The organism is Bradyrhizobium canariense, from assembly GCF_018130465.1.
Taxonomy (GTDB): domain Bacteria; phylum Pseudomonadota; class Alphaproteobacteria; order Rhizobiales; family Xanthobacteraceae; genus Bradyrhizobium; species Bradyrhizobium canariense_C.
The window spans coordinates 113338-170468 of record NZ_JAFCKJ010000006.1; the positions used below are offsets into that span (position 1 = coordinate 113338).

The 57131-nt window shown below is 63.9% G+C and carries 51 protein-coding genes (2 of these 51 only partly in view); 27 read left to right on the forward strand and 24 right to left on the reverse strand.

Annotated features, from left to right (window positions below):
- The 7 genes from JQ591_RS18010 to JQ591_RS18040 all read right to left on the reverse strand — a co-directional run.
- A protein-coding gene (locus tag JQ591_RS18010) for a methyltransferase family protein (RefSeq protein WP_008132462.1) crosses the window boundary here: on the reverse strand, positions 1-273 show its start. Its footprint begins 354 nt before the window's first position; only the first 273 of its 627 coding nucleotides appear in the window; it begins with the start codon at positions 271-273; its stop codon lies beyond the left edge, outside the window.
- Between the two features lie 27 nt (positions 274-300).
- Complete coding sequence (locus JQ591_RS18015; protein WP_211397357.1) at positions 301-1332, reverse strand: NAD-dependent epimerase/dehydratase family protein; 1032 nt, start codon at positions 1330-1332, stop codon at positions 301-303.
- A 29-nt stretch (positions 1333-1361) separates the two neighbouring features.
- Positions 1362-1898 carry a DUF962 domain-containing protein gene (locus tag JQ591_RS18020; protein ID WP_211397358.1) on the reverse strand — a complete coding sequence of 179 codons (537 nt, stop codon included), beginning with the start codon at positions 1896-1898 and terminating at the stop codon, positions 1362-1364.
- A 153-nt stretch (positions 1899-2051) separates the two neighbouring features.
- Positions 2052-2723: an OmpA family protein gene (locus JQ591_RS18025; protein ID WP_211397359.1), complete on the reverse strand. Its 672-nt coding sequence runs from the start codon at positions 2721-2723 to the stop codon at positions 2052-2054.
- Positions 2723-3139 (reverse strand): hypothetical protein, encoded by a 417-nt coding sequence (locus JQ591_RS18030; protein WP_211397360.1) that lies wholly within the window; start codon positions 3137-3139, stop codon positions 2723-2725. The genes JQ591_RS18025 and JQ591_RS18030 overlap by 1 nt, the downstream gene beginning before the upstream one ends.
- Positions 3140-3227: 88 nt before the next feature.
- Positions 3228-3515, reverse strand: coding sequence for a type II toxin-antitoxin system HicB family antitoxin (locus tag JQ591_RS18035; RefSeq protein WP_211397361.1), 288 nt, complete (start codon positions 3513-3515; stop codon positions 3228-3230).
- A gap of 7 nt (positions 3516-3522) precedes the next feature.
- Positions 3523-6126, reverse strand: coding sequence for an ATP-dependent helicase (locus tag JQ591_RS18040; RefSeq protein ID WP_211397362.1), 2604 nt, complete (start codon positions 6124-6126; stop codon positions 3523-3525).
- A 241-nt stretch (positions 6127-6367) separates the two neighbouring features.
- Here JQ591_RS18040 and JQ591_RS18045 point away from each other — a divergent pair, with 241 nt between their 5' ends.
- A complete protein-coding gene (locus JQ591_RS18045; RefSeq protein ID WP_007613448.1) occupies positions 6368-6541 on the forward strand; it encodes a DUF1328 domain-containing protein in 174 nt (57 codons plus the stop codon).
- Positions 6542-6660: 119 nt separating this feature from the next.
- Here the strand turns inward: JQ591_RS18045 and JQ591_RS18050 are convergent, their stop codons facing one another.
- Complete coding sequence (locus tag JQ591_RS18050) at positions 6661-7167, reverse strand: thioesterase family protein (protein WP_211397363.1); 507 nt, start codon at positions 7165-7167, stop codon at positions 6661-6663.
- Positions 7168-7254: 87 nt separating this feature from the next.
- Between JQ591_RS18050 and JQ591_RS18055 the strand changes: the two genes are divergently transcribed.
- From JQ591_RS18055 to JQ591_RS18065, 3 genes are all read left to right on the forward strand, one after another.
- Complete coding sequence (locus tag JQ591_RS18055; RefSeq protein WP_211397364.1) at positions 7255-8679, forward strand: FAD-binding oxidoreductase; 1425 nt, start codon at positions 7255-7257, stop codon at positions 8677-8679.
- A gap of 102 nt (positions 8680-8781) precedes the next feature.
- Positions 8782-10107 carry a Spy/CpxP family protein refolding chaperone gene (locus JQ591_RS18060; protein WP_211397365.1) on the forward strand — a complete coding sequence of 442 codons (1326 nt, stop codon included), beginning with the start codon at positions 8782-8784 and terminating at the stop codon, positions 10105-10107.
- A 124-nt stretch (positions 10108-10231) separates the two neighbouring features.
- The gene (locus tag JQ591_RS18065) at positions 10232-10594 is read left to right on the forward strand and encodes a hypothetical protein (protein ID WP_211397366.1); all 363 of its coding nucleotides are present in this window, start codon (positions 10232-10234) and stop codon (positions 10592-10594) included.
- Positions 10595-10600: 6 nt separating this feature from the next.
- Here the strand turns inward: JQ591_RS18065 and JQ591_RS18070 are convergent, their stop codons facing one another.
- Together JQ591_RS18070 and JQ591_RS18075 are read right to left on the reverse strand one after the other, a co-directional pair.
- Positions 10601-12280, reverse strand: a complete 1680-nt coding sequence (locus JQ591_RS18070; protein WP_211397367.1) for a SulP family inorganic anion transporter — start codon at positions 12278-12280, stop codon at positions 10601-10603.
- A 239-nt stretch (positions 12281-12519) separates the two neighbouring features.
- Positions 12520-14013 (reverse strand): caspase family protein, encoded by a 1494-nt coding sequence (locus JQ591_RS18075; RefSeq protein WP_211397368.1) that lies wholly within the window; start codon positions 14011-14013, stop codon positions 12520-12522.
- A 427-nt stretch (positions 14014-14440) separates the two neighbouring features.
- On the opposite strand from JQ591_RS18075, the gene JQ591_RS18080 reads away from it, so the two are divergent.
- The 3 genes from JQ591_RS18080 to JQ591_RS18090 are packed head-to-tail and all read left to right on the forward strand — an operon-like array spanning position 14441 to position 18347.
- Positions 14441-15472 carry a TRAP transporter substrate-binding protein gene (locus JQ591_RS18080; protein ID WP_211397369.1) on the forward strand — a complete coding sequence of 344 codons (1032 nt, stop codon included), beginning with the start codon at positions 14441-14443 and terminating at the stop codon, positions 15470-15472.
- Positions 15473-15479: 7 nt separating this feature from the next.
- Complete coding sequence (locus JQ591_RS18085) at positions 15480-17357, forward strand: TRAP transporter large permease (RefSeq protein WP_211397370.1); 1878 nt, start codon at positions 15480-15482, stop codon at positions 17355-17357.
- A 12-nt stretch (positions 17358-17369) separates the two neighbouring features.
- Positions 17370-18347 (forward strand): hydroxyacid dehydrogenase, encoded by a 978-nt coding sequence (locus tag JQ591_RS18090; RefSeq protein ID WP_211397371.1) that lies wholly within the window; start codon positions 17370-17372, stop codon positions 18345-18347.
- Between the two features lie 6 nt (positions 18348-18353).
- Here JQ591_RS18090 and JQ591_RS18095 read toward each other — a convergent pair whose 3' ends face one another.
- A complete protein-coding gene (locus tag JQ591_RS18095; RefSeq protein ID WP_211397372.1) occupies positions 18354-19520 on the reverse strand; it encodes an ABC transporter substrate-binding protein in 1167 nt (388 codons plus the stop codon).
- A gap of 326 nt (positions 19521-19846) precedes the next feature.
- Between JQ591_RS18095 and JQ591_RS18100 the strand changes: the two genes are divergently transcribed.
- The 3 genes from JQ591_RS18100 (at position 19847) to JQ591_RS18110 (ending at position 26346) form a co-directional block, all read left to right on the forward strand.
- Complete coding sequence (locus JQ591_RS18100) at positions 19847-22237, forward strand: bifunctional diguanylate cyclase/phosphodiesterase (RefSeq protein WP_249137194.1); 2391 nt, start codon at positions 19847-19849, stop codon at positions 22235-22237.
- Positions 22238-22324: 87 nt separating this feature from the next.
- Positions 22325-23617: an MFS transporter gene (locus JQ591_RS18105; protein WP_211397373.1), complete on the forward strand. Its 1293-nt coding sequence runs from the start codon at positions 22325-22327 to the stop codon at positions 23615-23617.
- A 143-nt stretch (positions 23618-23760) separates the two neighbouring features.
- Complete coding sequence (locus JQ591_RS18110) at positions 23761-26346, forward strand: EAL domain-containing protein (protein WP_211397374.1); 2586 nt, start codon at positions 23761-23763, stop codon at positions 26344-26346.
- 67 nt (positions 26347-26413) lie between these two features.
- Here the strand turns inward: JQ591_RS18110 and JQ591_RS18115 are convergent, their stop codons facing one another.
- The gene (locus tag JQ591_RS18115) at positions 26414-26764 is read right to left on the reverse strand and encodes a hypothetical protein (protein ID WP_211397375.1); all 351 of its coding nucleotides are present in this window, start codon (positions 26762-26764) and stop codon (positions 26414-26416) included.
- Positions 26765-27348: 584 nt separating this feature from the next.
- Between JQ591_RS18115 and JQ591_RS18120 the strand changes: the two genes are divergently transcribed.
- The 3 genes from JQ591_RS18120 to JQ591_RS18130 are packed head-to-tail and all read left to right on the forward strand — an operon-like array spanning position 27349 to position 31949.
- Positions 27349-28326 (forward strand): class I mannose-6-phosphate isomerase, encoded by a 978-nt coding sequence (locus tag JQ591_RS18120; RefSeq protein WP_211397376.1) that lies wholly within the window; start codon positions 27349-27351, stop codon positions 28324-28326.
- Entirely contained in the window at positions 28314-30590 is a 2277-nt protein-coding gene (locus JQ591_RS18125; RefSeq protein ID WP_211397377.1) for a glycosyltransferase family 4 protein, read from the forward strand. Before JQ591_RS18120 ends, JQ591_RS18125 begins: the two co-directional genes overlap by 13 nt.
- Positions 30591-30632: 42 nt before the next feature.
- On the forward strand, positions 30633-31949 hold the full coding sequence (locus JQ591_RS18130; protein WP_211397378.1) for a glycoside hydrolase family 130 protein: 1317 nt from the start codon (positions 30633-30635) through the stop codon (positions 31947-31949).
- A 90-nt stretch (positions 31950-32039) separates the two neighbouring features.
- Here JQ591_RS18130 and JQ591_RS18135 read toward each other — a convergent pair whose 3' ends face one another.
- Both JQ591_RS18135 and JQ591_RS18140 read right to left on the reverse strand, forming a co-directional pair.
- Positions 32040-32843 carry an isocitrate lyase/PEP mutase family protein gene (locus JQ591_RS18135; RefSeq protein WP_211397379.1) on the reverse strand — a complete coding sequence of 268 codons (804 nt, stop codon included), beginning with the start codon at positions 32841-32843 and terminating at the stop codon, positions 32040-32042.
- 57 nt (positions 32844-32900) lie between these two features.
- A complete protein-coding gene (locus tag JQ591_RS18140; RefSeq protein ID WP_211397380.1) occupies positions 32901-33800 on the reverse strand; it encodes an alpha/beta fold hydrolase in 900 nt (299 codons plus the stop codon).
- Between the two features lie 59 nt (positions 33801-33859).
- Between JQ591_RS18140 and JQ591_RS18145 the strand changes: the two genes are divergently transcribed.
- Complete coding sequence (locus JQ591_RS18145) at positions 33860-34414, forward strand: MarR family winged helix-turn-helix transcriptional regulator (RefSeq protein ID WP_249137196.1); 555 nt, start codon at positions 33860-33862, stop codon at positions 34412-34414.
- A 183-nt stretch (positions 34415-34597) separates the two neighbouring features.
- The gene (locus tag JQ591_RS18150; protein WP_211397565.1) at positions 34598-35053 is read left to right on the forward strand and encodes a hypothetical protein; all 456 of its coding nucleotides are present in this window, start codon (positions 34598-34600) and stop codon (positions 35051-35053) included.
- Positions 35054-35111: 58 nt separating this feature from the next.
- Here the strand turns inward: JQ591_RS18150 and JQ591_RS18155 are convergent, their stop codons facing one another.
- The 4 genes from JQ591_RS18155 to JQ591_RS18170 form a co-directional block, all read right to left on the reverse strand.
- The gene (locus JQ591_RS18155; protein ID WP_211397381.1) at positions 35112-35540 is read right to left on the reverse strand and encodes a hypothetical protein; all 429 of its coding nucleotides are present in this window, start codon (positions 35538-35540) and stop codon (positions 35112-35114) included.
- Between the two features lie 17 nt (positions 35541-35557).
- Positions 35558-35911, reverse strand: coding sequence for a hypothetical protein (locus tag JQ591_RS18160; protein WP_211397382.1), 354 nt, complete (start codon positions 35909-35911; stop codon positions 35558-35560).
- A 57-nt stretch (positions 35912-35968) separates the two neighbouring features.
- The gene (locus tag JQ591_RS18165; RefSeq protein WP_211397383.1) at positions 35969-36469 is read right to left on the reverse strand and encodes a hypothetical protein; all 501 of its coding nucleotides are present in this window, start codon (positions 36467-36469) and stop codon (positions 35969-35971) included.
- Positions 36470-36655: 186 nt separating this feature from the next.
- On the reverse strand, positions 36656-37267 hold the full coding sequence (locus JQ591_RS18170) for a TetR/AcrR family transcriptional regulator (RefSeq protein WP_211397384.1): 612 nt from the start codon (positions 37265-37267) through the stop codon (positions 36656-36658).
- A 129-nt stretch (positions 37268-37396) separates the two neighbouring features.
- Here JQ591_RS18170 and JQ591_RS18175 point away from each other — a divergent pair, with 129 nt between their 5' ends.
- The 4 genes from JQ591_RS18175 (at position 37397) to JQ591_RS18190 (ending at position 44426) form a co-directional block, all read left to right on the forward strand.
- A complete protein-coding gene (locus JQ591_RS18175) occupies positions 37397-38629 on the forward strand; it encodes a cytochrome P450 (protein WP_211397385.1) in 1233 nt (410 codons plus the stop codon).
- A 293-nt stretch (positions 38630-38922) separates the two neighbouring features.
- Positions 38923-42561 carry an AsmA family protein gene (locus JQ591_RS18180; protein WP_211397386.1) on the forward strand — a complete coding sequence of 1213 codons (3639 nt, stop codon included), beginning with the start codon at positions 38923-38925 and terminating at the stop codon, positions 42559-42561.
- Positions 42562-42987: 426 nt separating this feature from the next.
- Positions 42988-44106: a DUF2336 domain-containing protein gene (locus tag JQ591_RS18185; RefSeq protein WP_211397387.1), complete on the forward strand. Its 1119-nt coding sequence runs from the start codon at positions 42988-42990 to the stop codon at positions 44104-44106.
- Between the two features lie 59 nt (positions 44107-44165).
- Positions 44166-44426, forward strand: coding sequence for a hypothetical protein (locus JQ591_RS18190; RefSeq protein WP_211397388.1), 261 nt, complete (start codon positions 44166-44168; stop codon positions 44424-44426).
- Between the two features lie 158 nt (positions 44427-44584).
- Here the strand turns inward: JQ591_RS18190 and JQ591_RS18195 are convergent, their stop codons facing one another.
- Together JQ591_RS18195 and JQ591_RS18200 are read right to left on the reverse strand one after the other, a co-directional pair.
- Positions 44585-46045: a type II and III secretion system protein family protein gene (locus JQ591_RS18195; protein ID WP_211397389.1), complete on the reverse strand. Its 1461-nt coding sequence runs from the start codon at positions 46043-46045 to the stop codon at positions 44585-44587.
- Between the two features lie 248 nt (positions 46046-46293).
- On the reverse strand, positions 46294-46749 hold the full coding sequence (locus JQ591_RS18200) for a GNAT family N-acetyltransferase (protein WP_349630387.1): 456 nt from the start codon (positions 46747-46749) through the stop codon (positions 46294-46296).
- 193 nt (positions 46750-46942) lie between these two features.
- Here JQ591_RS18200 and JQ591_RS18205 point away from each other — a divergent pair, with 193 nt between their 5' ends.
- Complete coding sequence (locus JQ591_RS18205; RefSeq protein ID WP_211397390.1) at positions 46943-47428, forward strand: YkgB family protein; 486 nt, start codon at positions 46943-46945, stop codon at positions 47426-47428.
- 15 nt (positions 47429-47443) lie between these two features.
- Here JQ591_RS18205 and JQ591_RS18210 read toward each other — a convergent pair whose 3' ends face one another.
- A complete protein-coding gene (locus tag JQ591_RS18210) occupies positions 47444-47941 on the reverse strand; it encodes a GNAT family N-acetyltransferase (RefSeq protein WP_211397391.1) in 498 nt (165 codons plus the stop codon).
- A gap of 163 nt (positions 47942-48104) precedes the next feature.
- Here JQ591_RS18210 and soxC point away from each other — a divergent pair, with 163 nt between their 5' ends.
- The 4 genes from soxC to JQ591_RS18230 are packed head-to-tail and all read left to right on the forward strand — an operon-like array spanning position 48105 to position 50791.
- Positions 48105-49376: a sulfite dehydrogenase gene (soxC, locus tag JQ591_RS18215; RefSeq protein ID WP_211397392.1), complete on the forward strand. Its 1272-nt coding sequence runs from the start codon at positions 48105-48107 to the stop codon at positions 49374-49376.
- Positions 49363-49911 (forward strand): c-type cytochrome, encoded by a 549-nt coding sequence (locus tag JQ591_RS18220; protein WP_211397393.1) that lies wholly within the window; start codon positions 49363-49365, stop codon positions 49909-49911. The genes soxC and JQ591_RS18220 overlap by 14 nt, the downstream gene beginning before the upstream one ends.
- 10 nt (positions 49912-49921) lie before the next feature.
- Positions 49922-50392, forward strand: coding sequence for a DUF302 domain-containing protein (locus tag JQ591_RS18225; RefSeq protein WP_211397394.1), 471 nt, complete (start codon positions 49922-49924; stop codon positions 50390-50392).
- Positions 50393-50437: 45 nt separating this feature from the next.
- Complete coding sequence (locus tag JQ591_RS18230) at positions 50438-50791, forward strand: hypothetical protein (RefSeq protein ID WP_211397395.1); 354 nt, start codon at positions 50438-50440, stop codon at positions 50789-50791.
- Positions 50792-50910: 119 nt separating this feature from the next.
- On the opposite strand, the gene JQ591_RS18235 is transcribed toward JQ591_RS18230, so the two are convergent.
- Entirely contained in the window at positions 50911-51900 is a 990-nt protein-coding gene (locus JQ591_RS18235) for an alpha/beta fold hydrolase (RefSeq protein ID WP_211397396.1), read from the reverse strand.
- 260 nt (positions 51901-52160) lie between these two features.
- Between JQ591_RS18235 and JQ591_RS18240 the strand changes: the two genes are divergently transcribed.
- Together JQ591_RS18240 and JQ591_RS18245 are read left to right on the forward strand one after the other, a co-directional pair.
- Positions 52161-52775 carry a TetR/AcrR family transcriptional regulator gene (locus tag JQ591_RS18240; protein WP_211397397.1) on the forward strand — a complete coding sequence of 205 codons (615 nt, stop codon included), beginning with the start codon at positions 52161-52163 and terminating at the stop codon, positions 52773-52775.
- 180 nt (positions 52776-52955) lie between these two features.
- Entirely contained in the window at positions 52956-54131 is a 1176-nt protein-coding gene (locus tag JQ591_RS18245) for a GAF domain-containing sensor histidine kinase (RefSeq protein WP_211397398.1), read from the forward strand.
- Between the two features lie 155 nt (positions 54132-54286).
- Here JQ591_RS18245 and JQ591_RS18250 read toward each other — a convergent pair whose 3' ends face one another.
- Positions 54287-54442 (reverse strand): hypothetical protein, encoded by a 156-nt coding sequence (locus tag JQ591_RS18250; protein ID WP_211397399.1) that lies wholly within the window; start codon positions 54440-54442, stop codon positions 54287-54289.
- 146 nt (positions 54443-54588) lie between these two features.
- Between JQ591_RS18250 and JQ591_RS18255 the strand changes: the two genes are divergently transcribed.
- Positions 54589-56250 (forward strand): hypothetical protein, encoded by a 1662-nt coding sequence (locus tag JQ591_RS18255; protein WP_211397400.1) that lies wholly within the window; start codon positions 54589-54591, stop codon positions 56248-56250.
- A gap of 172 nt (positions 56251-56422) precedes the next feature.
- On the opposite strand, the gene feoB is transcribed toward JQ591_RS18255, so the two are convergent.
- Positions 56423-57131, reverse strand: partial view of a ferrous iron transporter B gene (gene feoB, locus JQ591_RS18260; RefSeq protein ID WP_211397401.1) — the 3' end only. It continues 1163 nt past the right edge of the window; 709 of the gene's 1872 nt are visible here — the last part of the coding sequence; its start codon lies off the right edge, out of view; it ends in the stop codon at positions 56423-56425.

Genomic DNA, 57131 nt, shown 5'->3' on the forward strand with positions numbered 1-57131 from the left:
GGTGATGCCGGTGTTGCCAAGCACCCAGAGCGGCTTCCAGCCCAGGATCTCCGCAATCCAAGGCGTGTACAGGATGCCGCCGACCAGGATGGGCAGGCGATAGCGCTGCGACTCCAGTGTCATGACCTGCTTCTTGGTCTGCCCCTGCCAGAACGAGGCACCCACCCAGCTGGCCAGAAAGGCGACCCAGATCAGGGCCAGGAGTTCGGTCGGCCAGGTCGTGGTCCAGCCGCCCCAGGCGACAGAGAGAAGCTTGCTGAAATCGAAGGACATGAAGGTTCTTTGCGTTGGGCGGCGGCTTCAGCCCGCGCGCGAGGACAGCGCGTGATGCTTGATGGCGCCGGAGGGCTGCTGGCCGTTGTGGGCGAGCAGATGAGTGATGGTTTCGCGCAGCACGGGTTCGATCGGGCGCGGCGAATAGCCGAGCTCGTTACGGGCCTTGCCGATCGACAGGTCGCTTGCGGCAAGCGCGATGCGTACGCCCTCGGCGGTGCCGTTGGGCGGTCGGCGCGTGATGCGATCGGAGATGGATTCGAGCATGATCGCGGAGAGCTCGGCGATCCTGCCGGGCACGACGATCGGGAACTGCCGGCGGCCGCTCATCGCCGACATCATCCGCAGGATGTTGCCGAGCGGGACGCAGTCGCCGCCGAGGATGTAGCGCTGGCCGATGCGGCCGCGCTCCATGGTCAGCACGAGACCCATGGCGACGTCGCGGACGTCGACGAGATTGACCAGGAAGTTCAGATGCGGCTGCACCTTCTTCTGGAGGAAGTACCAGAGCATCGCGGTCGGCGGCGTCAGATTATGGTCGGCGGCGCCGATCGGCATGGTCGGCGTACCGATCACGAGCGGGAAGCCGCTGGCCGCGGCCTTCGCGGCGTGATGTTCGGCGAGCGACTTCGAGCGCGTATAGGCGCCCGGCATCGCATCGGCCGGCTGCAACGCCTCCTCGGCGGCGACGCCGTTGAGGTCGGAATAGGGGAACAGGATCGATTCCGTCGAACAGTGCAGGAAGCGCGAGACGCCGCGCTTCATTGCGGCTGCGAGCACCACTTCGGTGCCGCGGCAATTGACCTCGTGAAAATCCTGCTTGTTGGCGACCCACATGCCGGGCAGGCCGGCGAGGTGGTAGACCTGATCGACGCCGGCCATCGCCGCATCGACCGCGGCGCCGTCCAGCACCGAGCCATGAACGTGTTCAACGTCCGCGTTTGCCGCGGCCGGCGGACGAACATCGAGAACACGCACCCGCTGCCCACGGGCGCGGAGCGCTTCTACGAGATGATGTCCGATGAAGCCGCTGCCACCGGTAACCAGTACGAGAGCCATGCAGAAGGTTTGCTGTTTCGCGTCTAGAACTATCGGGTTGAAAGGGAATTGGTCGGAAGAGGCGCCAGAATCGCGGCAAGGTCGCGACGGAAGCCCAATGCAATGAATAATTTTGCCATGACAAACATCGGTCCAAGCAGAAAATGCGTGGGGTGGTCGACCATCGACGGCTGCCGCTCCTCGAAAACCTTGTGGCCGACGATCTGCGCAGCGACGCCAACCCCGATCAGCACCGCAAAAATCGACCACATCATGACGATCGAGACCTGATTGCCGATCGCGGTTGCGACCGAAAGCAGCACGATCATCGCGGCGAGGATGCCGAGCCCGATCCCGGCGTCCAGCATCAGCCAGTAGACCAGCACCGGCAGGGCAAGAATCACGGCCAGACTGACCTCGATCCCGAACACCGGGAAATGCACCAGCGTCAGCGGCAGCACGGCGCCGGTGAAGAGCAGGAGGATGCCGACCACGTGCATCGCGCAGTTCCAGGGATCGCGATGATATTCGACGTAGTCGGCCAGTTGGTGTTGAAAATAACTGGCCATCTCGGTCTCGTGCAGCATGGGGTCGGGAAGGACGAAAAAAGCCTATAGCACCTGATAGGGCGGTGCACAAACCGGCGCTATTGTCGTGCAAAGCCGCTCTGGGCGCTGTGAGACAGGTCACAAAACAATCGGGACTTCAAAGGGTTCCGTCGGGCGCCGGGGCGCGTGCACTCAATGCTTCCTAGCCGGCTTTTTCGTCGCAGGCGCAGGCGCAGCGGCTGGATGCGCAGGCGCTTCCTCCGGTACCTTGGCGTAGGTCAGGATTTGCAACTGGCCGTTGACGGCCGAGGTTGGCTTGGCCCGGTCGAGAAACTGCTCCTCGCCGAGGCCGATCGGATGCAGCCGCTTGGTCGAGATCTTGAACGTGTTCACCAGCACGTCGCGGATCGCGTCCGCCCGGCGCTGGCTCAGGATCGCGTTGGCCTCGCGCGTCTTCACGTTGGATTCCACGTGGCCGACGATCAGGAACGTGTAGGGCAGCAGCGAGGCATGCACCAGCGCGTCGGCGAGGCGGCCGACGGTCTGGTAGGACGCCGGCTGGATGATCGGCGTGTCGGCGTCGAACTGGATCTGCGCCGTGAAGGTCGGCAGATTGGTGAGATCAGGCGCGATCAGCGGCCGGTTCACCGGACCCGGATCGTTCTTGATCCTGGCTTTGGCCCGCTCCATCACCTGCAGCTTCAGCGCGGGGATATCGATCTCGGCGGGCTGTTCGAAATGGTTGAGCTTGCCGACGATGTCGTCGCGGGTCGGCGGCGCCGTCTGCGCTTCCGCTGCGCCCGCGAGCAAAGCGAGGCCGAGCGCGATGCATATTCCGCCGGTGAAAAGCCTGTTCGCCGGCATCACCGATACCCCGCGTCGTCGACGGCCTTCAGGCAGTTGTTGCTGATGCCCTTGGGCGTCGAGATCAGGCAGGGGACCGCCTTGCTGGTCTCCTTGGTCGAGCCGCCGCAGACCTTGACGATCTCGCGCTGGCAGGCGTTCGCCACCGTGACGCGCGCGGCGACGCGCTTCTGGATCGCATCGAAGGCGCCGAGATAGTCGCTCTGGCACTGCTGGGAGAGCACATCGCGGTTGCGCGACAGGCACTCCTTCAGGCGGGTCGAATCCGGGTTGACGCCGCGGCAATTGGCGACGATTTCCGCACCGCAACTTTTCGCCAGCAGCCCGATCGAATCGCCAAAGCTCATGGTCTCCGCCGCTGCAAGCGACGGCATACCCAATGCCAACAAGATCAGTGTGATGGAGCCCCGGACCATGGGGTTATCTGATACGGGGAAGTTCGTGATGGTCAAGGGCTGTTCGGGCGAGAACTGTCGAAGGTCCGGCCAGTGCGGCGAACAGTCCTCACTCGGCGTCGGGGAGGGGCGGCCATTCGATCAGTGCGACCGTGTGTTTTCCGAGGTCGTCGGCCACATCAGGGTCGGCCTTGAGCTCGTCCAATGTCCGCGGCGGAGGAAGCTGCCGGCCGTCCGCCACCAGCTCCTGTGCATAGAACGCGAGTGCCTCGGGCGCATTCTCCAGGGCCTCATCGACGTCGTCGCCGCCGGAAATGCAGCCGGGCAGGTCGGGAAACCACACGCCTACGGCATCGTCCGGGCCGGCGTCCTCGATGATGGCGATGTAGTGCGGCATGCAGGCCTCACGCCCGCTGCACAAAACTATCCACGACCTTCTTTTCCCCCGCCTTGTCGAAGGCGATGGTGAGCTTGTTGCCGTCGATCTTGGTGACGCGGCCATAGCCGAATTTCTGGTGGAAGACGCGGTCGGCGAGGGAGAATTCCGAGGTCGTGCCGGTGGATTTGGCCACCAGCTCGCCCTCGATCGTCAGGGGCCCCCGACGGCGCGAGGAGAAGCTGCCGAAATCGGGCGAGGACGACTGGGACGAAAACGACGAGGCCTGTTCCTCGAAGCTGCCGCGGCCGCCGCCATTGCCGCCTTGTCCATTGGCTTGGCCCCGGTTGCGATTGGCCTGGGCGCGCTGCCAGCCGGGGGTCGAATAGGTGGAGCCGAACGCTTCCATGTCGTCGAAGCGGGAAGCGCCGTAGCCGCCGGTGCCGCCCCAGGCCGAGCCGCCCTTGGATTCAGTGATCTCGACATTGGCGGCGGGCAGTTCGTCGAGGAAGCGCGACGGGATCGTGGTCGTCCATGTGCCGTGGATCCGGCGGTTGGTGGCAAAATAGATCTTGGCGCGGCGCCTCGCGCGGGTCAGGCCGACATGGCCGAGCCGGCGCTCTTCCTCGAGGCCCGCGCGGCCCTGTTCGTCCAGCGTCCGCTGGCTCGGGAACAGGCCTTCCTCCCAGCCGGGCAGGAACACGTTGTCGAATTCCAGCCCCTTGGCCGAATGCAGCGTCATCAGCGACACCGCGTCCTCATCGGCGCCGCTGTCGCGGTCCATCACCAGCGAGATGTGCTCGAGGAAGCCTTGCAGGTTCTCGAACTCCTCCATCGAGCGCACCAGCTCCTTGAGGTTCTCGAGCCGGCCCGCGGCGTCCGCCGAACGGTCCTTCTGCCACATCTCGGTGTAGCCGCTCTCGTCGAGCACGATCTGGGCGAGATCCGTGTGCGACGTGACCTCGCGCTGGGCGCGCCAGCGGTCGAACTGGGCGACGACGTCGCGCAGGCTTCCGCGCGCCTTCGGCTTCAGCTCGTCGGTCTCGACCACCGCGCGCGCCGCCTCGAACAGCGGAATGCGGCGCTTGCGGGCGTGGTCGTGCAGCATCTGCACGGTGGCGTCGCCAAGGCCGCGCTTGGGCGTGTTGACGATGCGCTCGAAGGCGAGATCGTCCGCCGGTGAGTTGATGACGCGCAGATAAGCCAGCGCATCGCGGATTTCGGCGCGCTCGTAGAAGCGCGGGCCGCCGATGACGCGATAGGGCAGGCCGAGCGTGACGAAACGGTCTTCGAACTCGCGCATCTGATAGGACGCGCGCACCAGGATCGCGATCTCGTTGAGCTTGTCGCCCTGGCGCTGGATCTGCTCGATCTCCTCGCCGATGCCGCGGGCTTCCTCTTCCGAATCCCACGAGCCTGTTACCGTGACCTTCTCGCCGTCATGGTCCTCGGTGCGCAGCGTCTTGCCGAGCCGGCCCTCGTTGTGGGCGATCAGGTGCGAGGCGGCGGCGAGGATATGGCCGGTCGAGCGGTAGTTGCGCTCGAGGCGGATCACCTTGGCGCCGGGGAAATCGTGGTCGAAGCGCAGGATGTTGTCGACCTCCGCGCCGCGCCAGCCATAGATCGACTGGTCGTCGTCGCCGACGCAGCAGATGTTTTTGACGGGAGGCGGAGTCGTCATTCCGGGATGTGCCAAAGGCGAGGAATCTTGATTGTCGGACACATCTCTGGATTCCCCGACGTGCAATTGCACGTCAGAGTTCGGCTCTACAAGCCGCTCCGGAATGACAGCGGGTGTGGTTAGCTTCGACGGCGCCTGCGACAGCAGCCGCAGCCAAAGATACTGCGCGACGTTGGTGTCTTGATACTCATCGACCAGGATGAATTTGAACCGCTGCTGGTACTGCCGCAAGATATCCGGGTGCTCGCGGAAGATGCGGATGTCCTCGAGCAGCAGATCGCCGAAATCGGCGGCGTTCAGGATCTTCAGCCGCTCCTGGTAGCTCGCATAGAGCTTGCCGCCCTTGCCGTTGGCGAACACGGCGGCTTCGCCCGACGGCACCTGCGACGGCGTCAGGCCGCGGTTCTTCCAGCCGTCGATCAGGCCGGCCAGCATGCGCGCGGGCCAGCGCTTGTCGTCGATGTTGTCGGCTTGCAGGAGCTGCTTCAAGAGCCGGACCTGATCGTCGACGTCGAGCACAGTGAAGTTCGATTTGAGCTGCGCCAGCTCGGCGTGGGTCCGCAGGATGCGCCCGCCGATGGAGTGGAAGGTGCCGAGCCACGGCATGCCTTCCACTGCATGGCCCAGCATCTGGCCGAGCCGGTGCTTCATCTCGCGCGCGGCCTTGTTGGTGAAGGTCACCGACAGGATCTCGGCGGGGCGGGCGCGGCCCTGGCTCAGGATATGGGCGATGCGCGTGGTCAGCACGCGGGTCTTGCCGGTGCCGGCGCCGGCCAGCACCAGAACCGGGCCGTCCAGCGTTTCCACAGCCTCGCGCTGCTCCGGATTGAGCCCGGACAGATATTTCGGGCCCACCGAGGCGCGCGCGCGCGCGGCGATGCCGCCGGCCGCGGGCTGGTGGTCGGGGACGCTCTGGGACGTGATCTTGCTCGGTTCGGTCATGCGAATCATTGGCCCCACGATGGCACCGCGGGGTGGTGGAAGGGGAGCCTTCTTAACAGGGATTGCCCCCTATATGGGGCGGCGGGCAGGGGTTTTCCACGTGCGCGGACTGCCAATTTGTTCCTGTCGATCAGGCGAATTTCCGGCTTCAGCGGCCCGGAACCAATGTTCCGAGTTGGAGATTGGTTCTGCAAGTGAGGCGCGTCGGCTGCGCCGATCGCAGACAGACATCGAAACAGAGGTTTGGATCATGCTTAGCTGGGTTGTGACGTTTCTGGTTATCGCCCTGATCGCCGGTATCCTGGGCTTTGGCGGCCTCGCCGGCGCGTCGATCGAAATCGCCAAGATCATCTTCTTCATCGCGGTCGTGCTGTTCCTGGTCTCGGCCGTTGTTGGTTTGGCCCGCGGCCGTACCAGGGTCTAGCGGCATAAATCCCTCATGGTGAGGAGCGCGAAGCGCGTCTCGAACCATGAGGCCGACTGTGCCCTGCATCCTTCGAGACGCCCGCTCCGCGGGCTCCTCAGGATGAGGAGTTAGAGTCGTTACCGCTTCGAGGGCATCGCCACGTTCCGGCCGATGCCCTCGGGCCGCGGCAGGGCAGTGTGAGCCTTGGCGATGGCTGCGATGCGCTGCTGGATGTCGGGTGGAAACGCCGCAACGCGCCGCGCTGTCATGTCCATGTGGAGCGACATGTTCTCCGAAGTGGCGGACAGCCAACCCTCGGTGGCGTGCCTCATCTCCTCGAATGTGTGCAGCCGCTTGTCGTCGGCTTCCAGCAGCCACACCAGGATCTGCACGGGATCGCCGAGATGGATTTCGCGCAAATAGCGCACATGGCATTCGGCGGTGAAGGTCGAGCCGTGGCGCTCCTTCTTGTAGGCAGGCCCGATGCCGAGCTCGAGCCAGAACTCGTCGATCGCGCGGTCGAACATCACGTTGTAATAGGCCATGTTGAGATGGCCGTTGTAGTCGATCCATTGCGGCTCGATCTGCATGATCGAGGCGCGGAACGGCGCGGCCTCGGTCGCTGTGGCAGCAGTTTCCGGCATGTTTCCTTCCCCAGCTATGCGCCCGGTCGCTTGACTTGACCGGTGAGATGTCCTTTGCCACGGTTCGTCTCGTCGGGAGGAACGTCCGTGGGTACGACCATCACCAATAATCCGCCGCGGCCGGAGCCGAAAGCCCTCGCGAGCGCGCTGGAGCAGCTTGCCGCGCGGTTCGGCAACCGCCTCATCACGTCGCAGGCCGTCCGCGAGCAGCACGGCCATACCACCACATGGATCGTGAACCAGCCGCCGGACGGCGTGGTGATGGCGCAGGAGACCGCCGACATCCAGGACGTGGTGCGGATCTGCGCGAAAAACGGCGTGCCCGTCATCGCCTTCGGCACCGGCACCTCGCTCGAGGGCCAGGTCAACGCGCCCGCCGGCGGCATCTGCATCGACCTGCGCGACATGAACAAGGTGCTCGCGGTGCATGCCGAGGATCTCGACTGCGTGATCCAGCCCGGCGTCACCCGCAAGGCGCTCAACGAGCATCTGCGCGACCAGGGCCTGTTCTTCCCGATCGACCCCGGCGCGGACGCCTCCCTCGGCGGCATGGCCTCGACGCGCGCCTCCGGCACCAACGCGGTGCGCTACGGCACCATGCGCGACAGTGTGCTGGCGCTGAAAGTGGTCCGCGGCGACGGCGAGATCATCACGACCGGCACGCGTGCGAAGAAATCATCCGCCGGCTACGACCTGACGCATCTGTTCGTCGGCGCCGAGGGCACGCTCGGCATCATCTCGGAACTGACCATCCGCCTGCGCGGTATCCCCGATACGATCGCGGCCGGAGCGGTGTCGTTCGAGACCGTGCACGGGGCGTGTCAGGCCGTGATCCTGGCGATCCAGACCGGCATTCCCGTGGCGCGCATCGAGCTGCTCAACGCCGCGCAGGTGCGGGCCTGCAACGCCTATTCGAAGTTGACCCTGCCGGAAACGCCGCTGCTGCTGATGGAATTCCACGGCAGCGAGATCGAGGTCGGCGAACAGTCCAAGGCCTTCGGCGAGATCGCCAAGGACTGTGGCGGCGGCGATTTCTCATGGACCACCAAGCCGGAGGATCGCACAAAACTGTGGCAGGCGCGGCACGACGCCTATTGGTCGGTGAAGGCGCTGCGGCCCGGCGACAGCATCGGCGTGGTCGCGACCGACGTCTGCGTGCCGATCTCGCGCCTTGCCGAATGCGTCGGCGAGACCGAGGAAGATCTCAAGCGGCTCAACCTGTTGTCGCCGATCGTCGGCCATGTCGGCGACGGCAATTTCCACTGCTCGCTGGTCTGCGACACCAACGATGCCGACGAGATGGCACGCGGCGAGGAGTTCATGCATCGGCTGGTCGAGCGCGCGCAGGCGATGGACGGCACCTGCACCGGCGAGCACGGCATCGGCCAGGGCAAGCAGAAATATCTCAAGGCGGAACTCGGCCCCGAGGCGATCGATGCGATGCGGGCGCTGAAGAAAGCGCTCGATCCGCAGAACATCTTCAATCCCGGCAAGATCGTTCCGGAGGCGTAGCGCGGCTTGCCGCGTCGCTGTCGCGGAACTTTCCGCAGCCACTCCGGTTCCATTCCCGTAGACCTCCGATGCCTCAATGGCGCGGCTCTGCGGGAGGATGCGATGTTGCGACCGGTCATTGGAATTGCCGTGATGGCGCTGGCCTGCATGCTGGCGGGCACTGCTCTGGGCAAGGGCGGTGGCGGCCATGGCGGTGGGCACGGAGGCGGTCACGGAGGCGGTCACGGAGGCGGTCATGGCGGTGGCCATCATGGCGGCGGCCATTTCGGTGGTCACGGCTTCGGGCACGCTCACGGGGGTGGCGGGCATCGTGGCGGAGTTCGCTTCGCAACAGGAGCCCGACACGGTGGCCCGAGCTTCGGTCAGATCCGGAATGCGGCCGTCCGTCCCGCGAATTTCCGCAACGCGCTGAACGCCAACTCCGGCGCCTTCCGCAACGGCCGGCTGATCAGCAATCCGGCGGCGCGCGCCCAGATCGCAGCTGCGGCCGCGCTTGCCGGCTGGCACGGCGCAAGCAGTGGATGGTGGCAGCATGCGGGGGGCGGCTATGGCTGGGTCGGACCGCTGTTCTGGCCGTTCGCCTATAACGACGTCTACGATTACACGATCTGGGGCGACGGTCTCGGCTTCTGGGGCTACGGCTATCCGGACATCTATGCCGGCATCTTCGGGCCCTATGGCTATGACGGTCTCTCGGCCTATCTGCCGCAACGTCCGCAGGGACGACGGCAAGCGCGAGGCGTTGCGCTCGATCAGCTTTGCGGCAGCGACCGTCGCGAAATCGTCGGTCTGCCGATCGACCAGATCGCAGCCGCCGTGCAGCCGACGGACGCGCAAGGTGCAAGCCTCGACGATCTGGGCAATGCCTCGATCCAGGCGGCGGAGATGATCCGCGCGTCCTGTCCGGCGCAGGTCGCGGCGACGGCGCCTGGTCGGCTGGCGGCTATGCAGCAGCGTATCGAGGCAATGGAGAAAGCCGTCGACCTCGTTCAGCCCGCACTGGATAAATTCTATGGCTCGCTCACCGACGAGCAGAAGGCGCGCTTCAATGCAATGGCCGAGGATCAGCGTCGCGCGACAGCTTCCAACAATGCCGGTGGATCGCTGGTCCAGAATTGCGGAGCGTCTGCCGCGCTCGATTGGCCCGGCGCTGACATCGAGGCGAGGCTTCATCCCGACGGCACCCAGCGCGCTGCGCTGCAGGTGCTCCAGGATACCAGTGCCAAGGTCAGCGCATCGCTCAAGGCGGCTTGCCAGCCCAACGAGGTGATGACCCCGCCGGCACGAATGGCCGGGATCCGCAAGCGGCTCGACGTCATGCTGGATGGCGTCAAATCGGTGCGCGCTGCGCTCGAAGATTTCTATGCCACGTTGAGCGACGAGCAGAAGGCGCAGTTCGAAGCAATTGGGCCACGTCGGACGTCCTGAACGCGTCGCGAGCCGCGGAGAGTGGCGGAAAAAACCACCTCGCCGATCTCACTGCGGTTCTCTATGCTGGCTGCGGCGTGAAGCGCGACGAAGCGGCGGCAGGAAGACCACGGGTGGCGGGGCGATGAAGTGGTTCGCGCGCAAGACGCGACAGGACATCTGGAACGAAGCAATCGAACGGCCGCTCGGCGACATCGAGGCCGCCGAGCGCATCCGTGCGATCTGTGACGCCGCTGCGGCGAGCGCGGCAGGTTCCGCGCGCAGCGACAAGCGCGACAGCGAGCGCTACGAGCGGGCGGCGAAAGTCGCGATGGAAATCGCGATGAAGATCTCGGATGGACTGCTGCGGGACGACGCAGTCCGTCGCATCGTCGATCTCTGCATGAAGGCGAACGACCTCAAGACGGCGCAGATCCTGTTTCGCGCGATCCATGCCAGCTGGATCCGCGAAACGATCCAGCGCGATCACCCGACATTGGCGCAGTGAGCGCAGTTATTTCGCCAGCTTGCGCACGGCCTCGTCGACGCTGTGGAAGACGTGCTCCCGGGGCAGGGCCTCGAACAGCCTGAACCGCTCGAACGCGTCCTGCGCACGCACCGATTCCAGCCGGGCCAGCGCGACCGTGACACCCTGTTCGCTGCACGCCCTGAACACGTCGAGCAGGATCTGCGCGGCGGTGAAGTCGATCTCGACCATGCCGCTCGCCTCCAGCACCAGCAGCTGCGGAGGTGTCGCGCCGAGCACCTTGGTCACGTCGCTGCGAAAGCCGGGGGCGTTGAGAAAGGACAGCGGCGCCTGCAGCCCGATCACGACGACGCCGGCAATGCGCTCGCCGGCGATGTGCGGATGCGCCGGCCACCAGATCGTGGTGCCCGGCACGCGCTCGAACTCGACCAGCCGCGCGCGCGTCGTGCTCCAGATGCCGTGCAGCAGCGACAGCACGATGCCGAGGAACGCACCCTGCTGGATCGGCAGCACGATGATCAGCGCGGCGGTGGCAGCGATCAAAAGGAATTCGCTTGGAGACTGGCGATAGATCGTGAGGATCTGCTTCACGCGGATGATGCGCAGCGCGACGAACAGCAGGATGCCGCCGAGGGCTGCGTCCGGAACGTGCTGCAGCAACCCCGTTCCGAACGCGAGCAGCGCCAGCACGATTGCAGCCGCGGCGAGGCCGGCGAGCTGCGATTGTCCGCCGGTCTCGGCGACAATGCCCGTCCGCGGTGGGCTGGCATTGACCGGAAACGCGCCGAACAGGCCCGACAGCACGCTGCCGGCGCCCGCGCCGAGGAAATCGCGATCGACATCGGCCGGCTTGTCGGGATCGGACGGGAACGAGCGCGTCGTCGCCGCAGTCTGCACCATGACCACGATTGTGATGACAAAGGCGAGCGGCACGAGGCGGACCCATTGCTCCGGTGCAAGCTCGGGGAAGGTCGGACGCGGCAGCGTCCCCGGCACGAGGCCTACGACATTGACGCCCTTGCTTTCGAGGCCGAGCGTGATCGTGGCCAAGGTCGCCGCGACGAGCCCGATCAGCGCGCCGGGAATTTTTGCGCTGACCTTCTCGGAGACGAAGACCACGGCCAGCACACCGAAGCCGATGCACAACGTGAAGGGATTGCTGCGGCCGAGCTCGCTTGCGAGCACACCGATGCGATCGAGCGTCGGCCCGCTCGGCGATTCCAGACCCAGCACGCCCGGCAATTGCGACACGATGATGTGGACGGAGATGCCGGCGAGGAAGCCGACCATGACCGGCACGGACAAGAGATTGGCGATGCCGCCGAGGCGGAAGGCGCCGCCGGCCAGCATCATCGCGCCGACCATCAGCGCCAGCGCGATCGCGAGGCCCTGATAGTCCGGCGAGCCGGCGGCGGCCAGCGCCGCCAGTCCGCCGGCGAAGATCGGGGTGATCGTGGAATCGGCGCCGCAGGACAGGAAGCGGTTGCCGCCGAGCATCGCAAAGCCGAGCGATCCCGCCATGAAGGCGAAGAAGCCGATCTGCGGCGCGAAGCCGCCGAGCCGCGCCGTGGCCATCTGCTCGGGGATCGCGATCGCGGCCAGCGTCAGCCCCGCCATCAGGTCGCCCGGCAACGAGTAGGAAGCGAGCGAGCGGAATAGCGGCCATGCACGCTCTTTAGAGCTCTTGGCGTGAGCGTCTTGCGGCATCGATGTGGAATCCCCGGAAAGGCTGACGTCGGCCGATCAGACTACAGCATTTCCGGATTGGAAGGAGGTGAATGAGAATATCCGCAACTCTCGTGTCCCGGACGCGGTGCGGCACGACGTGCCGCTCCGCAGAGCCGGGACCCATCGTGCCGCACGGTACGCTGCTGCATGGGCCCCGGCTCTGCAGCGCACCGCAAGAGCGCTGCGCTGCGTCCGGGGCACGAGAGGTGCGGATACTCTCAATACCTGCTGCGATAATTGTCGCCGCGTCCCAGGCCGCCGTAGCCGCCTCCACCACGGCCGCCCATGCCCATGCCAATTCCGATGCCAATTCCGACGCCGACGGCTTCCGGCGGCGGGCCGGGGGGCGGCGCGCGCTCGTAGATCACTTCATCAGGCGGCGGCCGGCGTTGCCTCGGTGGCGTGTCGACCACCTTGCGCTTCGGCGGCGTGTCGTCGACGCGCTTCTTGATCACAGGCGCGACCGTCGGATTGACCGGCGTCGCCGGGGGCGCGGGCGTCGAGCACGGGCAGGTCGGCGCCATCGCGACGGCGACCGGGGCAGGAGCGGCCGCGACAGCGGCAGGCAAGGCATAGTTGCGGTTCTGCACGCGAAGCAGCAGCCTGCGTGCGGTCGCAGCCAGATCGCTGTTGTCCCAGTTCGCCAGATAGGCCTCGAACGAGGCGCGGGTGTTGATCGCGGTGGCGCGCTCCCAGGCCAGCATCTGGCGCCGGCGCTCCAGCACCGTGCGCAGGCGCGGCGTACGGGTGTCCTGAGCGTACAACTCGATATAGGCCTGATACGCCGGCACGGTGTCGTCGGTGATCACGATCTCATAGGCGACCATGGCCGGCTTGCCCTGCAAATCCTTGCGCCAGTCCTCGAGGCTGCGCGTGCCGCTCGCAAGTGCCATGGAGGATGCGCCAGGAAGCGCAGTCTGACCGCCGCTGCTATCGCCGCCGAAGAACTTGAAGTCGGTCGTCAGCGACGAGCTTTCCCAGGGGATCTGGCGTCCGTCGGTCGATTGCGCTACGGCGACGCGAATGCGCTTGAAGACTTCCTCGATCGGCAGATTGGGCTGCTTGGCGACGGTCAGCGCCGCGGTGGTGTAGGGACTGTCGATGCCGCTGCCGTCCTCGGCTTCCGCACCGGGCGAGGTCGAATAGGAGATGAAGGAGCCGGGCGCGCCGGCCTTGGTGTCAACCATCGCAAGCCCGTGGCCGGCGCCGCTGAGCGCCGGGAACGGATTGTTGCGACAGGCATCGAGCATGAAGATGCGTGCTCGCGTCGGCAGCGCGCCGAGCGTGTTGAGCAAATCGTTGAGCCGCACACCCTGCAGCGGAATGTCGGCTTCGCGCTTGGGGTCGAGATCGACGGGAACGAGGTAGTTCTCGCCATCGATCTGGAGGCCGTGGCCGGCATAGAACACCAGCGCGACGGTGTCGGCGCCGCTGGCGCTGACCTTGCCGGCGAAATCCGATATCGCCTGGCGCATGTCGTTCTGCGCCAGATTGGATGCCGTGGTGACGGTGAAGCCGGCATTGCCGAGCAGTTCCGTCATGCCCTTGGCGTCGTTGGCTGCGTTGGGCAGTTCGGGCACGGTGCGATAGGCCGATTGACCGATCACGAGGGCGAGCCGCGCTTCGGCCGTGGCCTCCGTCGGCATTGTCAACTGCGTGAGCGCGAGAAGGCCGGATGCAAGAAACAAATTGCGAAGGACTGGACGGCGCATGATGTCACCTCCATCGGCAATGCGCGCGATGATGGCACCTTTTCTAGGTGGTCGCCATGCGTCTGTCTGTGCACTGGATCACGTTGAGCTGCGGCAAAAAGGGGCAGGAGGTCTGCCAGAGCCCGTGCAGCATCGTTCTGGCGCCATCCATGTGAATTGCGCATTGATCCATGCGCCAATTGGATTGATCCCTGATGCTGCGCGAAAGCATCCTCTCGCACCTCGGGCCCCATGCCGATCTGATCGAGAATCCCACAAAAACATGGTTGTTTCGGCGCGCACTGATGCCGTCGATGTTAGCGACACACCGCTTTGCAACGGCCGGCCGCAAGCCTTGCCTGCGCCGTCGCTTTGGCCATACAGTCCACGCAACGGGCTGCGGCAACGACCGTCGCGCGAAAAATAATAATTGGGGAGAAACCGCACCATGTCCATCGTGCCCGTGAACCGTCGCGCGTTCATCAAGTCGTCGACGGGACTTGCCGCCGGCCTCGTGTTCTCCCCCGCACTCATCGGCCGCGCCGAAGCCGCGACGCTGAAGCTGAAATGCTCCTCCTCGCTGCCGAACGATCCCAAATTCGCCAATGGCCGCGTCTATTACGACAATCTCGTGAAGAACCTGAAGGCGAACGGCCTCGGTGAGCAGGTCGAGGTCGCGTTCTTTCCCGACAACCAATTGGGGCAGGAAATCGACGTCATCAACTCGGTGAAGCTCGGCGTCATCGACCTCATGGTGTCGGGCTCGTCGATCTCGGCCAATCTGGTGCCGCTGGTCGGCACCTACGACCTCGGCTTTCTGTTCTCGAGCTTCCCGCAGCAGACCAAGGCGTTCGACGCCGGCGCCGCCAAGCCGATCGAGGACGCGCTGCTCAAGGGCAGCAACATCCGCATCATCGCCTGGGCCTATAATTTCGGCTCACGCAGCGTATTTGCGAAGAAGCCGGTGAAGACGCCGGAAGATCTCGCTGGTCTCAAGATCCGCACCCTGCCAAATCCCGTCATCACGGAATGCCTGCGTCTGATGGGGGCCGCCGCGACGCCGCTGGCGTTCGGCGAAATCTACACGGCATTGCAGGCCGGCGTGCTGGACGGACTCGAGCACGATCCGCCGACGATCCTGGCCAGCAAGTTCTTCGAAACCGCCAAATTTTATGCGCTGACGCAGCACAATTTTTCGCCGCTCGCGATCTATTTCAGCGACATGACCTACAACCGCATGGATCCGAAACTGCGCGAGGGTTTCCTCGATGCCGCGAAGAAGGCCGCGTCCGACACGCGTACCCATGGGCTCGCGGTCGAGAAGGAGGCGCTGTCGGCCTTGACCGAGAAGGGCGTGACGGTGGCCGAATGCGACCGCGAGGCGTTCAGGAAACGCGTGGCGCCACAGACCGAGAACTTCATCAAGGCGCGGCCGGAATCCAAGGCCGTCATCGACATCATTCGCGCCACGCAGGCCTGACGTGGCAATGACGGCTGCCGTATCTCTCTCGGGCGGACGCCACGGGAGCATCGCCCTGCTGCTTCGCGTCAGCGACGCGATCGCGGCCATCCTGCTGGCCGCGGATCTCGTGGTCGTCTGCGGTTCCGTGCTGCTGCGCTTCTGCTTCAACGCACCGGTCGAATGGTCCGACGACGTCGCGCGCGGCCTGATGGTCGGCTCGGCCTTCTTCGGCGCGGCGAGCGCGCTCGCGCGCGGCGAGAATGTCGGCGTCTCCTTCTTCCGCGACCTGGCTCCGGTACGGCTGCGCGCGCTGGTCGATGCGGCCAGTGCACTGCTGGTGGTGCTGATCTCGGCCTATGTCGCCTACAACGCGATCAAGCTCGGCTCGCTGACGGCGGGTCAGACCACCGGGTCGGGCCTGCCGCTGGAGCTGACCTTCTATCCGATGGGCGTCGGCGCGCTGTTCATGACGGTGTTCGCGATCGACCATCTCTGCGCCAGGCCGCTCCCCGATATCGTCAGAGGTCTCGTCGCGATTGCCATCGTGACCGGCCTGTACCTCGGCTGGGATTATCTGTCGCCTGCCACGGTGCCGTCGGCGGGAACGCTGATGCTGATCGGCTTTTTCGCGACGCTGTTCGGCGGATTGCCGATCGGCTTTGCGCTGGCGCTGGCCGCGCTGATCTTCATCTGGGTCGAGGGCGCGCTGCCCGGCGTGATCTTCGCCCAGCAGATGGCGCGCGGCATCGACAATTTCGTGCTGCTCGCGATTCCCTTCTTCATCCTCGTCGGCTACCTCATGGAAGCCAACGGCATGTCGGTGCGACTGATCGAGCTGCTGCAACGCGGGGTGGGGCGCATGCGCGGCGGCCTGAATGTCGTGATGGTGGCATCGATGGTGCTGTTCTCCGGCATCTCCGGTTCGAAGATGGCCGACGTCGCGGCCGTCGGCTCCGTTCTGATCCCGGCGGCGCGCCGCTCGAAGCAGAATCCGGGCGGCGCGGTGGCGCTGCTCGCGGCCTCCGCGGTGATGGCGGAGACCATTCCGCCCTGCATCAACCTGATCATCTTGGGCTTTGTGGCGAACCTGTCGATCGGCGGCCTGTTCGTCGCAGGGCTGTTGCCGGCCGCGCTGATGGCGCTGGTCCTGATCGCTGTCTCCATCATCTTCGGCAAGACTCCAGCTGAGTCTCCGGCCGAGACTCCGGCTGATGCCGCGGACATCGAGCCCCAGATTCCGGTGTCGGGTCTGTGGAGCGGCGCGATCGCCTCGTTCGGGCTGATCTTCATGATCTTCTTCGGCTTCAAGAGCGGCTTTGCCACCGCCACGGAAATCTCGGCCTTTGCCGTGGCCTATGCACTCGTCGTCGGCAGTGTCGTGTTCCGCGAGCTCAGCTTCACATCGGCCGCGCACAGTTTTGTGCAGGGGGCGACGCGCGCGGGGCTCGTGCTGTTCATCGTTGCCGCCGCGCAATCGCTAGCGTTCACGCTGACCTTGCAGCAGGTGCCGCATGCAGTCGGCGATTTCATGCTGGGATTGTCCAAGACCTCGGGCACCTGGTTGTTCATCCTGCTCGCGATCGGCGTGCTGATCGTGATGGGCTCGGTGCTGGAAGGCGCGGCCGCGCTGATCATCTTCGGACCGCTGCTGCTACCGGTGGCCGTGCAGCTCGGCATCGATCCCCTGCATTTCGGCGTTGTGCTCGTGATCGCGATGGGCATCGGCCTGTTCGCGCCGCCGCTCGGGCTCGGGCTCTACGGCGCCTGCCTGATCGGCAATGTGCCGATCGAGCAGACGGTGAAGCCGATCATGGGCTATCTCGGCCTGTTGTTCCTCTGCCTGCTCGTCATCGCCTTCGTGCCATGGCTCTCGACGGCGCTGCCGCGGGCATTCGGCTACTGACGGAGTCTTGTCGTGAAAGTCCTGCTCGCCCACACGCCGGAGATGCGCCGCAATTACTACGGCGATCGCAGCCTGAACGGTCTGCGCGCCACCGCCGAAGTGATCCTGCACGAGAGCGATGAGACGCTGGTCTCAGCCAGCCTCGTGCGCGCCGCGCAAGATGTCGATATCATCGTGGCCGATCGCATGACCGAGGGGCGCGGCGAGATCTTTGCGCAACTGCCGCGCCTGCGCGCCTTCGTGCGTTGCGCCGTCGACATCCGCAACGTCGATGTCGAGGCCGCCTCGAACGCCGGCGTGCTCGTGACCCGCGCCGGGCCCGGCTTCGTGCAGGCAGTCGCCGAGCTCGCGCTCGGCTTCATGGTCGATCTCTCCCGCGGCGTGTCGCGGGCGACGGCCGACTACCAGGCCGGCCGCAAGCCGGAGGCGCGGATGGGCCGTCAGCTCGCCGGCAGCAAGATCGGCATCATCGGCTATGGCAGCATTGGGCGCTATCTCGCCGAAATCGCCAAGGTGATGCGCATGGAGGTGCTGGTCGCAGATCCCTTTGCGATTGTGAGCGACAGCGCCATCCGGCAGGTCAGCCTCGACGAGCTCCTCGCCGCGTCCGACTATGTCGTCTGCCTTGCCATCGCCAACGAGCAGACCGAGAATTTGATCGGGGGGGCGGCACTGGCGCGGATGCAGAAGCATGCCGTCTTCATCAATCTCTCCCGCGGCAATCTCGTCGACGAAGCGGCGCTGGCGAAGGCGCTGCTCGAGAATCGTATCGCGGGTGCCGCGATGGATGTCGGCCGCGCGCCGGACCAGATGCCAAGTCCGGAGCTGGCGAAGCTTCCCAACGTCATTGCCACGCCGCATGTCGGCGGCCTGACGCCGCAGGCGATCGAATACCAGTCGCTGGAAACCGTGCGCCAGGTCGAAGCGATCGTCAAAGGCGAGATCCCGCAAGGCGCGGTCAACGCCGACCGCTGGACGCGTCGTCCCTGATCCGCTTCAGAGCCGGTCCACCGCTTTGAACGTCCCGTCCTTCTGGATCACCGTCAAAAACACCTTCGGCGGCGCGTCGATCATGCGCATGCCGACCGTGACGGTGCTGCCGCTGATGTCGAAGCGGCCGACATCGTTGATGGCGCGCAGCAGGCTCGCGCGCGTCGGTTGCGGTCCGGCCTGTTCCAGCGCCGCGGCCGCGAGGCGGCCGGAGAGGTAGCCTTCGAGTGACACGAAGTCCGGTGTCAGCGTCGGGTCGAACGCCGTCTGCGCCGCCTGGTAGTCGGCGACCAGTTTGAGCGAGCGGTCCCAGGGAAACGGCACGACCTGCGAGACGACGACGCCTTCGCCCTCGGGGCCGAGCTCCCTGGCGAGCGCATTGGCGCCGACGAAGGAGACGTTGACGAAGGTCGGACGAGCGCCGCTGCGGTGCGCGAGCTTGATGAACTCCGCGCAGGGACCGTAGGTCCCGACCATGACGATCGCCTCGGGTTCGGCGCGCTTGATCGTGCGCCAGGCCGAAGCGACCGCGCGGGTGTTGCGCTCGAAGGTGCCTTCGGCGGCGAGCTCAAGGCCGCGCCTGGCAAGCGCGCGCTTCACGCCGGAAAGACCGTCGCGCCCGAAGGAATCGTCCTGGTAGAAAATGGCGATGCGGGTGAAATGGCGATGCTCCGTGAGGTGCTTGACCCACGCCTCGGCCTCGGCGCCATAGCTCGCACGGATGTTGACCACGTTCGCAAGCTCGAGGTCGCGCAAGAATTCGGCGCCGCTGAACGGACCGATGAAGGGCACGTTCCTGGCGCTGGTGATCGGTATCGTCGCCACCGCGGTCGGCGTGCCCACCGCGCCGATCAGTGCGAACACCTTGTCGTCCTCGATCAGCCGCAGCGTCTGCGCCACCGAGCGGTCGGGGTCGTAGCCGTCGTCGCGGCTGATGAGCTGGAGCTTGCGGCCGTGGACGCCGCCCTTGGCGTTGATCTCGGTGAAGGCTGCGACGATGCCCTGCCGCATCCGCTGTCCGAGTGCGGAGGAGGGACCCTCGAGCGCGGCGGCCTGGCCGAACAGGATCGCATCCTCACTGACGCCGATCTCGTCGGCTTTCGCCGGGAACATCGCTGCCGTCAGACATGCGATGGTCAAGGCGAGATATGCCGCGGATCGGGATCGTGTCATGAGGAGGCTTGCCGGATGCTGGACGCGTTGTGGAAACGATAGGTCTTGCGCCCTGAACAGGTCGCTAATCTGCGCAGCGTCGACGGTCCGTAAGACACCGGGGAAAATCGGCAAGTTACTGCCAGACTGGTGCAATTTGCAGGGTCGATCGTTAACTAAATCGCGTGATGCGCAACGCCCCCGGTTCCGAAATTGTGCAGTTCTTAACCTCGATCCTCGACCGATAGTGGTTCCGGCGGCTCAACCAGAAGTTCGGGCCGCCGCATGATGGGGACTTGCGGATCAAGATGGGCGGTCGGGATCAGAATGATCAGGATCGGAGGCGTATGACCGGATGGTGGCGTGCCGCGCCGCTGCTCGGGCTCTATCGCCCTGCGCTCGTCGCGGTCGGCGTCGGTCTTCTGTTCTCGGTCGTGGGTGCGGCCGCCGTGGCGCGATGGGAAGGCCGCGTCAACAAGATCGAGTTCGAAAACGCGGCCGAGACCGAAGCAATCGTCATGCAGAACGGCATGGGCGAGTACATTTCCAGGCTCGTCGCGCTGCGCACGCTGTTCGAATCGACCAACCAGGAGATCACCCGCAGCGAATTCGAGACCTTCAGCGCCCGCTTGTTCGAGCGCCATCCCGGCATGCTGCGCATCGCCTGGGTGCCGCGCGTGAACCGCAAGGAGCGCGCCGAATACGAGGCCGCGGCGATCACGGACGGCGTGTCCAGCTATCGCATCAAGTCGCTCCAGGGGGATGCGTTCGCGACCGCGCCGCAGAGCGACGAATATTTTCCGGTGTTCTACTCGACCCAGCCGAAGACGTCTTCGGTCTACGGCATGGACTACGCGACCGTGCCGGAGCGCCGCGCGGTCCTCGAGCGCGCACGCGACACCGACCGGGTCTCGGCCATTCGCACCCGCCTCTATGAGCCGAGGGAGGGTGGCCGGCTGCCCGACGTGCTCGTCGCCATTCCCGTCTATGCCAAGGGAACGTCGCGCGACACGGCCGTGGACCGGCGCCGCAATCTCGCCGGCTTCGTCGTTGGCATCTTCGACCTGCCGCTGCTGATCCAGTCCATTCGCGTGACCACCGGGGCAAGCCCCGCGGTCAGCGTGAACGTCTATCCGCCGTTCACGGGGCAGATCGTCAGCCTGGAGGACATGCTGCCGGATTATTCGTCGTCCACAACGGCGCCGCAGTCGATGCGGGATGTCGCGCGGGCCCTGCACTGGTCGGGCAACCTCAAGATCGGCGACACCGATTGGCAGGTGCGGGCGATCCCGGCTGCCGGCGGTCCGCTGGAGACGAATTACGACCGCGCGGGCGCGGTGCTGATCGTCGGCATGCTGCTGACGCTGTCGCTTTCGACATATCTCATGCTCGCAAGCCGCAATTCGCAGCGGCTGTCGCTGGCGAACCGGCGGGTGCTCGAACTCGCCCAGACCGACATCTTGACCGGACTGCCGAACCGGGCCTTCTTCCTCGCCCGGCTCGACGAGCTCAATGATCAGTTGAAGGATGGCGGTCCGGGCTTCTCGATCCTGATGCTCGACCTCGACCGCTTCAAGAACGTCAACGACTCGCTCGGTCACGGTGCCGGTGATGCGCTGCTGCGTCAGGTCGCACAGCGGCTGAAATCCGCGCTGCGCGCCAGCGACGTGCTGGCCCGGCTCGGCGGCGACGAATTCGCCATCATCCAGGAAGCCTGCGAGGATCAGCACGTCTGCTCGATCGAACTGGCGGGGCGGATCGCCAAGCTCGTGGCCGAGCCATTCCCTCTTCCCGGACACCGCGTCGAGATCGGCACCAGCGTCGGCATTGCGATCGCGCCCGATCACGGCAGCGATCAGGAGCAGCTCCTGAAGAAGGCCGACCTTGCGCTCTACCGCTCGAAATCGTCGGGCCGCAACTGCTTCACCATCTACGACAAGGCGATGTCGGCCGAGCTCGAGGCGCGCAGCACGCTGGAAGGCGATTTGCGCGACGCCATCGCGCAGTGCCAGCTCGAGGTGCACTATCAGCCCTTCGTCGACGCCCTCAGCGGCGCGCGGCGCGGCTTCGAGGCGTTGGTGCGCTGGCGGCATCCGAGCCGCGGATTGATTGTGCCGGACCAGTTCATTCCGCTCGCGGAGGAAACCGGACTGATCGTGCCGCTCGGCGAGTTCGTGCTGCGGCGCGCCTGCGCGGACGCGGCCGGTTGGCCGTCCGACCTCGCGGTCGCCGTCAACCTGTCGCCGATCCAGTTCAAGGAGGCTGAGCTGTTCGAGATGATCAGCGCGGCGCTCGCGGATTCCGGGCTGCCGCCCCAGCGGCTGGAGATCGAGATCACGGAATCCGTGCTGCTGGAACGCGGCGTCGAGAACCACGCCTTCATGGAGCGGCTGAAGAGTATCGGCATCGAGCTCGCACTCGACGATTTCGGCACCGGCTATTCGTCGCTCAGCTATCTGACCGCGTTCCCGTTCGACAAGATCAAGATCGACAAGTCGTTCATCCGCAACCTCACGCATCAGCCGCGCAGCTCCGCCATCATCTCCTCGATCGTGACGCTGGCGCGTGGGCTGGACATGTCGGTCACCGCCGAAGGCGTCGAAACCCGCGAGGAGTTCGAGTGGCTGAAGGCGCTCGGCGTCAATTTCGCGCAAGGCTATCTGTTTGGCCGCCCGCACCCCATCGACCGGATCTTGTTCGACGTCCCCGTCAAATCGTCCCGGCTCGACGCCGCCTGACCCCGCCGCCCAAGAGGCATGCGCGAAAAGCGCTTGACCCGGGCAGTTCCGGATGGTCCGACAGACCGTCCGGGGATGAAACATAGAATGCAGCTTCCGTTCTTCTACGGCTGGGTCGTGGTCGCGGTGACCTTCGTCACCATGGCCATTGGCGTCAACGCGCGCACCGCCTTCTCTCTGTTCTTTCCCCCCATCATCTCCGAATTCGGCTGGGAGCGCGGCGTCACCGCGGGCGCCTTCTCGTTCGGCTTCGTGGTGTCGGGCATGGTCAGCCCGCTGATCGGCCGGCTGATGGACCGCGCCGGCCCGCGCGCGGTGATGGAGCTCGGCGTGGTTCTGATGGGTGGCGGGCTGCTGCTTGCGCCGCTCACGAGCCAGCCCTGGCATCTCTACCTGACCATCGGCGTCATGGTCGGCGCCGGCTCGGTGTGTCTCGGCTATTCCGGCCAGTCGCTGTTCCTGCCGAACTGGTTCATCCGCAAGCGCGGCTTCGCGATCGGCACCGCCTTCGCCGGCGTTGGCATCGGCTCGGTGACGCTGCTGCCATGGGTGCAGCACATGATCGAACAGACCGGCTGGCGCACCGCCTGCACTGCGATGGGACTGATGATCCTGATCGTGCTGGCGCCGATCAATCTGTTCCTGCATAGGCGCCCCGAGGATATCGGCCTCCGGCCTGACGGCGACGCGGCCCCGGCCGCAGGTGCCGCAAAACCCGTCTCCAACATCGTCGATCCCGTCTGGGCCGGAACCGAATGGACACTCCGAAACGCCGTTGCAACGACGCGCTTCTGGTGGATTGCGCTCGGCTATTTCTGCGGCCTCTACATCTGGTACGCGGTGCAGGTGCACCAGACCAAGTTCCTGCTCGATATCGGCTTCAGCCCGGGTGTTGCGGTGTGGGCGCTCGGCATCGTCAGCCTGCTCGGCATTCCCGGCCAGATCCTGCTCGGCCATGTCTCCGACCGGATCGGGCGGGAATGGGTGTGGGCGATCAGCTGCGCGGGTTTTGCGATCTCTTTCGCGGCGCTGATGGCACTGAAATTCCAACCGTCATTGTGGCTGGTCTACCTCATGGTGTTCACGCAAGGTGCGCTCGGCTACGGCCTCACTTCGATCATGGGCGCGGTGGTGTTCGAGATTTTTCAGGGCAGGCACCAGGGCAGCATTTTCGGTACGATCATGTTGGCGGCATTGGCCGGCGGCGCCGCCGGTCCCTGGGTCACCGGCTTGCTCTATGATCGGGCCGGCGACTACACGCTCGCCTTTGGCATTGCCATCATCGTGAGCGGACTGTCGGCGCTCTCGATCTGGCAAGCCGCGCCGCGCAAGGTGCGCGCCGTAGCCGGCAAGCTTCACGCGGGAACCGGCGCCGAATAGGTTCCGTACGCACCGATTTGCCGTCGCGCTTTTCGCAGAACGTTAAGCATGTCGCGTCTTGGCGGGGCACGCGAAAACGTCTTGGACACCATCGCGGCGCTAGCCTCGATTGCCATATCTTCCCGATGCCTCCGGGTCCAACGATGTCTGCCCTCGATTGTCCCATGACAGAAACTCCGGAAGTGCTGCTGGCCGCACTCGAACGCGCCGACGAGGGCATCGTCATCGTCGACAGCGCGCATCGCATCACGCATTTCAATGCCGGTGCGGAGCGGATCTGGAAGCTCGCGCGCGCTGAGGTGCTCGGCCGCGACGCCGAAATTCTCACCCTCAGATGCCTTCAGGCCGATCCGGTCGCGGAGTTCCGTGACGAGGTCAGCCTCGTTCGGCGCGACGGCAGCCGCATCCGCGCGGCCATTTCGCTTTCATCCATTGCAAGTGGCGGCGTGACCCGTCACGTCGTGTTCGCGCGCGACGTCACAGTGGAGGCTGAGCGTCGTGTCAGGATCGGGCTTCTGCACGCGGTCTCCGATCAGACCAACCGGGCAGTGATCGTCACCGACACCGACCAGAACATCGTCTACGTCAATTCCGCCTTCACGACGCTGTTCGGCTACACCAGCGAGGAAGCTGAGGGCCGCCGTGCGAGAGGGTTGATCACCGGCCGGCACACTGATCGCAGGGCCGTGGCGACGCTCATCAAGCGCCTGATGCATGGCGGCCACCGCGGCGAAGTCGAGATGCTCGCCTATGACAAGGACGGCGAGGAGATCTGGGTCTGCGCCCGCATCGACGCCTTCCGCGACCGGAAGGGCCAGGTCAGGCACATCTTCGCGCTGCTCGAGGACATCACCGAGACCAAGCAGCTGCGCTCGCTCCAGCAGCTCATCATGGGCGCGCTCGCCGACGAAGTTCCGATCGGCGAGATCGCCGACCGGCTGTGCCGCCGCGTCGAGCAGATCGCGCCCGACGTGGTCTGTTCGCTGCTTCACGTCGACGCCGCGGGCCTGATCCATCCGCTCGGCGGCCCAAGCCTGCCCGAGGACTATTCCCGCGCACTGGACGGCGTTGCCATCGGCCCCAATGTCGGCTCGTGCGGAACCGCGGCCTACTATGGCGAGCCGGTGCTCGCGACCGATCTGGAGACCGATCCGCGCTGGCAGCCCTACAAGGCGATGCCGCTCGCGATTGGCCTGCGTGCATGCTGGTCGACCCCGGTCAAGGCCAAGGACGGAAGGGTCATCGCCACCTTCGCCTTCTACTACCGGGAACCGCGCGCGCCGAGCAATTGGCACCGGCGCATCGTCGAGGCCTGCGTCAATCTCGGCGCCTTCGCGATCGAGCGCAAGGAGGCGCGCGCCGAGATCGCGCGGCTCGCCTATCACGATATCCTCACCGGCCTGCCGAACCGCGCGCAATTGCGGCAGCTGATCACCACCGCCATCGACGCCTGTCCCACCGGCAGCCACGTCGCGCTGGCCTTCCTCGACGTCGATCATTTCAAGGACGTCAACGACACGCTCGGTCACGCCGCCGGCGACGAGCTCCTGATCCAGCTCGCGCAGCGCCTGCGCGAGCAGATCGGCCCCGAGGACATGCTGGGGCGGCTCGGCGGCGACGAGTTCGTGATTCTGCTGCCGCAGCGCAATGCCGAGAGTGCCGAGCGCGTCGCGGCTGGAATCACCGAAGCGCTGGCCGCGCCGCTGCGGCTTGGCTCCAGGCAGCTGCAGATGTCGGCGAGCATCGGCGTCAGCCTCTATCCCGATCATGCCACCGACATCGACACCTTGATGCAGCAGGCGGACGCGGCCATGTACATGGCCAAGCAGGCCGGCCGCTCGACCCATCGCCTGTTCAGCGCCGAGATGAACGGGCACACCGAACAGCGGCTGGCATTGATCGCGGCGCTGCGCCGCGCCATCGCCGAAGGCGAGCTGACCCTCAGCTACCAGCCGCAGATCCGCAGCTGCGACGGCGCGATCCATGGCGTCGAGGCGCTGGCGCGCTGGCACGATGCCGAACTCGGCGACGTCTCGCCGGCAAAATTCATCCCGCTCGCCGAAGAGTGCGGGCTGATCGAGCAGATCGGCCTGTGGTCGGTGCGCGAGGCCTGCCGGCAGATGGCGAGCTGGCGCCGCGCCGGGCTCAACATTCCATCTGTGTCGGTGAACCTGTCGCCGATCAATTTCCGCAACGTCACGCTGGCCGCGCGGCTCAAGGACATCCTCACCGAATACGATCTGCCGGCGGATGCGTTGATGCTCGAGATCACCGAGGGCGCGTTCATGCAGGACAGCGTCGCCGCGCTCGAGACGATGAACGCGATCCGGGAGCTCGGCGTCGGGCTTTCCGTGGACGATTTCGGGACCGGTTATTCCAGCCTCAGCCGGCTCGCCCATCTGCCGATCCGCGAGCTGAAGATCGATCGCAGTTTTATGCGCGACATCGAGCGTGACGCTGGCGCGCTCGCGATCGCCACCGCAGTGGTGCGCGTCGGGCAGGGCCTCGGCATGACCGTCGTCGGCGAAGGCGTCGAGACCGAGGCGCAGCGCAAGGTGCTGGCCGAGCTCGGCTGCGACGTCGTGCAGGGCTTCCTCTACGCACCCGCGCTCGCGCCTGTAGCCTTCGAACACTGGCTGATCGAGCACTGCGCCGAGCAGGCGCGGGCGATGCTGGCTCGGCTCGACATTACACCGGCTGGCGCGACAGCGGTGAAGCGGTCGGCATAGGGCGTGTACTCTCAGATCCCATCGCGACAGCAGCTGCGACGGCCTGCATTGGAGCCAACGAAACCCGCTACGTCGATCGTACCTGGTTTGATTTTGGTCGCCATAGACGTGGCAATGCATAGTGAATGGTCAGCAGGCTCGCGTTGCTGTCATCGAAGATCAAATGATCGGTCAAGGCCATTTCGGCGCGCATCGCATTGCAGCAGAAGATCATCCATGGGTCGAAAAGAGGCAGCTTGCTCACCGACCGGTAAAGCTCGCCACATTCGATAGTCAGGTCCTGCCGGCCTTGCGCGCTCGCCGATTCGAGCCGGGATCGAATCTCTTGCCGGAAATGTTCCGTTGAAACCATGAGAAACCCGATAGCCGAAACCCTTCCGAAAAGGGGGATCAGCCGGCCAAGGTTGAAATCAAGCAATTGCCCCCGTCAACTCAGACGTCAGGTCTTGTGACCATAGAGCAATGCCGACATAAAGATACCGCCAATAAAGCCAATCTGATTGATGCTCTCGTCTCGCTATTGGGCGAGGGCGTTCCTATATACCTGAGATCACCGCCCGCCCTAGGCAGTTATCGGTGACTGAGAGCATTGCGCTCCCGCCTCAACCACGAAGGCGGTTTGATGTCAGATACCCCCCAAATACAAATCTCCCGAGTGGTTGGTACCTCCGGTGCCGTCGTCTGCTTTTCTTGTCCTGCTCGCGGCGTCGGCGTTCGTGCATTGGGAATCCATTTTTAATTGATCTGCAGCGGCGATCCCGCACGCAGATCGGTCAGGAGGTTACTTGGCAAATACAGCAACTGTCCGAAACTCGAACGGGCTTCCGGCCACATTCACCGGATCGAAGACCGGGCAGGACGACGCTCCGTTTGTCTTCGTCAAGGTCGGCGATGAAGAACGCCGCATGCGAAGGGCTGAATGGGAAGCGCTCCCGCCCTGGACCGGCCCGCGCCCGGCACGAACGGTCAACGACTGACCGCACAGCCTTTGGGGAGGTCCGCTTGACGATCGAACATGCCATCGTGCGAACCAAGCCGAAGCCCTGGGGCAGCCTCGATCTGCGTCCCTGGAGCCTGGCGTCGACGCGCGACGGTCCGATCGGGGAATTGTGGTTCGAGCGCCCGGGTCTTGCTGCGCCCAACCTTGCTGCGCCCAAGACGGCGTTGCTGCTCAAAATGCTCTTCACCACCGAGCCCCTGTCGATTCAGGTTCATCCGGATGATGCGTTCGCGCGCTCGATCGGGCTTGCCAACGGCAAGACCGAAGCCTGGTACATCGTCTCCGCGATCCCCGGTGCCAAGGTCGCGGTGGGACTGAACTATCCGCGCTCCGCCGCCGAGTTGCGAGCCGCGGTCACTGATGGCTCAATCGCCGACATCGTGCATTGGCAGCCGGTTCATCCGGGCGACGTCATTTTCATTCCCGCTGGAACCATTCATGCGATCGGCGCTGGCATCGTGCTCGTCGAAATCCAGCAGCACAGCGACGCCACGTTCCGGCTGTTCGACTATGGACGAGAGCGCCAGCTGCACATCGAAAATGCCATCGCGGTGGCAACGGCAGGCCCTCGCGAAATCCAGTTGCCTGCGGAACGTTTGAGCGGCGCGCGAACGGTCCTCACCGTCAATTCTTATTTTGCGCTGGAGCAAACCGACCTTGCGCCGGGTTCCGTCTGGATGCTCGACGCACCGAAAGAGACCTGGCTGCTGGCGATCGAAGGTCACGCCCAACTCGGCTCGACGAGGCTTGCGCCGGGGGACGCCGTTTTCCTGGAAGCCGACCATGCGGAAATCGAGGTAGGCGCGAACGGGTTGAAAGCGCTCCTGGCCTATCCCGGCCCGAAGGTAAACCCCGCTGCGTTAACAGAGCGCGGCGCCGCGGGCGCCAGTTGCGTATCGCACGCTTCTCCCAGCGCCCTCCCGGCCGGCCTCGAGACCGCAGCGCTCAAACAATCGGAGACGCCAAATTGGCTACTGTAAATCGCATCGCATTCATCGGAAATTCGCTTCCCCGCCGCTGCGGTATTGCGACCTTTACCACCGACTTGCAGAGCGCCGTCGCGGCGTCCCGGAGTGATCTGGAGACCGTCATCGTCGCGATGACCGATCACGGCCAGGTCTACGATTATCCTCCCACCGTGGGCCTGGAGATCAACGACGACCGTCAAGATGATTATGTTCGTGCGGCCGCCTACCTGAACGGCGGCGGCTTCGAGGCCGTTTCGCTGCAACATGAATTCGGCATTTTCGGCGGCGAAGCCGGCGGTCAGATCATGGCGCTTTTGTCGCGCCTGACCATACCGATCGTGACAACGCTGCATACGGTCTTGTCCGAGCCGACAGAGGCTCAGCGCGATGTCATCGCGCGCATCGTGGAGTGCTCGTCCAAGGTCGTCGTGATGGCTGAAAAAGGTCGGGAGTTGTTGCGCTCCGTCTATCACGTGGCTGACGAGAAGATCGAAATCATCCCGCACGGCATCCCGGAATTTGCGTTCGTCGAACCCGACGCGGCCAAGGCTGCGCTCGGATTCAGCAATAAGTCGGTCATCCTGACATTCGGGTTGCTGTCGCCGAACAAGGGCATCGAAGTCATGATCGATGCGATGCCTTCGATTCTGGAGACCCGACCCGACGCCGTTTACGTCGTGCTCGGTGCGACGCATCCCAACCTCGTGCGCGATCGGGGCGAAGCCTATCGCGAGGCCCTGGTTGCGCACGCGCGCCGCGCTGGCGTCGAGGATCACGTGGTGTTCCTCGATCAGTTCGTCGACAAGAAAACGCTGCTCGATTTCATCTCGATGTCCGACGTCTATGTGACGCCGTACCTCAGTGAGGCCCAGATGACGTCGGGCACGCTTGCCTATAGTTTTGGTCTCGGCAAAGCCGTGGTTTCCACCCCGTATTGGCATGCCCGCGAACTATTGGCCGATGGCCGCGGCATCCTGGTTCCGTTTGGCGATGCGGCGGCGCTTGGCATCGAAATCTCCAAGCTGCTGACCAACGACGTGCTTCGGCAAGCGATGCGCAAGCGCGCCTATTCGAGCAGCCGCGCGATGACATGGGAGAGGACTGCCGAACGCTATATGTCGGTATTCGAGAGCGCCGGACGCCGGCATCGGCTCAAGACCATTGCGCGCACGGATACCGGTACGCTGCTGCGGGACAGCCGCGCGCCGCCGGAAATGCAGCTCGGCCATTTCCTGTCGATGTGCGACGACACAGGACTGTTTCAGCATGCCGTTCATAGCGTGCCGGATCGTGCCCACGGCTATTGCGTCGACGACAACGCCCGGGCGCTGCTCGTGGCCTGTGCGCTCAACAATCCGGGCGAAGAGCGGCTGCCGGAAGCCCTGACGGCGCGATTTGCCGCCTTCGTCCAGCACGCCTGGAATCCTGATACAGGACGATTTCGCAATTTCATGGGCTTCAACCGCTGCTGGTTGGAGGACAAGGGGTCGGAAGATAGCCACGGACGCACGCTCTGGGCCCTGGGCGTGTGCGCGTTGACCGATGCCAACCCGTCGCGGCGCTCATGGGCCGCGGCGCTGTTTTCCGAAGCGGTGGCGACAGTGGAAAGTTTTCGATCGCCCCGTGCGTGGGCTTTCGTATTGCTGGGGCTCGATGCCTACTGCTCGGCTGTTCCGGACGATTTCCAGGCGACCCGCCTGCGTGCCGTGCTTGCCGATCGATTGATTTTGATCTTCGACACCGTGGCAACCGGCGATTGGGTCTGGTTCGAGGATGGGTTGGCCTACGATAACGCTCGCTTGCCCCAGGCGCTGATCATGACCGGCTTGGCCACCAAGACATCGCGCTATGTCAATATCGGCCTGGAGTCGCTGCGCTGGCTTGTGAACCGGCAAACCTCGGCAAAGGGCCAATTCCGCCCGATCGGCACGGCGGGATTTGGTGATCGACGCCAACCGCCGCAAGCTTTCGACCAGCAGCCGCTGGAGGCCGCGGCGACCATTGCGGCATGCCTCGCCGCGTGGCGGGCCGACCACGATGCCGTGTGGAAAGCCGAAGCCGCACGGGTATTCGCGTGGTTTCTCGGCAGTAACGATTTGTCAGCCTCGCTGATCGATTTGGAAACCGGAAGCTGCCGGGATGGCCTGCACCCCGACCGTCCCAATGAGAATCGGGGAGGGGAATCCGTGGTGTCGTATTTGCTTGGTCTTTCCGAGATTCGGCAGATTGCCCGCCTCAGCGAAAGCCGGGCCAAACCTGCGCCGCTGGTCGCTTGACGGCGCGGATTACGATTTCCTCTTCAACCAATCGAGGCCGTTTTGTCGCAATCTCCCTTCCTCAAACGCCAAGCCCTTCAGCTGCGGCCGGACCCGACCCGTGTGATCGTTCGCCCGTTCAAGCCGGCCACAGAGCCGCGCGACCTCAATCCGACGGACAAGACCCGCGCCAACCATATCGTCGAACGGGTGCTCACGCTCGATCCCGAGACGGCTGACCGGCAATTGGCCGACGTTCTGGAGAATTTCCTCGGCCGTCACCGCAACCTGTTGCAGATCTTCGAGGCGCGCGCCGCGGAAATGGAAGAGGCGCTTGCCGACCATGCTGCATTCACGAAGGTCCAGCGCCAACTCGCGGGCGCCTATTTTCTCAACGAATATTCGTTCGAGGCCTCGGCATTGTTCAATCCGAGTATCGTGCCGCATCCCGATCAGTCAGGAACGCCGGAAGGCAGCCTCCGCTTCATCCTAAGTCTTCGTGCCGTCGGCGAGGGTCATGTGTCTTCCCTGACGTTTCGGTCGGGGTTTGTTGCGGCAGATGGGGCCGTGACCATCGACCCGACGGCGCGTCTTGCATCCAGCCCCGATCTTGTCAGGCTGACATCGGGCGCCGGCAGCGACGATATTGACGTTACGTTCGCAACTGGGGAAGATCTGAGCGGGCGGGTGATTTTTCCGGTCACCGAAGCGCAGTCGAACGGTATCGAGGATGCCCGCTTCGTGCAATTCAGCGACGCCGGCGAGACGATCTACTACGCGACCTACACCGCCTATAGCGGACGGGCGATCCGGTCGGAGCTGATCGAGACGTCCGATTTCGTATCGTTCCGGCTATCTCCCTTGAAAGGCAATGCCGCGCGCAACAAGGGCATGGCGTTATTCCCGCGCAAGATCGGGGGGCAATATGCGATGATCGCGCGCCAGGATAACGAAAACCTCTATCTGATCTTTTCCGACGATCTCCATACCTGGGATGGCGGCAAGCCGATTCTGAAGCCTCGATACCCCTGGGAATTCGTGCAGATCGGCAATTGCGGATCACCGATCGAACTCGACGTCGGGTGGCTGCTGCTGACGCACGGCGTCGGCCCTTTGCGAAAATATTCGATCGGGGCCGCGCTGCTGGACAAAGAGGACCCTTCGAAGGTGCTCGGCCGCCTGCGCGAGCCGCTATTGCGCCCAGACCCTTCCGAACGCGAAGGATATGTTCCGAACGTCGTCTATACCTGCGGCGCGATGCGTCATCGCGACAAGATCATCTTCCCCTATGCGGTCTCCGACACCTTCTGCAATTTCTCGACCATCGAGATCGCATCCCTGGTCGCGGCCATGGACAGCAGCGCATTGGAACTGTGCTGACCGTTCTCGAAATCCATCCGGCCAATGAGATTGAAAAAACCGGTTAGGTCGTCGGCATAGAACGCTTCTTCGGACCGCTGATGTTCAGGCTCAGCCACCCGGTTGCAGGAACGTGCCGTATTGCCTGGTCGCCGCCACCGCGGCCGCGGCCTGTCCAATGATGCGCATCGCTGCCATCATGGGCCATGGCCCGAGACTCACCCGCCGAACGCCGACACCAGCCAGATCCGGAAGTGCGGGAACGCCTTGGGTCACCATGATGTTGACCGGCAGAGGCGTGAGCTGAACGAATTTCTCGATGAGAGCGAGGTCGGTGAGGCCGGGTACGAAAATTCCATCGGCGCCGGCCTCGGCATAGACTTTCGCCCGCCTTGCCGCTTCGTTCATGCACTCATCCGGCGATCCGAATTTCAGCAGGAACGGATCCGTTCTCGCATTGATGAACAGCTGAACGCCCAGATCTTTCGCGGCGTCCCGCACCGCCTTGATCTTCGCTGCATGCCGTTCGGGACTGACGAGTTGCCGCTTTCCCTCCGATAGCCCGTCCTCGATATTGATGCCGACGGCGCCGGCTTTCAAAATATCGCTCGCCGACTTCGCGGCGGCCTCCGGGGTGTCGCCATATCCTGCCTCCAGATCGATTGAAACTGGAACCGGCACGGCCGCAGTCATCCGCGACACCAGACCTGTCAACATGTCGAGCGGCACATTTTCTCCGTCCGCATAGCCAAGGGCGGACGCAACCGCCCCGCTGCTGGTCGCGACGGCCGGAGAGGTCTTCGCGATGGCTTTGGCGGTGGCGGCGTCCCAGGCGTTGAACAGGACGAGCGGATCTCCCTTCCTGTGAAGAGCGTGAAACGTCTCGGCGTATTGCTGTTGTGTCTTGGCGTCCATTGCGCGCACTCCAGATTAGAGAACTCAAAGGATGTTGTGGGCCACCGCCCTGTGCGTTCAGTCAGGCGCGTGTGTCTTGAACCAGTCCATGATCAGGCCGGTGACTTCGTCCTCCCGCTCGAGGTGCGGGAAGTGCCCGACATCGGGCAGGACAATCCGCTTGTGCGGCCCCTTGAACAGCGGCTCCTCCTTGACCGAGTACTTCGCTGTCGGATCGTTGCTGCCATAGATCGTCAGCGTCGGCGTGTGCATGTCATTGATCGGCAGCCGGCCCGCGAGCCCCGCATCGGTCAGGCCTCCGTAATATTTAAGCGCGGCGGCCATGGTGCCGGGAGAGCTGAGCGTCTGCTTGACCGAACGGATGTGCTCGGCATTGTCGAATGTCGGCGACCACAGCTTCCAGAGATAGTCGACGAAGGGAAGTCCTTCGGTGGTGACCGCCGATTCGGCGCCGGGCAACTGGAAGAAATAGACATGGAAGACGGCTCTAACGAGTTCCGGATCCCTTCTGATGCTCGAAATTGTAATCGGATGTGCGGTGTTCATGACCACGGCGGCCTTGATTGCCGATGGCGCCGTGGCCAGCGCCTGAAAGGTCGACGTGCCGCCCCAATCCATGCCGACGACGCGTGCCTGGCCGTCGTCACTCAGCGCCGCGATGAGGGCTTCAAGATCCTTGCCCAGTGCGATGGGATCGAAAACTCCGTCCGCCGGAATCTCGGTCGGCGCATAGCCACGCAGGAACGGCGCGACCGCGCGATACCCCGCATCCGCGAAGACTTGCAGCTGCTTTCGATACGACCAGGCATTGTCGGGAAAGCCGTGCAGGAACATGACCAGGGGGCCGTCGCCTTGTTCGAGATAGGCGAAGCGCACGCCGTTGGCCTGCACGTATTTCAGGACGGGTTCACTATCGGCGGCATTCGGATTCGTTAGTGCGGTGCTTCGGGTGCTCATCGCCATGCTCCATCTCGTCGTCGCGTTTCCTTGACCAAATATGTGCGTAGCGCACATATTTGGTCAAGTTGTTTTTTGTGCGCTCCGCACATATTGTTCCGCGCATGGAAACCGGAATCGCGAATTTGCTGGGGGCGCTATCGCTCGCCGTCATGGATCGGATCGAGCAGGGCGCGCGCGAGGTCATCGGCCGCGGCGGTGAGACGCCTGCGGCACTCGTTGTCATCGGCTATGGCCAGGGCATGACCAACGACAAGCTCCGGCGGATCCTGGGGCTGTCGCATTCAGGAACTGTCCGGTTGGTGGACCGTCTGGTGTCGGACCGGCTTGTCGAGCGCAGGCCGGGAAAGGACGGCCGGGAGATCGCCTTGTACCTGACGGCGACCGGCGCCGCCGCCCGGAACGATCTGATGGCGTCCCGGCTTTCCGCCGTTGCGTCACTTCTGGATGTGCTGTCGCCGGCCGAAACAAAGCGACTTGGAACGCTGCTACACGAGTTGTTGGCGAGGCAGGACACCTCCGAGTTGGATCGCTTCACGATCTGCCGCAGGTGCGACGACAGGGTGTGCACCAATTGCCCGTTGCCAACAAACAAAGGCAAGCGCGATCGCTAACGGGCGCGCTCGCGCTTGAACGCGTCGACGAAACGTTGGTGGCTTGACAAGCGACCGACGCTGTCATCCGGCTCGCAACGTCTGGCGAGGCGACGCAGGCGCGCAACGCGCGCACACTTCGCGGATCGGAACCTCCGGCTTTTCCCCACGTTGTCGGCCGACCAGCTCAAACCCGGCCATACGATGAAGAACATCGCCGCCATCCTTGTCATGCTCTGTGCCTTGCCGGCTGCTGCCGGTGCGGAGGACTGGAGTGGCTATCGCATTCCCGAAACCGGGACCAGCCTCGACATTCCCTCGTCCATCTTCACTGAGCAAGCCGGCCGGCCCGACGGCTATGGCGTGCAGTACCGGACCAGCGACGGCCGTGCGGACCTGACGGTGCAAGCCGTTCCGAACGACGGCAGCTCACCGGCCGCTTTCCTGGCGCGGAAGAATCCGCCGTCCGGCATCACTTACAAGCGCATCACGCCGCGCTTCTTCGTGGTCTCCAGCACGCGGCGCGGCAAGATCTGGTATGACCGCTGCAACTTTGGCCGCCGCTACGTGCATTGTGTGCTGATCAACTACCCGGCGGCCGAGAAGCGGCAGTGGGATGCAGTCGTGACCCGTGTCAGCCGCACGCTGAGCGGCGGTTGATCCGTTCAAAAAGAAAAAACTGCCCGCAGGTTGCGGGCAGCAGTCTCGTGAGGATGGTTCAGCGCACGTTGGTCGACGTCGTCGACATGGTCGGCTTGGAGCCTGGCACGTGCGACATGGTCTTGGTGGTCGATCCGACCTCCTCGCCCGCCTTCACTTTCGTGCGGGTGTGGGAGCGGCTGAACGTGCCACCCTCATGCGCCTGCGCGCGCGCATTGGAATTGAGTACCGGACCGTTGCCCTTGTTCATGCTGGTGCCGGACTGCGCCTTGCCGTTGGCGGACGCGGCGCTGCCGCCGGCGGCGATCGACGAGCCGGTTTGTCCGGAGGTCGACGTCGACGTGCCGCCGGTGCCGAGCGTGCTGGCCGAGGTGCCGCCGGCGGCGGCCGAGCCGCCGGTGCCGCCGGTCATGCTGGTTTGTGCCAACAACGGAGAGGCGGCGGCGAGCAGGAGTGCGACCGCCGAGGTCGCGATCAATGTTCTCATCTGTCAAAATCCTTTTTCTATGGTGACGATGTCGAGATGGTGCAGCCGTTGACCGTGACGGTGCTCGCGCTGGTCGAGCCGGGGCCGCCGGCCGTCGAGGACGAACTCGACACGTTGCCGCCACCGGCCTGAACGTGCACCGATGATCCGCCGGCCGAGCTCGAACTCGAGAGCGAGCCGCTCGATGCGGTCGAGCCGGTTGTGCCCGAACCCGATGAGCCCAGTGCGGTGATGCTGCCGTCGGGATGTTTTTCGACCGTAACCCGGCAAGTCTCGCCTGATGCGGTCCTGCCGGTTTTCTGCATGGTTTCCGCCGCAGCGGCGCTGCTAATCAAAGTCAACGCTGCGATCGCAACGATTGATTTGTTCATGCCAGTCCTCCTCCAGAAGAGAAAGGGAGCGGCGCATCGGCCGCTCCCTGGGTCGGACTAATTCTTGTCCTTCTTCAAATCGTCCTTGTTGTGGCCTTTGCCCTTATCGAGGCCCATGTCGCTTGCATGCGAACCGGACTTGCCATCGCCCATGCCAGGCGATTTGGACGAGCCGGACTGGCCAACGGTCGAACCGCTTCCTGCCGCAGAGCCGCCCGTGCCGACGCTGGACGAACTCTTGCCGCCGCCGGCCGATGAACCGCCGGTGCCGAGCGTCGAGGCCGTGCCGCTGCCGGAGCCCGCGGCAGAGCCGCCAGTTCCCACGGACGAACTGCTGGTGCCACCGCCTGCCGACGAGCCGCCGGTGCCAAGCGTCGATGCCGAGCCTGACCCGCTGCCCGAACCTGCCGATGAACCGCCCGTGCCGACGGTCGAGTTGCTGGTGCCACCGCCGGCTGACGAGCCGCCAGTGCCGACCGTCGAGCTCGACTGCGCCATCGCGAGCGCCGTACCGGCCAGCAGCGCAGCTGCGGCCGCAGACAATTTCAGAATCCTCATCGCTGTCTCCTCCAATTATCAAACTGCCAAAACAGGCTCGGGATAAAGTGGCAGGCTGCCGAAACGTTCCTCCGGCGGGTACGAGGAAAATGCGCGCGTATGATTGCGGCCAGGTTCCAGTGGCGAGGTGCGGCAAGCCAATGTCGAGCAGGAACAGCAAGCTCGACGATCTGAAGAAAACAAAGGCTAGGTCGACGACAATCCCGTCCGCCGCCGCAAATCCGTGATCGCGCGCAAGAAGCTGTCGGCCGGTGTCGTCTCCGGATCGATCAGGCGATGCAGGCGAAAGCCGTCTTCCAGAGCCAGCACGACGGAGGCCATCCACGGCGGGTTCAGTGCGTCGTTGCGGCCGTTGCTCTTCAACGTCGCCTCGACGATGTCGGCGACTAGCTTGCGCCGCGCGCGCAGGCGCTTTGCAAGTTCAGGCCGGCGCTTCTCGGCGCGCGCGACGAAGAGGATCATTTCCATGTGCAGCAGCGGCGAACGGCCGAGCGGATCCTGCCGTGTGCGATCCATCGCCTTCAGCGCTGCGATGAAATCGTCGAGATTGTCGTGCTGCGCGAGGATGTCCATGTTGCGCCGGATCGACTGCGCGACATGGTCCTCGAGCATGGCGATGATCAGCTCGTCCTTGCTCTTGAAGTTGGAATAGAACGCGCCGCGGGTGAAGCCGGCCGCCGCCGCGATCGCCTCGATGCTGGCGCCGCCGATGCCGTCTTCCTCGAACATTCGGGCGGCCGCCTCGAACAGCCTGTCGCGCGTGTCGTCCCTGGTCGGCCTGGTTCTCACCCTTGACATCGAAGCAGTTTAGGGCAGAATGCAACTCGATACAACAATGTATCGAGTTGATAATTCGGGGATGGTTACGCTGCGCAAGAGGGGCTGCCCGGCGTATTCGATTCATGCGGCAACCGATTTGAGGTCACCATGAACGAGCACGCGCAAGACGCCGGGGGCGGACCGTTGTTCAACCCGCTGTCGCCGGACTTCATCCGCGATCCCTATCCGCATTATGACCGGCTGCGCACGATCGATCCGATCCACGTGACGCCGTTCGGTCAGTTCGTCGCCAGCCGCCATGCCGAGGTCAGCCTCGTGATGCGCGACAAGCGTTTCGGCAAGGATTTCGTCCAGCGTTCCAAGCGCCGCTATAGCGAGAAGATCATGGAGGAGCCGGTCTTCCGCAGCATGAGCCACTGGATGCTGCAGGCCGATCCGCCCGACCACACCCGCCTGCGCGGCCTCGTCGTGAAGGCCTTCACCGCCCGCCGCGTCGAGGACATGCGGCCGCGCATCCAGGAGATCGTCGACCAGACCATCGACGCCGTGATCGACCGCGGCCACATGGACCTGATCGAGGATTTCGCCTTCCGCCTGCCTGTGACCATCATCTGCGACATGCTCGGCATCCCCGAGGACCATCGCGAAACCTTCTATAACAGCTCGCGCGACGGCGGACGGCTGCTCGACCCCGTGCCGCTCTCGCCGGAGGAGATCGCCAAGGGCAACGCTGGCAACATGATGGCGCAGATGTATTTCCAGCAGCTGTTCGAGCTGCGCCGCCGCAACCCCGGCGACGATCTCATCACCCAGCTGGTGCAGGCCGAGGAAGACGGCAACAAGCTCACCAACGAGGAACTGACCGCCAACATCATCCTGTTGTTCGGCGCCGGCCACGAGACCACGGTCAATCTGATCGGCAACAGCCTGCTTGCGCTGCATCGCAATCCGGACCAGCTCGCGCTTTTGAAGGCGCGGCCGGAGCTGATGGTGGGCGCGATCGAGGAATTCCTGCGCTACGATTCCTCGGTGCAGATGACCGGGCGCGTGACGCTGGAGGAGATCGACGATCTCGCCGGCGCGAAGATCCCGAAGGGCGAGACCGTGCTCTGCCTCCTGGGCTCGGCCAACCGCGACCCGGCGGTCTATCCCGACCGCCCCGACCGGCTCGACGTCACCCGCCAGAATGTGAGGCCGCTGTCGTTCGGCGGCGGCATCCATTTCTGCCTGGGGGCCCAATTGGCGCGCATCGAGGCCGAGATCGCCATCGCCACGCTGCTGCGTCGGCTGCCGGATATGCGCATCGACGACGTCGAAAACCCGGAATGGCGGCCGACCTTCGTGCTGCGCGGCCTGAAGCGGCTGCCTGCGAGCTGGTGAAGGCTGCCGGCACTGGTCCTGCGAGCACTCGCCCTGCGAGCACTGGCCCTCATCCTGAGGAGCCCGCAAAGCGGGCGTCTCGAAGGATGGCCGCGGGCGAGAGCAGGGCCTCTATGGTTCGAGACGGCGCTTCGCGCCTCCTCACCATGAGGGTCCCACACCGGCGTTAACCTCCGCGCGCAACAGTCGCTGTGACTTCGCCACACTTCCCTCTATATAAGGGGCTGTTCCGGTACGTCTGAGGCCCTGCGGCTCAGGCAAGGCCCATATCCGGTTTGGCCGAGGGGAGACCCGTGCAGACGACGCTGCTCGGATTGGCGATTGCCTTTATCTTAGCGCTGCTGGCCGCGCTGATCGGACCTTATTTCGTCGACTGGAACCAGTTCAGGCCCCAGTTCGAAGCGGAGGCCGGCAGGATCATCGGCGTGCCGGTGCGGGTGGCGGGCGAGCTCGACGCGCGGCTGTTGCCGGCGCCGACGCTGCGGCTGCGTGCGGTCACCTTCGGCGGCAACAACGATCTCGGCCGCCTGCGGGCCGACAAGCTCGACGTCGAGTTCAGCCTGAGCTCCCTGATGCGCGGCGAATGGCGCGCCACCGAGCTTTCGGTCAATGGCATGGCGGTCGATCTCGGTCTCGACGCGCGCGGGCGGGTCGATTTGCCGTCCACCGCGAGCGGCAGCTTCAATCTGGCTTCGCTGGCGATCGAGCGGCTGAACCTCACCGGCCGCATCGCCCTGCATGATGCCGCCAGCCGTTCGACGCAGGAGCTCAACGACATCACCTTCTCCGGCGACGTGCGCTCGCTGGCCGGCTCGGTCCGGGGCGACGGCAGTTTCACCGCCACCGGGGTGCGCTACCCGTTCCGCGTCTCCTCCGGCCCGAGCGCCGACGGCAACGCCACCCGCCTTCACCTCAACATCGATCCCGGCGAGCGCGCTATCCTGGCCGATCTCGAAGGCGTGCTTGCCTTCGACAACCGCCTGCCGAAATTCGACGGTGCGCTGACGCTCGCCGTGCCGGCGCCGAAGAAGCCGGGCGATGCGGGGCCGATGCCCTGGAAGCTCACCACCAAACTCAAGGCCGATCCGGCCGGCGCCAAGTTCGAGCAGGTCGATGCCAGCTTCGGTTCTGAAGACACCGCGCTGAAGCTCGGCGGCGTCGGCGATATCAGGTTCGGCGCTTCGCCGCTGCTGCGCGCGGTGCTGTCGGCGCGCCAGGTCGATGCCGACAAGCTGACCGGCAAGGACGAGCCGCAGCGTATCCTTCCGGCGCTCCGCGCGGGGCTCGCCGCAATCCCCCAGGCCCCGATCCCGGCGCAAATCGAGTTCAACTCCGACCAGATCATGCTCGGGGCACGGCCGCTCCAGAACATCACGGCCGAGCTTGCGACCGACGGAAGGTCCTGGACCTTCCAGCGGCTCGAGCTGCGCGCGCCAGGCCAGACGCAGCTCTCGCTCAACGGCGCGACGCCCGGCGCCGACAGCTTCAGCGGCCGTCTCAGCGTCGATTCCTCCGATCCCGATACGCTGGTGGCCTGGCTCCAGGGCCGCAGCGAGGTCAACCGCCGCAGCACGCGGCCGCTGCGCCTTGCCGGCGACGTGACCATCGCTGCGAACCATTTCGCCATCGACAGGCTGAAGGCCGAGATCGAGGGCGGCGCGGTCGAAGGCCGCATCGCCTTCGTCCAGACCGGCGCGAGCAAGGGCTCGCGGATCGACGCGGAGCTCAAGGCCGACCGCCTCGACCTCGATGCCGCCGCAAGTTTTGTGCGCGCGCTTTCGGGGCCGCAGGGAGAATGGCCGGAGGAAGCGAAGCTTTCGCTCGATATCGGCCGCGCGATCTCGGCCGGGCAGGAGCTGCGGCCGTTCACCGCAAAACTCGGCTACGGCCCGGCATCGCTGTCGCTGGAACAGTTGCGGTTCGGCCAGGCCAGTGGCGTGACCACGGAAGCGAGCGGCAGCTTCGACCGCGCCAAGGCCACGGGCAGGCTCGCGCTGAAGTCCTCCGCCAATTCGCTGCGCGAGCTCACGGCGCTGCTCGAGCCGATTGCGCCTTCGGTGCGCGCGCGCTTCGACGCCATCCCGTCGTTATCAGGTGCGACCCGCCTGAAGCTCGACCTCAGCCTCGACAAGAACGCCGAGCACGCCGATCGCAACGACGCGCGCGCCGTGCTCGACCTCGACGCGCCGCAGCTCAAGGCCACCGCGACGCTGGCCGCGCAGATGCCGGTGGCCGCCGTCAACGGCATCGACATCGACCGCTTGCGCAACAGCGACTTCACGCTGGACTCGAAAGTCTCGACACCGCAAGCCGCGGCGCTGCTGGCGTTGCTCGGGCTCGATCGCGTGGTGGCCGCAGGCGAGGGCGCTTCGCAGTTCGAAGGCAAGCTGAGCGGCGCGTGGCGCCGGCCGTTGCAATTGAACGCGAAGCTCAGCGGCGGCGGGCTCGATGCCGATGTGCAAGGCAGCGTGGAATTGTCGGAGCCGAAAGCCAGCGTGAACCTGCGCGTGCGCAATGCCAATCTGGCGCCGCTGTTCGGGACCAGCCCGGCCGACAAATCGGTGCAGTCCGTCAATCTGTCCTCGCGCGTCGGCCTCTCCGGCAACCGCCTGACCTTCGACGATCTCGACAGCACCGTGTCCGGCTCGCATCTGCGCGGTCATCTGGCGGTGACGCTCGATCAGGAGAAGAGTGTCGACGGCGAAGTCGGCCTCGATACGCTCGACCTCGTGCCGGCACTCGCGATGGCCATCGGCGCGGCCGGACACGACGCCGGCGAGCCGTTGAGTACGGGCCTTCTCGGTGGCTGGCGCGGCCGCATCGCCTTCCAGGCGTTGCACGGCACGTTGCCCGGCGGCATCGAGCTGCGCCCCTTCGGCGGTACGATCCGGAGCGACGGTCAGTCGCTCGCGCTCGACGCGCTGAAGGGCGGCGTCGGCGGCGGCGAGATGTCGGCGAGCTTTGATGCGCGCAATGGCGCCAATGGTCTGGCGTTGAACGCGCGTATCGAATTCGGCAATGTCGATGCGGCGGCACTGCGCTATCGCGACCTTGCGCTGCCGAAGGGACGGGCCTCGGCGCAGATGGCGCTGACCAGCCAGGGCCGCAGCGTCTCGGCCTTGACCGGGGCGCTCGCCGGCAATGGTACGTTGACGTTGGACGCCGCAGAAATCTCCGGCCTCAATCCACGTGCTTTCGAGATCGCCATCCGCGCCAGCGACGGTGGCCAGGTTGCCGACGACAACCGGCTGCGGCAGCTGGTCGAGCCCGCGCTGTCGGCGGGCCCGATTGCAGTGGCCTCGGCGCAGATCCCGTTCACGATCCGCGACGGGCGCCTGCGCGTCGGCGCCACGTCGTTGGAGGCGAAGAACGCGCGCGCCATCGTCTCCGGCGGCTACGACATCCCCGCCGACCAGGCCGACATCCGCGCCAGCCTGACGCCGATCATGACCGGGCTCTCCGGCGCGCCGCCGGAGATCCAGCTGTTCGCGGCAGGTCCCCCCGACAGGCTCAACCGCACCGTCGATCTCGGGCCGCTGTCCTCGTGGCTCGCGGTGCGCATGATCGACCGCGAGACGCGCCGGCTGGACGCCATCGAGCGCGGCGAGCCGCCGCCGGCAACCGCCGCGCTGCCGACCCTGGTCTCGCCAGACCCGGTGCCGGAGCCGTCGCTGCTGGATGTGCCGATGCCCGGCCGCGATCCGCGCCGTGCGCCGCCGCCGAAGCCCAAGGTCGATATCAAGGTCGCGCCGACGCCGAAGGCGCCGCAAGCAGCTCCCGCCGCTCCGAGCCCTCCACTGGCAAGCCCGCCGCTTGCAAGCCATCAGATCGCACCGTTGCCCCCGCCGATCGACGTGAGGCCGGCCCCGGGCCCGCCGCCCGCAAAGCCCAGACCAAAGCCGCCGCTGGTCCTGACGCCGTCGAATCCGTGAGAGCGAGGTTGGTCCGGAGAGATCGAGCTGCGGGGTGCCCTTAACCTCTCCCGCTTGCGGGCAGGCTATTGCATATGACGTCTCGCCGGCGCCTGAACGAGCGCCTCGTCCTTCGAGACGACCGCTTCGCGGTCTCCTCAGGATGAGGCTCGGCTGCATCGGCCTCCGTTGAAATGCTGCCGCGTGCTCATCCCTCATCCTGAGGGACCGCCGTAGGCGGGTGTCTCGAAGGATGGCTGCAGTCGAGCTTCACCGGTAAACCTATTCCCTCGTTTTTTAACGAATTTTGCTCGGCAAAACTGATCTGCCGACTTTACCGGATTCTCGCGTTTGTTCCCTAGTCTCCGTTCCCAGAGGAATCCGGTGTCCCGCCACGAGCGGCAGGGCCGCTCGCCAAAGAAACTGCCAAGAACTGGGGTTATCGAGATGAACGGGGCGACAACACTTCTGCAGGATCTGGACGACGCGATCGCGCGCGGCACCGACGAAAGCCGGACGAAAGCGTTGTGGCATGCGACCGACATTCTGATCACCGGCCGCTACAGCGACGACGAGATCAGCACGTTCGGCGAGGTCATCGGCCGGCTCGCCGACGAGATCGAAGTCGCGGCGCGCGTGCAGCTCTCCGAGTTGATGTCGGCGTGCGATCATGCCCCGCTCAACGTCATCGAAAAGCTCGCCCTCGACGACGAGATCGAGGTCGCCGGTCCCGTGCTGCGCGACTCCAATCGTATCGACGAGAAGATGCTGGTCGAGAGCGCCATGACCAAAGGCCAGTCGCATCTGCTGGCGATCGCCCAGCGCAAGTCGATCGGCGAGGCCGTCACCGACGTGCTGGTCAAGCGCGGCGACCAGGAGGTCGTGACGTCGGTTGCCAGGAACGAGGGCGCGCGCTTCTCCGGTTCGGGTCTGCTCCACATGGTCCGCCGCGCCGAGGGCGACTCGATTCTTGCCGAGCAGCTTGGCCTGCGCAAGGACGTGCCGCGCCACATCTTCCAGCAGCTCATCTCGAAGGCGTCGGAAGACGTCCGCCGCCGGCTCGAGAGCGAGCGGCCGGAGATGATGGCGCAGATCCAGAGCTCGGTGACCGAGGTAACCGGCGACCTGCAGTCCAAGTTCGGCCCGTCCTCGCGCAGCTATTTCGTCGCCAAGCGCGTGGTGACGACGCAGTACCGGCAGGGCAACCTCAACCAGGACTCGATCTCGAACTATGCGCGCCAGCACCGCTTCGACGAGGTGCAGATCGGCCTGTCGCTGTTGTCGTCGCTGCCGGTCGACGTGATCGAGCGTGCGATGATGGACCGCAATCGCGAGATGATCCTGGTGCTGTGCAAGGCGCTCGACTTCTCCTGGGACACCACAATGTCGCTGCTGTTCCTCGGCGCCAAGGATCATCTGATCACGGCGCGCGAGCTCCACGACAACGAGCGTGATTTCGGCAAGCTCAAGATCGAGACCTCACGCAGCGTCTTGAAGTTCTACCAGTCGCGCAAGACCGGCACCGATCCCGTCACGGGTCGTCAGCCCGAGCTCCAGGTACACTGAGCGGTACACTGAACAGGTACACCGAGCATCATCCGGGAATTGGCAGGGGAGTATTTGCAATGTTGCCTCAATTCGGCACCGCCGTTCGCAAGAATCCGAACAAGAATCCGAAGAACCTCAACAAGGCCGCAGCCGGCGAGATCGGCGGCGGAGCATCGGACCAGGCCTCGGTCGACGCCGCCTGGCTCGTGCTGGAAGCCGCCAACGACCTCGGTGATCACGCCGCGATCGAAGCCTGCCGCCGCGTCATCGACGCCGAGCTGAACGGCACGGTTGCCGGCAGCGCGGATGTCGATCTCGTGCTGGGGTATTTCAGGTAAGGCGCAACAACATCCTGCACGAAGTCGGCGGCTCCGCAGTGCAGGTCCGCCTCGCCCGGCTCTCGGAAGGATATTGCGCCCGGGGCTGGCGGCTCCAGCATCGATTGAGTGCACAATCGTCGTGACGAGACCCAGCAGAGGTCTTTCACACCCAAGCCTCAATCGATAATGAATCCGACGCCGTCGGTCTGCCGATGCGGTTTCGGGCGGCTTGCGGTGGTGCCATAGAGACGATTGATGGTGCCCAGGAGATTGGCCTCCGGATCACCCACGGTGGCGAAACCGTCATCCGGCCTGGACAAGTCTTTCGGGCTTGTCGCGCGAACGATAAAGGGCGTCACAAGGACGACCAGCTCGCTCTGATTGTTCACGAAGTCCTGGCTCCGGAACAGTGCGCCGAGAACCGGCAGTTGCATCAGGCCGGGTAATCCGTTCACGGCTCGCTTGGTCTGGTCCTGGATGAGGCCCGCGATGACCATGGATCCTCCGGAGGGAATCTCGAGAGTACTTTCCGCCCGCCGCGTCTTGATGGACGGAACAGTCAACGAGTTTGTCGTCGTATCGCTCACTGCTTGAGACAAGGTAATCGAGTGTTCGTTGGACAGCTCCGAGACTTCGGTCATCAGATGCAGGCTGATGCGTCCTTCAGAGAGAACGACGGGGCTGAAATTGAGAGCCAGCCCGAATTTCTTGAAGCTGATCTGGGTCGTGCAGACATGCGTGGTTGGGTCGCAGGAATAGCCCGCCGGAACGGGAAACTCGCCGCCAGAGACAAAGGTGGCCGACTCTCCTGAAACCGATGTCAGCGTTGGTTCAGCCAGGGTGCGCATGACGCCGGCTGTTTCCATCGCCCGCAGCGTTGCCGTCGTTCCGCCGGCCGACAGCGTCACATTGTTTCCCGACACCAGGTTTTGGCCATAGGCGGTGAACGGATTCGAGTTGGTCAGGCTGACGGCAGTGGTACCGGAACTGAGGCTGGTGCTGAGATCGATACCGAGCTGCTTGACGATCGAGCGCGATACCTCCGCGACCGTCACCTTCAACATGACCTGGTCACGGGCCTGCACGACGAGTGAGTTGACGACCTTGTCGGCGGATCCCACGAGCCGAGCCGCCACGTCGTTGGCCTGTTGAGCTTCGATCGGGGTCGCGGCTGTACCCGAAAGCATCACGCCATCGCCGATGCCTTCGATCCGGATATTTGAACGCGGGAACATCTGCCGCAAAGTGGCACGTGCACCGTTGAGATCCCGTTTGACGGCGACGTCATAGGCAACGATTTGCTGGCCCGCGGAATCGAAGAAGACGATGCTGGTCTGACCGACGGCCGTGCCGATGATATAGGCCTGCTGCGCGGAGCGGACCACGGCGTTGGCGATCTTGGGATCGGCGACCAGGATATCCTTGGCATCCCGCGGCAGGTCGACCACGACCGATTTGCCAACGCCGAGTGAGAGGAATTGAACGTTCGACTGGGACGCTGCGGTTTCCGGTTGAAGACGGTGCCTGTCGCCGGCGAAAGCCACGGCTGGTCCCCAGCCCAGGAGGGCCGCGCACGCCAGGACACTTGAGCGCCACCGGCGCCGAGCTCGTGGCGATTGCCTTTCGATGCTGCTCACGCAAATTCGTTGATGCACTCTGACGGCTCCAGACTCGGGTTCGCTCCCCAGCGCCGCCTGCTTGAACGGTCAGGGGTGTGACGTCAGGCGCCCGCGGGAATGACGGAAACAAATCTGTGGCCGGCGATACGTTGGGAATGTCGGGAAACAGAACGCTGGGCGCCGTTACGTGCACGCCACGGTGCCGCCGCCCGCGATTGCGCGGGGAGACACCAGCATTTTGGCTGGCGTCATTGCCCTCGCGGCTATCACCGTCGGGCGCGGTAAATCACCACGTCTTCGCCGTGATGTGTCGTGCTCTTTTCTAGGACGTAGTTCGACTTCTCCAGCACCCGGCGGGACGCACCGTTCCCGACGAACGCCAGGCCGATGAGGGATGGCAACTCGAGTTGCGACAATCCGATGCTCGTCAACGCCGCCGCGGTCTCGCTCGCAAGCCCCTGGCCCCAGAGACTGCGCTTGAACGTGTAGGCAATCTCGATCTCGTCCGTGCCATCCACGAGGATGTGCCGGAATATCGCCACATGTACGTAGGGCGACGGGACTTCCCGAGCCGCGTTCTGCGTGACGAACGAGGTGGCCAGCAGAGCAAGGCCGACCATGGCCGGCAATGCGCCGCTGGGCTTGCGGATGGCGACATGCGCCAAGCCGGCCAGGAGCAGGTGATAGAAGATGCCGGCATAGGCGAGATCGCTGAGTGCCACGCTGAGGCGCAACAGGATTGCGGCCGGGCCCAATATTTCACGACAATCATGGCGCGGACACGCGTATCGCACGCATCCGTGATCTCCGGAACCTGCCGGCGCGGGTAACAGCCGGAAGCTGTCCTTCGTACAGCCATCAGCGAACGCATTTTTCGCAGAGCTGATGGATGTGCAACCGGGGAGAGATAGTCGGATGAAAGAGTTCAACGTCGCTGAGGTCGGGGGCGGTTCCTATCGTCCTCTCGCCATTCTCCGCTGGGTCATGGTGATCATATTCGTATCGTTTGGAATGCAGAAATTCACGCCGCAATCCGCGCAGGGCATCGCCCAGTTCATCAGCAACAGCCCGTTCATCTCCTGGCTGTCGGTGTTCGGCCTGAGGGGAGAGGCCTATGTCCTCGGTGTCGCTGAATTCGTGATTGCTGCGCTGCTCGCGGCAGGCAGCTTCAGCCCGGTCTCGTCCGCGCTCGGTTCGTTCATGGGCATGGTGACCTTTGCGATCACCTGGTCGTTCTTCTTCACGACGCCTGATGTCGTCAAATGGAGCCTTTCATCCGATCCGATGGCGTGGAATCTGACCGGCGAATTCCTGTTCAAGGACATCGTCCTGCTGTGCGTTTGCGCGGTGTTGTTTCTGGCCTCTCTGCCACGATCGGTTGTCCGGCTGCGCACCGAGTGATCGTCAGGCCGTCTCTCACCGCCGGATGCGGTAGAGAACGCCGTTCTCGCCGTGACGGAACGTGCTTCGCTCGAGGAGATAGTTGGACTTCTCCAGCACGCGACGCGATGCGCGATTGCCGACATAGACCAGGCCGATGAGGGACGGCAGCTCGTGGTGTAACAGACCGATATCCGTCAGCGCGGTCGCGGTCTCGCTTGCAAGGCCACGGCCCCAGAATTCGCGCTTGAACGCGTAGGCAATCTCGATCTCGTCGATCTCGTCCACCAGGATGTGCCGGATGCCCGCTCGCCCGGCGAATGCCCCGTCTTTCGTTCGCAGCACCCACAGTCCGAAGCCATGCTGGTCCCAATGCGCCAAATTGGCGTCGAGATAGGTCTTCGTCCTCTCCGCCGAACGGACGCCGCCGAGATAGCGCGAAACCTCCGCATCGAGATGCAACGCGACGAGGTCAGCGAGGTGATCTTCACGAAGCCTCTCGGCAGTCAGGTTCTCGGTGCTGAAATGATCCATGGACCCGGATAGCCGCTTTCGGAGTCGGTCAGGATGACGCGCCTTCGCCGCCCCTCATGAGTTCTAACACATCCTAACGAGCAATTTCGGCGGCATCCGGTCAATGTCCCGATCGAAAAGCAGCCGGCATTTCCAAATATGCACGATAGTCGACGGAGATCGCATGACGTCCAAAACGCAAGTCGAATCACCGCAACGGCCCGCGAGCGTCTCGCGCCGCGGTTTTGTGGGAGGCCTGTCTGCGGGCGTTCTGGGGGCGGTTGCGACCGAAGCGGCTGCCGCGCAAACGCTGGCCGAAATCCCTGATCGTGGGCCCGGCGCCGATCTCGGTGCGCACAGCGAACGATCGCGCTTCGTCAAGATCGATCGCATTCCCGAGGCAGCACCAGGCAAGCGCAACGTCGACCCCAGTGATGCCATCAACTCCAAGACGCCGCATCAGAAGCTGGTGGGCAACATCACGCCAACCGATCTGCATTACGAGCGCAGCCATTCCGGGGTGCCCGACATCGATCCCGCGCAGCACCGTCTGCTCATCCATGGCATGGTTCGGAAGCCGCTGGTGTTCAGCGTCGACGATCTCAAGCGGATGCCGTCGGTCACGCGTGTGGTCTTCATCGAATGCACTGGAAACGGATGGGAAAACTGGAAGAAGGCAGATCCTGATCTGACGGTGCAGAACACGCACGGCCTCGTCAGCACCAATGAGTGGACCGGCGTTCCGCTGAAGTTCCTCATTGGTCTCGCGAGCAAGGAGAAGAACTCGAACTGGATGCTCGCCGAGGGAGGCGACGGCGCGGGCGTCGACCGCAGCATTCCGCTGACCGACGAAATCGTGAACGAGGCCTTTGTCGCCTACGGTCAGAACGGCGAGCCACTGCGCCCCGCGCACGGCTTTCCAATGCGGCTGGTGATGCCGGGCTTCGAGGGCAACCTCAACATCAAATGGCTGCGCCGTCTCAAGTTCGGCACTGAGCCCTGGATGACCCGCTGGGAAACGGCGCGCTACACGCAGCTGCTCGCCAACGGCAAGGCCCGCCAGTTCCAGCTGAGGATGGAAACCAACTCCGTCATCACGCAGCCCTCGGGCACAATGCAGATCCAGCCCGGCTACAACCGTATCTCCGGTCTCGCCTGGAGCGGCCATGGCAAGATCGCCAAGGTCGAGATATCGACCGACGGCGCGAAAATCTGGAAACAGGCGGAGCTGAATCAGCCGGTGCTGTCCAAGGCACAGGTTCGATTCCAGATGGACTGGGTCTGGGACGGCAAGCCGACAAGGATCGTGAGCCGCTCGACCGACGAGCAAGGCAATGTTCAGCCGGACCGGCAGTCCTTCATCGCCGCGATGGGGAGCAATGCGCTGTTCCACTACAACGCCCAGCAGACCTGGAGCATCGACGAGGCCGGGAGGGTCCGCAATGTCCTCGCATGACAATCGGCTTGTCGCAGCGGTTCTCACGCTCGGCCTGCTCGCGGCGCCCGCATTTGCATTTGATTTCGGCCGTCCCGCGACTCCAGGGGAGATCAAGCTATGGGACATCGACGTCACACCCGATGGCAAGGGTCTGCCTGTCGGCGGCGGCACGGTTGCGCAGGGTAAGCAGGTCTTCGCCGACAATTGCGCGGCCTGTCATGGCGACAACGGCCAGGGCGGGATCAAGGATCGTCTGGCCGGCGGGCAGGGCACACTCGCCTCCAGCGCGCCGGTCAAGACCGTGGGCAGCTTCTGGCCCTATGCGACGACCTTGTACGACTACATTCACCGCGCGATGCCATATCCCACGCCGGGTTCGCTCAGTACCGACGACACCTATGCCGTCACCGCCTACATCCTGAGTCTGAACGGCATCGTTCCCCTCGACGGCAAGGTTGACCAGGACAGCTTGCCGAAGATCAAGATGCCCAACCGCGACGGCTTCGTTCCGGAGCCGGAATTCGATCCGGCAAAACTATTCCGCAAGAAATGAGCGTGTGATCATGAGGGTTTCGGCGCCGCTCAAGATCCTCGCCCTGGTTGCTGCGACATGTTTATGGGAGACCCAAGCCATGGCCGTCGACGGACTCATCACGATCAGGAGCAGTTTCGGGCCTGAAGAGACAATGAAGCTGCTGGAAGCGGAAGTGATGGCCAAGGGCCTCACAATATTCGCCCATGTCGATCATGCCGCGGGCGCCGCCGCTGCCGGTCTGCCGTTGCGCCCGACCAATCTCATCATCTTCGGGAACGCCAGGGGTGGCACGCCTTTGATGCAGCAGTCGCAGACCAGCGGCATCGATCTGCCGCTGAAGGCGCTGGTCTGGCAGGACGAGCAAGGGGCGACCTGGTTGTCCTACAACGATCCGGCGTATCTCGCCGGGCGTCACGGCGTCGGCGAGCCGGCCAAGGCCGCAATTGTCGCCATGACGGCGGCCCTGCACGCGATTGCGACCAAGGCCACCGCACCCTAGCGCAATGGGACGGCCGCGCGACGCGTGCGCCTCGAGGAGAGATCCATGAACAGCACAGACGGGCAACCGGAATCACCCGCTCCCGGAGACGGCAGGATCGCCAGATGGGTGGTCATAGCGGTGTTATGCGCCTTCCTCGTCGGTGCCGGCGCGCTCGGCTATCTCGGCTGGTTCAGCACGACGACGGAGGTGCCAGCATCGGGTTATGTCGCACTGGTGCTCGGTGTCGTGTTTTCGCTGGTCGTCGGCATCGGCTTGATGGCGCTGGTGTTCTACAGCAGCCGCAAGGGTTACGACGAACCGGCGGTGCTGATCCGGGAGCCGGAGAGTGATTCGGACCAAGAAGGCGTCAGCTCGGGCTCCAGTACCCGGAGCGAGCCCACCGAGCGAGTAGGCTGAGCCGGATGCTCGCATCGAGATGCAATGCGACGAGGTCGGCCAGATGATCTTCGCGAAGCCTCTCGGCGCTTAGCCTCGCAAGATCTCGCAAGACTGGGCTCAGCTTCCTGAATCTGGGCTCAGCTTCCTGAATGTTTCAACCAGGAGGCAATCGTCTGATTAAGGTAGTCCGGCACTTCATGCTGGATGAAGTGGCCAACGCCAGGCACGATCTTGACGGTGAGATTGCCGGGATTTTCAATCCACGACTTTTCGAGATCAATAGTGCTTAGCAAAGCGTGGCTCTCCTCGATTCCGTGCACATGCAAGACCGGGCATTTGATCACGGCACCGGTGAGCTTCTTCATGGTTGGATCGAAAAGATTGAGCGCAAGCTGAGAAAACGCATAGTTGGCTTTGTAGTAATTCATCATGGACGAGATGGAGGATTTCTCGAAAGCCTGGATGTATCGACTCTTGACCTGTGGATCGACAACCCAATATGCCAAATCCTGCGCAGTCAAATTGTCGCCTTTGCCTTGAGCGAAGAACCGTGTGGCGTAGGCGCTGGCCCTGGCCTGCGCGACAGGATGGTTCCAAGGGAGCAATTCCCTCGTGATGGCGCCAGGATGAGGAACGCTGAGGACGACAAGTCTTTCGATCAGATCCGGATTTTGCCCGGTGAATAGCCACGACAAAGCGGCGCCCCAGTCGTGCCCGATCAGGATGACCTTGCGACCGTTTCTCTCTGCATTGATCACGGCACGGATGTCGTCAAGGAGAACCGGAAACTTGTAGTTCTCGACACCTTCTGGCCGATCGCTCAAATCGTACCCGCGCAGATCGAGAGCGACCACCTGATAATTTGCTGAGAATGCCTGGATCTGATTTCGCCAGGAGTACCAAAAGTCGGGAAATCCGTGCACGAACACCATCAGCGGTTTTTGATTGGATCCCATGGTGACGTAGTGGATTTTCGTTCCCGCATTTTCCGCATGTTTGTGCAGAAGGTTCGGATCCTTATCGATATCAACGGTAGGCTCGCTCAAAGTGACAGGGATTTTATTGTGCCAGACGGCATCGCTTGAGGTCTCTCCGGAAACGACGCGAGTGGACATCGCAGTGAACATGGCAACTCCCAAAAGCATCATCGTGCAGGATCCAGAGGCCATCTCAGTGATCCCGTTCGCTAGAACGGTTGTCGAAATCGAAGGTGCTCGAGCTCATTTGAGTACGTCCTACGCAGCAATCTTTGAGAGCGTCATGCCACTTGCACAACTTATGGAGGCCGATTTGATAGCGGTGATAGGGCGGGCGCATTTACTATGGTGATCGCCATAGTATGGCGATCACCATAGCGGTGTCAAGCCAGGCGTGGTAGGCTGACGGGATGCCCCGTAAGACTGACGCCCGCGATCGCGCGATTGCCACTGCCGAGCGACTGTTTCGCATCCAAGGCTACACTGCGACGGGCTTGAGCCAGATCATCGCAGAAAGCGGCTCGCCCAAAGGGTCGTTCTATTTTCATTTTCCGCGCGGTAAGGCCCAGCTCGCAGAAGAAGCAATCGATCATTACGTTGCGAGCAGAATGGCTGTGTTGCGGGATATCTCGGCGAATACGACCGGTGATGCCCTGAGTTTCGTTCGCCAGATTTTCGGCGCGTTCGCGGCCGAAATGGTCGCCTCTGATTTCCAGTATGGATGTCTCATGCAAAATCTGGCGAATGAGCTTCCTGCACTCGACGCTGATCTGACCAAACAGGTCGCGCGCGGATTTGCCGATTCAACAGAGATCGTCGCGGAGCATTTCAGGGGGTGCGGTTTCACTTCCGCGCGCGCATCTTCGACCGCTTCCGCATTGGTAGCTGCCGTCGAAGGCGCACGTACGATCGCCCGTCTGGAACGCACAGCGGCTATATTCGGGGCGCTGGCGGATGTGAGTGTCCAGGGATGGGCGGCCCCCGAGGGGAGACCCGAGGTCAGCTCTCGGCGGCGCGGACGATAGCTGCAACGGCGGACTTGCCTGCCGCTGCAATTGGGATGAAACGATGTTCACCGCGTCGTTCCAGGCGAGCGGCATCGAATGACATTGACGCGGAATTACGGGCAGTGCTTCTTATCATTGCAAGGACGCGCTTTCGTGGGGGTGACGGTCGTCCAGCGAATGTTCCGACGCGGAGTGGCAATGGATTTCGAGCGCGACATAGCCAAGGTCAGCGGAATCGCTGCGGTCTCGACCATCCTCGACGTGGTCAGCCGGACCACCGGCATGGGGTTTACGGCCGTTGCCCGCGTCACCGAGGACAGGTGGATCACCTGTGCCTCGCGTGACGAACTTGCGTTCGGGCTGAAACCCGGTGACGAGCTCAAGGTCGAAACCACGATCTGCCATGAGATCCGTCAGAGCCGTGAGGCTGTCGTCATCGACAACGTCAGCGAAGATGCCGCGTACTGCAAGCATCATACGCCCGCGCAATATGGCTTCCAAAGCTACATCTCCGTGCCGATCATTCTTCCCGACGGTTCATTCTTCGGAACTCTTTGCGCCATCGATCCGAAGCCACGCAAGCTTCGGACCCCCGAGATCATCGGCATGTTCAAGCTTTTTGCGGAGCTGATCGCGTCTCACCTCGACGCGGCCGAGCGGGTCGAACTGATCGAGAACAGGCTCGCGCTGGAACAACGCAATGCCGAACTGCGTGAGCAGTTCATTGCCGTGCTCGGTCACGACCTCCGAAACCCTCTTGCCTCGATCCAGGGCGGCCTGCGGCTTCTGAACAAGAAGGTGGATGACGAGGGGAAGAACTGGATCAACCTCCTGCAGGGAAGCGTGGCCCGGATGGCGGGCCTGATCGACAATGTCATGGACTTCGCCCGCGCGCGGCTCGGCGCCGGGATGCAGCTCAAGTTGAAAGAACAGCCACTCGAGCCTGTCATCAGGCAAATTGTCGCGGAGTTCGAGAACGTGCATCCAGATCGCGTCATCGAAACTGTCGTCAACGTTCCGGGACCTGTGAGAATCGACGCCGACCGCATAGGTCAGATGCTGTCCAATCTTCTCGGCAACGCGATTTCCTATGGCGCCGCCGACAAGCCGATCAGGGTGCTGGCGCAGACGACCGGCGCTGGCTTTGATCTCAGCGTTGCCAACAAAGGCGCGCCAATTCCGGCTGATGCGATCCCGCGCCTGTTCACTGCGTTCGATCGCGGCGACGTTCTGCCGAACCAGAAAGGGCTTGGGCTCGGACTGTACATTGCCCAAGAGATCGCGCGCGCCCATGGCGGGTTGATCGTCGCGTCGTCGATGCGGGACGAGACGGTGTTCACCGCGTCGTTCCCGGCGAGACATGCCAGCGGCTGAGAAGGCGTGCCACGCTCCGGTATCTTGCCGTCACCGAGCGTCTCGCCAATTCTCGAACAATGCCATCATGCGCCTGTTTTGCCCGACGGCGCAACCGGCGTTGGGTCGGGCCAGCTACTGTGCATTGGGTTGCGTTTTTTTAGTTTCGAGAGAAGCTACCCCGCTCCGAACGCGGCCGCGACATTGTAGATCAGAAGGCTCGCGGCGTAGGCCAGCACCAGCATGTAGAAGAAGGTACGGCAATCCCGACCGCACCGGATTTCGTTTGCGGCTCGCCTTGTTGAGATGTCGGGGTCTTGCGGGCAAGGCATTGTGCCTCTTGCGAGAGAGCTGCACGAAAACTTCCAGAGGATGTGAATTGGTTCACACACACGCGGTCGCTCCGGATTTACGGTACGCCCTAATTCCGCGTAGAGCGGCCCGTTCGAACTATCTCGCTCAAGAGGGAGTTCAGGCTATGGCTAGCATCGTGTTGGGAATTGTCATTTCCATTTTGCTATCGACACAAGCCTCCGCAGATCAGGTCGGTGACGCCGCGTCCGACCTGGTTCCTTCGCTGGTGCGCTGGTCCATCACGTTGTTGGGCCTTGTCGTGGCAGGCCGGTTGGCCTGGCAGGCTTTTGGCCGCGCGGTCAACATTGCCGAAGTCCCGACTTTCCCGCGATACATGACGACCCGGCAGCAGTATCGATTGGGCGGGTTCATCTTTGTCGTGTTCTCATGCGGCTTCTTCCTTCTTCTCATCCATGAGAACCGCGACGTCATTGCCCTGGCGCCGCTGGTTCCTGCAATTCCGGAGACCGTCATAGAGGCTGCGAAAAGTCAGTCTGCTCCGTACCTGACCGTCGTCGCCGCAATGGGGGCCGTGTATCTGTTCCTCCTGACGAAGGAGGCTCAATGGAACGTCCTGCTGATGGTGCGCGATGTGATCCAGAGCTGGATCAGCGTGCCTCAACTCGCGAAGCAGATCATGGCGCAAATCCGCTTTTCGCTGCGTGTGCCGCAGGATGTGCTCTCGAAAGTCATCGCGAATTCTCCGGATGTCGTCGATCAAGATTTCCGCAAGGATCCGAACACCCCGGATCGCATGTGGGCGGAAATCTGTTACATGAAATGGTGGCTGGCGCAGGGACGCGACACCGGTGATGACGCCACCTTCTTCACCGAGGACAGCTTTGGTTTCGACAAGCTGATGGCGGACTTCCAGCAGGCGGCGCCGACGATGAGCCAGTGGAAGGCTGGGACGTTGACGGGCCTTGCTGCGCCCCAGGCCACGCAACTAATCAAGGACCTCTACAATCGATTTGCCCGACTTGTCGCGTGTTACCTGATCTATCGCAACGGCTCCCGCATCGACCTGCGCAATGAGGCCAGCAAATTCGGCATCGAAATCGATGCGCCCATTTACGACAATCCGCTACGGTACTGGATCGTCTATATCATTGCCTTGATCTGCTCCGTTTATCTGGGCGTGACCATTTCGGCCGTGATTTATGACGTGCTGCAAGGCAGAGGCATGGTCTGGGCGCAGGACCCCAATCGCTCGATTGCATGGGTCATGTATTCGCTTTGCAATTATGGATTGGCAATCGTCGTCGTTCTCTTGCTTCGATTTGCGATGTCGTCCCTGGGAAGCGATTCAGATCAGTCCCACCTCACCACTTATTGCTGGAGCTTCCTGGTCGCGCTCGCCGTAGGGCCCGCTGGCCTAACGGTGGCCGTGCATAACTTTGGCGAGGGCAACCTGCGGGAAATGTCTCTTGCCAGCCTTTACTTTGCGATGTTGCGGTGGGGCCTCGGGCCGGCGCTCGTGACAGTCTATATTTCGTACTATCTCGACAGGCAGAGCTGCTCCGATCTGCCAGACATCGACAATTCAGTGCGAACGGTCGCGTGGCGACTGTTCAATTGTTTCGGCTTTGCGGCAACCAACGTGTTCTTGCTTCTGCCCCAACTGCTGTCGCTGGTCGCACAGGAGGGGGCAATCTGGGAAACCAACAAGCTGCGCTTCATTGCGGCTGGGACGACGTTCTGTCTGGCATTCGGCCTCGCATTGGCCGCACAGTTCGCGCTCAAGAAGGAGCGGATGGGAACGGTGCTGGCGCATAAACCGGCTTGACGCCAGATATGGTCGGTCGTGGCGAGGATGGCATCATGCTCCTGTTTTGCCCGACGGAGCAACTGGCGCGGCCCTGCGGCCGGACGATTTTGCACAAGTGTAAGTCATTGATTTCACAACACCCGTCTACTGTGCATGGGGTTGTTTTCGCAGTTTTAGTTTCGAGAGGACGCTAGCCCGCCCCGAACGCGACCGCGACATTGTAGGTCAGAAGGCTCGCCGCATAGGCCAGCACCAGCATGTAGGTGAACGTCACCGCCATCCAGGTCCAGCTTCCGGTCTCGCGCCGGATCACGGCCAGCGTGGATGCGCATTGCGGGGCGAAGATGTACCAGGCCAGCATCGACAACGCGGTCGCGAGCGACCATTTCGTCGCCAGCACCTGGCCGATTTGCTCGGCCGCTTCCTTGCCGCCTTCGATCGCATAGACGGTGCCGAGTGCTGCGACCGCGACTTCGCGCGCCGCCATGCCCGGGATCAGCGCGACCGCGATCTGCCAGTTGAAGCCGACCGGAGCCAGCAGGGGTTCGAGCGCCTTGCCGATGATCGCGGCCAGGCTGAAGTCGATCGCCGGTTCGGTTGCGCCCGCGGGCGGCTGCGGGAACGAGGCCAGGAACCAGATCAGCACCATCATCGAGAAGATCGTGGTGCCGGCGCGGTGCAGGAACATCTTGGCTCGCGTATAGACGCCGATCGCGATCGATTTCAGCCGCGGCATCTTGTAGTCCGGCAGCTCCAGCATGAACGGCGCCGGCGCATAGTCGCGCAGCATGAAGAATTTTATCAGGAACGAGACCAGCAGCGCGCTGGTGATGCCGGCAGCGTAGAGGCCGAACATCACGAGGCCCTGGAGGTTGATGAAGCCCCAGACGTCCTTTGCC

Bases quoted from the DNA above. Each gene is read 5' to 3' on its own strand.
- JQ591_RS18015 (WP_211397357.1), bottom strand. From the start codon at position 1,332: ATGGCTCTCGTACTGGTTACCGGTGGCAGCGGCTTCATCGGACATCAT.
- JQ591_RS18020 (WP_211397358.1), bottom strand. From the start codon at position 1,898: ATGCTGCACGAGACCGAGATGGCCAGTTATTTTCAACACCAACTGGCC.
- JQ591_RS18025 (WP_211397359.1), bottom strand. From the start codon at position 2,723: ATGCCGGCGAACAGGCTTTTCACCGGCGGAATATGCATCGCGCTCGGC.
- JQ591_RS18030 (WP_211397360.1), bottom strand. From the start codon at position 3,139: ATGGTCCGGGGCTCCATCACACTGATCTTGTTGGCATTGGGTATGCCG.
- JQ591_RS18035 (WP_211397361.1), bottom strand. From the start codon at position 3,515: ATGCCGCACTACATCGCCATCATCGAGGACGCCGGCCCGGACGATGCC.
- JQ591_RS18040 (WP_211397362.1), bottom strand. From the start codon at position 6,126: ATGATTCGCATGACCGAACCGAGCAAGATCACGTCCCAGAGCGTCCCC.
- JQ591_RS18045 (WP_007613448.1), top strand. From the start codon at position 6,368: ATGCTTAGCTGGGTTGTGACGTTTCTGGTTATCGCCCTGATCGCCGGT.
- JQ591_RS18050 (WP_211397363.1), bottom strand. From the start codon at position 7,167: ATGCCGGAAACTGCTGCCACAGCGACCGAGGCCGCGCCGTTCCGCGCC.
- JQ591_RS18060 (WP_211397365.1), top strand. From the start codon at position 8,782: ATGTTGCGACCGGTCATTGGAATTGCCGTGATGGCGCTGGCCTGCATG.
- JQ591_RS18065 (WP_211397366.1), top strand. From the start codon at position 10,232: ATGAAGTGGTTCGCGCGCAAGACGCGACAGGACATCTGGAACGAAGCA.
- JQ591_RS18070 (WP_211397367.1), bottom strand. From the start codon at position 12,280: ATGCCGCAAGACGCTCACGCCAAGAGCTCTAAAGAGCGTGCATGGCCG.
- JQ591_RS18075 (WP_211397368.1), bottom strand. From the start codon at position 14,013: ATGCGCCGTCCAGTCCTTCGCAATTTGTTTCTTGCATCCGGCCTTCTC.
- JQ591_RS18080 (WP_211397369.1), top strand. From the start codon at position 14,441: ATGTCCATCGTGCCCGTGAACCGTCGCGCGTTCATCAAGTCGTCGACG.
- JQ591_RS18085 (WP_211397370.1), top strand. From the start codon at position 15,480: ATGACGGCTGCCGTATCTCTCTCGGGCGGACGCCACGGGAGCATCGCC.
- JQ591_RS18095 (WP_211397372.1), bottom strand. From the start codon at position 19,520: ATGACACGATCCCGATCCGCGGCATATCTCGCCTTGACCATCGCATGT.
- JQ591_RS18100 (WP_249137194.1), top strand. From the start codon at position 19,847: ATGACCGGATGGTGGCGTGCCGCGCCGCTGCTCGGGCTCTATCGCCCT.
- JQ591_RS18105 (WP_211397373.1), top strand. From the start codon at position 22,325: ATGCAGCTTCCGTTCTTCTACGGCTGGGTCGTGGTCGCGGTGACCTTC.
- JQ591_RS18110 (WP_211397374.1), top strand. From the start codon at position 23,761: ATGTCTGCCCTCGATTGTCCCATGACAGAAACTCCGGAAGTGCTGCTG.
- JQ591_RS18135 (WP_211397379.1), bottom strand. From the start codon at position 32,843: ATGGACGCCAAGACACAACAGCAATACGCCGAGACGTTTCACGCTCTT.
- JQ591_RS18140 (WP_211397380.1), bottom strand. From the start codon at position 33,800: ATGAGCACCCGAAGCACCGCACTAACGAATCCGAATGCCGCCGATAGT.
- JQ591_RS18150 (WP_211397565.1), top strand. From the start codon at position 34,598: ATGAAGAACATCGCCGCCATCCTTGTCATGCTCTGTGCCTTGCCGGCT.
- JQ591_RS18155 (WP_211397381.1), bottom strand. From the start codon at position 35,540: ATGAGAACATTGATCGCGACCTCGGCGGTCGCACTCCTGCTCGCCGCC.
- JQ591_RS18160 (WP_211397382.1), bottom strand. From the start codon at position 35,911: ATGAACAAATCAATCGTTGCGATCGCAGCGTTGACTTTGATTAGCAGC.
- JQ591_RS18165 (WP_211397383.1), bottom strand. From the start codon at position 36,469: ATGAGGATTCTGAAATTGTCTGCGGCCGCAGCTGCGCTGCTGGCCGGT.
- JQ591_RS18170 (WP_211397384.1), bottom strand. From the start codon at position 37,267: ATGTCAAGGGTGAGAACCAGGCCGACCAGGGACGACACGCGCGACAGG.
- JQ591_RS18175 (WP_211397385.1), top strand. From the start codon at position 37,397: ATGAACGAGCACGCGCAAGACGCCGGGGGCGGACCGTTGTTCAACCCG.
- JQ591_RS18185 (WP_211397387.1), top strand. From the start codon at position 42,988: ATGAACGGGGCGACAACACTTCTGCAGGATCTGGACGACGCGATCGCG.
- JQ591_RS18190 (WP_211397388.1), top strand. From the start codon at position 44,166: ATGTTGCCTCAATTCGGCACCGCCGTTCGCAAGAATCCGAACAAGAAT.
- JQ591_RS18205 (WP_211397390.1), top strand. From the start codon at position 46,943: ATGAAAGAGTTCAACGTCGCTGAGGTCGGGGGCGGTTCCTATCGTCCT.
- JQ591_RS18210 (WP_211397391.1), bottom strand. From the start codon at position 47,941: ATGGATCATTTCAGCACCGAGAACCTGACTGCCGAGAGGCTTCGTGAA.
- soxC (WP_211397392.1), top strand. From the start codon at position 48,105: ATGACGTCCAAAACGCAAGTCGAATCACCGCAACGGCCCGCGAGCGTC.
- JQ591_RS18220 (WP_211397393.1), top strand. From the start codon at position 49,363: ATGTCCTCGCATGACAATCGGCTTGTCGCAGCGGTTCTCACGCTCGGC.
- JQ591_RS18225 (WP_211397394.1), top strand. From the start codon at position 49,922: ATGAGGGTTTCGGCGCCGCTCAAGATCCTCGCCCTGGTTGCTGCGACA.
- JQ591_RS18230 (WP_211397395.1), top strand. From the start codon at position 50,438: ATGAACAGCACAGACGGGCAACCGGAATCACCCGCTCCCGGAGACGGC.
- JQ591_RS18235 (WP_211397396.1), bottom strand. From the start codon at position 51,900: ATGTTCACTGCGATGTCCACTCGCGTCGTTTCCGGAGAGACCTCAAGC.
- JQ591_RS18240 (WP_211397397.1), top strand. From the start codon at position 52,161: ATGCCCCGTAAGACTGACGCCCGCGATCGCGCGATTGCCACTGCCGAG.
- JQ591_RS18245 (WP_211397398.1), top strand. From the start codon at position 52,956: ATGGATTTCGAGCGCGACATAGCCAAGGTCAGCGGAATCGCTGCGGTC.
- JQ591_RS18250 (WP_211397399.1), bottom strand. From the start codon at position 54,442: ATGCCTTGCCCGCAAGACCCCGACATCTCAACAAGGCGAGCCGCAAAC.
- JQ591_RS18255 (WP_211397400.1), top strand. From the start codon at position 54,589: ATGGCTAGCATCGTGTTGGGAATTGTCATTTCCATTTTGCTATCGACA.